Genomic DNA, 57,671 nt, shown 5'->3' with positions numbered 1-57,671 from the left:
GAGACCGGACATGTCTTTTTCGAGTCACGTTGCCTGTGGTGTGTTTATCGCGTTTTTGGGCTGCTTGCTTTTGCTGCAGGGTGCGTGGTCTGACGCGGCAGGCACAGAGCGGCTGAATTTCAGGCATTCAGATGATACGCTTGCCGGAAGGCTCCTTCTGCCTGAGACACCCGGGCCCCATCCGGCAGTCATATTAGTGCATGGCGACGGAGCCCTCCGCTGGGACGCCTACGGTTACTATAAACCTTTCATCCAAGCCCTCAACGATGCCGGCTTTGCAGTTTACTCCTGGGACAAGCCCGGTGTTGGAGACTCCAGGGGCAACTGGTTGAATCAGTCCATGCAGGACCGCGCCGATGAGGTCGCGACGGCTGCTGCCAAATTACGCAGTGATGCACGGGTTCAGCCGGAAGGGATCGGGCTCATGGGGTTCAGTCAGGCGGGTTGGGTCATGCCGAAAGCTATCGCCCAGCATTCTGGTTTCACTTTTATGGTTTCCGTTTCCGGTGCGATCAACTGGATTGATCAATCAAAATACACGACCCGTAACAGACTTCGACTGGAAGGCGCCACCAATGCGGAAATCCAGAAAGCCCTCGTTTTCGACCATATGATCGTGGCGATGATGTACGAAGACGCGGATTATCGGACCTATAAGCATTTCATGAAGGATGCCCCGGCTTGCTGCCGCGATACTATGTCAAAGGACAGATGGCACTTTGTCAAATCTAACTTCCAGAGCGACGCGCGGGCAGATCTGCGTAAGGTAGATGTGCCCGTTCTTGCGCTGTTCGGGGATAAGGACCTGAATGTGGACTACGCTGAAAGCGCCTCGGTCTATCGCGATATTCTTACGCGAACACCTGGAGCTGATCGCATTGTTGTATTGCCCGGAGCGGATCACTCACTGCTTCCAACGGAATCTGAACGGCTGGTAACCACGGGTCCGTCTTTGACAAAACGATTGATTGCGATCGACCTGTTCGGCGCGGATGCTTTTGCCGATGACGCGCCCGGTCTCGTTGCCCGGTGGGTCTCATCGGCTCAGCAACAGTTTTGAGTAACGGCCACTAATCTGAGCAGCCCCTTACGGCTGGAAATCAACTGAGTGTTGGGAGTACATTATGGATCAACTTGAATCAGAATTTGCCGTTTACGAAGCAGTTTTCCAGGCCACTGGGATACTCGGGCTCGCGTTTCTCTTCGCCGTCGTGTCCGAGACCGTTTGGGATGTCGCGCGAGGACGCCGTAAATCCTATGGCGAAACTCTGGCAAACGGGGCTATTGCCATCGTAAGCGCGCTTCTCGAAAGAACGGCCTATGGTCTGGTTTTTGTTGTCGGCTTGCTGATTGCGACTCCTCTGGCGGTGTTCGATGTACCTCAGGGCTGGTGGACAATTCCGGTCGCGGTGCTTGTGGCGGATTTTACTTACTACTGGATGCATCGCTGCGAACATGAAGTGCGCTTGTTCTGGGCAAACCACAGCGTTCATCATTCATCACCCGAGTTCAACTTCTCAACTGCTCTGCGTATCTCATGGATGGATGCACTCATAGAATGGGTTTTCTTCATCCCTATGATCCTGCTCGGCTTCAGCGTCGCCGAAACAGTTGTTGGCCTGGTCGTCGTTGTCGCCTACCAGAGCTGGATCCACACCGAAAAGGTCGGCAAGCTGGGATGGCTTGAGGGGATTTTGAATACACCTTCGGTTCACCGCGTTCATCATGGATCGAACGCAAGATACATCGACAAGAACTACGGCGGCATTCTCATCATCTGGGATCGTATGTTTGGCACCTATCAGCCCGAGGTCGAACCTGTCGCTTATGGCATCACAACTCCAGTCAATTCCCACAATCCTCTTGTGATCAACTTCAGGGAATACACAAACATCTGGCGGGATATGCGTTATGCCGAGAGTTGGACCGATGGCGTAAGATATCTTTTTCGTCCACCCGGATGGCGCGCAGAGGCCCGGCAAGACGGAAAGAAACCAGCACAAAGATGAAACGCGCCACTGTTCTTTCTGGCATCGGTCTTTAGGCTGGCCGCGCAGTTTTCTTCGCATGCCGCGCCCTCAAGACCCAAGAGAGCTGCACTACGGAATCGAACAGGTTGAATTTGCCTGGGATGGCAGCACGACCCTTGATGGAGAGTTTACCAAACTGCCAGTGGAAGGACCGTTTCCAGCAGTCATTTTACTATCTGGTTCAGGCCCGAGCGATCGCGATGAAACGATCGCTGGCCATCCAATTCGCCGATACGGGTCGCCGTGTTGCGGCGTCTCGACGGAATGGCGATGGCGGCTATGGGCTTAATGAGGCCGTTCTCTGCTGTGAGACATAATAGGTCCTATGAGTCCTAAGCAGACCTATTTTCCCCTGTAGTATCCAGCATACCGGTTGCGAAACAGTTACTCTCTGCCTCTGCAAAAAATTACCATTGAGTGGATAAGGCTATCCATATGCCCGCAAACATCAGGGCTCCGCCAATGTTTACCCATGTGTGCCAAACAGCATACCGGTAAGGCAAAGTTTTTTGGGCGTAAAACACCGTTCCAATGACGTAGGCGACGGACCCAGCCAAGATGCACCACAGCGTCGTGATAGGTACATTCGTGAGGTCAGGAAGGGCACTCAACCCAATTGCACCCAGTCCAAGGTAGGATGCGGTAGACCATCGAGACTTGACCGTTTCGTTTGTGATTTTGTTCCAGACGGCTACGGCTGTCAGCCCCCAACAAATCCACAGCAGCTTCATCGTCCACGTCGTGTCTGCTAAGACGAAAAAAGGAGTGAAGGTACCCGAAATGCTGGAGTAGATCGCGGCGTGATCAATGCGTCGCAATAGTCTGCGCCTGTGGTGCCATGTGGAAAAGTGATAGGCGACGGATGCCAGATTGGACGACAGCGCACAAAGCACGTAAACCACGACCGCAAGAACCAGTTTAGGTTCGAGGCCGAGGATGGACTTATAAATAAGTAATCCGCCTGCCGTCAGGATTGCCACCAACCCGATCGCATGGACGACAATGTCGGCATGGCGGTGTGCTTTGACAGGGCTTGGATATGTCGTTTCCGTCATTTTGGTTCCGGGCAAAGGTTTGTCTGGCGCTACATCGAGACACGCGGGGTGTCCATGCTTCCGGAACGTCAGATCTCGGTGCTACGACAGATGACTGCTCCGTCCGCGAATTCGTCTTTGTTCTTCAATATGCCCAACGACTGGTTTTGTGTTGTTCGCGATATGCCGCACGAGCCAGGCTCAAGACATCGGTCAATGTTGGTTCTGGGCTAGTTCCGGACATTCGAATTCAAGATAGCTAGCAAATGTCGGCTGCGCGGATGAACCAGACATTCAACTTGCGAAATTGAACATCTGGTTATTGCTTGAGTTGAGGATGAAATATGGTTTCACCCGTGCTGCGACGTGTCCCACCAATGTGAGTGCATGAACGGTGTGATAGCTATCGTTTTACCGCTCAGCTTTTCGACCGAACCTGCAGTTAACTCCAGTGTCATCCATGCCTCCGGTGTTGTCAGGAGATCTGGATACGGCGTCTGCTTGTCGGTCGGGGTAAACCCAAAACGGGGGTAGAATGATGGCACTCCCAACACGAATACAGCGTCTGTTCCTATGGATTTGAGGTGATTTATGCTGGCTTCCATGATCTCCTTGCCAACACCAAGGCCTTGGTACTTCGGCGACACCCCGCAAGGTGCCAGCAAGTAGCAACTTGTGTCAGGGTGGTCTTTGAAAACAAACGGTGTGAACAACACGTTGCCCGCGATCTTCCCATCACGCTCTGCACTGATCGAGATTGTCTTTGGTTGGTCGAGAAAATCTCTCGCGAGCTGAGCTATTTCTGCTCCTTCAGCCTCGCCAAACGCCTGTCGGTGGACTTCCACGATGGCTTCAATTTTTGCGTGGTGCATTTTCATTCCTATCTTTGGTTCATTTGTGCGCGAACGGATTGGTTGCCCAAATGGGTAATCCGGTAGGGACCGCCATTTTTTGATTTGATGAAGCGCTTGTCCTTGAGACGTTTGAATACGTCCATTGTGCAGGCCGAGAAGACAAAGCCGTCGCGGGTATAACACTGAACGGATTTTACTTTTCCGTTGTCGGCGCGCGTGTATTTAATCTCGCCACCTAAGGCGAGTTCATGCAAAACACGTTGCTCGTGCTTTGAGATGTTCATTGGGATGTCTCGATTTTATGAAGGTACAGAAACAGGTCACTCAGCGTAGCGCGTGAGTGAGCCTATCAATGTTGGTGTTCCTGCATTTGCTTCGCCAGGAACGGGCGTTAGGCCCGGGACTCTTTCATAAAATCTCCATAACGAGAGGCGATCTGCCTCAAGTGTGTGACGCACCTAGTCTTCGTTCCAAGTATCGTCAATACGAGTGTGTCCAAAAAATTTCCAAGCATGTGAATAAACCGCCATTCGACTGAACTGCAGTATTCGGTAATATCAGGCTCGTTCCGCCAACTCGCCGCATTGGATACGAGTGACCAGCCCAGGACGCACCCGTATTTCGCTACGTCGTGCACGAACTGAGGCTGGGCGGACAATGTTGTCGTCGACATAAAACTCCCCAATGTCGGCTGACAACATCGAGCCTCAGATACAGAGCATTGGCGGTAGCCATGTTTCTCTTAGCGGGGATTGGTCCGGTTTTACAAAAGTCACGCGGAAGCTCGTTACATTTTGCTGATATGCTAATAGAGCAGCGCCATGTTCCGAATTACACAATGGTTTTCGCAGCCAGCTTGCCGCTTTGCGAGCCGCCATGTTGCCTGTCCAAGTCCGAAACTCGTTCGGTCTTCGAACTTCAATCGTCAGCGTGATCATCTGATCTGAGATGGTGCCACCGAGAAAGCTGAAATCTCGCGACGGTCGTGTTTCTGAAGCCGCAGACAAGATGCCTGGCCCAGATTCCCTCAGTGCTTGTTCTCGGCCACTATCGTTTTTGATCCAATCCTGAATCTGGAGATACGTTTGCAGGTTGGCCGAAGCCCGCCGCTTGGTCGGATTGCGCCGCCACCGCGATGTCATCTCGGACTCATTTTGTGACAAGGCAAAAACGTAATCGGATGACAGTTCGTAGGCATAGCTTTCAACGACACCTTCTGCGGCATCCACAACCATGACACATAGAATGAACTTGTCATCGGGATGCACAATCGTGGTTGCCCAAATGCGTGCTTCGGCAGTACAGCGTTCTCGCGGCAAAGAAACTGGTTGATGATTAGGTGCGCCCCAGAGCAGCCCAATGACCGCTTTGGGAGATGCATCTTGGTCATAGATGCCATCAAACCCATCAGGTTTCTCGGCGACAACACGGCAGACCACATAATTTGAATAGGCAAGCGCGAGGTCTTTGTCGTTCGTCAGTGCCTCGCCACGATGCGGTTCTAGACACGAATTTCCAATGATGGGCGAAACATCGGGGTTTTGGGGCCAGTTAGGGCGCATAGTTTCGAGCCAGAGACTCTGAGGGTTTTCAGTTGCAAATTTGAAATCTTCAAGCATTCGTAACTGGTATGAAAACTCCTGCTTTCCTTTGTGACCCGTCTGAAAACGTACATATGCGTTCAGGTGTGGGTCAATTTTTCCAGCGACTGGTTGGGGTCCGACCTCGATAACGGTTTTTGCGGTAGTTGCGGTGCTCGAATTTTTAGTGCCCATCCATTTCGCGCGAATTGGATCGTAGAGCAGAACCAACGCGAGAATAAGCCCAACAACACAAATCAGGGCTGAGATCGAAGCCAAATATCTTGCGAACATTATGTATCACCGAAATGTACTTATTTTCATGCCTAAGTAATGTTGGCTTGCAACGCAATCACCCTTTGGATGTGTTGGTAATCCTACCCAGTTTTGTCGTAACCGCAGTCTGATCATTAAGGTGATCCGGCAACCATTGTCGGAGTAAGTAAATAATGAGCCCGAATTGTTGAGACTCACCTGTAGTTGAGTTTAACACCTAGAAATTTCTGTGTTTTTGGTGTTTCGGCGATTCAGGCACTACAAGTCGATGTCAGCACGCGTTGGAACGTTCACTGATCTAAAGAACTGGCAACAGCTCGATACCCGAGGCACTAGTGTGATGGAGGCTTCTTACCGCATCAACCTAACTTCAGGCGCAGCGGTGGGCGGTGCAATTTATCCTCCCACGTAAACACCGCTTTTAGGTCGGTAGAAAATCTTCTGATCATGAAGCCTGCCTAAGAGCGATTGAATACGGCGTAATGACTCTTCCCGTTCCAATCTTTCACCCTCAAGCTCACCGGTTGTTTCATGAGATAGTGAAGCCATTGCGCGTCGCAGAGAGGTTTCGATAAGATCAATGTCCTCGACCGACAGTTCGAACATGTCATTATAAAGGGGCATTCTAAGACCTCGTGCTTAGGCGTGGATCTTCAGATTGCCTCAGCCAGCCTCTTTTTTCCAGTTGTCTCCAATGGTGACCCCATCCGTGTCTCATTGTGAAACTGTCGTGCCAACTTTCCAGTAGACTGGCGTTATCCTAATTTGAAACCAACGTCAGCTCGAGGCTTATAGCTGGCCTTGTAGGCAGAGCAACTCCTGTTCGTGGGGTCATCAGGATCGCCATCAATTGCGGCTCAAAACTGCCATTTACCCCAAGCAACGATTGATGCGGTGCTTCATACCGGTCAATGCCGGAAAATGCAGCCTCTAGAGCTGGTTGGCCCATCAAAACGGCCACAAAGCTGCAGTTCGCCGCATTTGCGGGATTGAGTGAAACTAACGACAATCATGCGCAGAAAGCGGACTTTCCGATCGACCTTGTGAAATTTGGGGCGGAGCGGCGCCAGATTAACGAGCCGAATGCCCCTGAAGAACTAAATACGACAAAATCACCGGCCAAGTCACAGCGTGGCTGGTTGATGAAAAGCCCCAAAAAACTGAGCTCTTCTCACAATAACCAAAGCTGTCTCGTTCCTAAGTTGGAGTTGTAACCACAAGATAAGGAGATGAAAATGGAACGCTTCAGCACAATCAAAAAACTCAGTGTCGTACCCGCACTGGTGATTGCACTGACGGCAGGATCGGCCATGGCAGGACCGGGTCAACACTTGGGCGGCACTGCTAATCAAAGCACCCAAATTGGCCGAACTGAGACGCCCCGGGACATGGCATATGAAGCAGCGAATACTTCGACAACCGTCACCCGGAAAATTGCTAACCTCTCTCCATTGGAAGCGACGCAAGATATGGGAAACGCCCAGGAATTTCCGACTGTCACTGGCAAAGTGGTCAATCGTATCACAATCCTCTCCCCGCTAGACGCATCGCAGAATGTGGGCAACGGTCATCTTGACACAGGCGGGTCACAGAAAGCGGACAGTGATTTCTACCTTGATGGTGAAGCACATTTCCTGTCAGCCAGCACGGATACTGAAAACGGCTCAACTGAGACGAACGCGCGTGTCGGTGCTACTGATGGAGCCATCACACAGGACGCAGAGCAGAAAATTCAAGACATGTCCGCTAGTCAGTACATTGATGCGTTTGGGAAAGCCATAACCGGAGCCCTTAAGTTCAATGCATGGAAAGATAACCCCAACAAACCGCCAATCGGCCGCCCTATCGGAAATACAAAAGCAGCGCATACTGCTCAATTTGAGACAAATCAGAGCTTATAAGCCTTTCGTTCTTGGTCGCAGCATTAGTGCGCGTGAAGATTACAGGGAAACGGAACTAGTTTTGAATCAAAGGTGGTCGGGTCAAGTGATTGACCCAGCCACCTAAAAGCCATTCTGGATATGTAGTCGGCTCTTTACCGCGCTTCGAGCGGATCAATTTTCAACAGCTGGAATATCTGATTGGTTTGATTAAGCGCGACATCCGGACGGTCTCAGATCTTGAATTGAAGATGATCTGTGACCGCCTCAATGCGACACAAAGAAAGTGCCTGAGATGCAAGACGCTCTCAGAGGTGTTTCCGGAAAAAATGCTAGAGGAAAGCGATGAGGCCCCTACCCTGACTATCGACAGGTGTTGCAGCTTAAGTATCGCTCACAGCTTTCGCTTGGCTCAGGGTTCCGCACTTTCACGCAACCAACCTAGACTATATCCAGAACGAACCTCGTACATCTGCTCGCCGGAAACCCGTTGGAGTTTTTACTTCAAGCTCCGTACCGGAGTCCCAGTAACCGGCATCCACCATTCCAATTGCAACGTTTGTATCGAAATCTGGAGACCAAGCAGCTGAAGTAACCTGACCAACTCGCTTTCCACCGTCGAACAGAGGCCAAGCCGAGCGAGCTGGGGGCACGGGATCACCTAGTATGGAAATTGCGCGGATCTGTCGGGTCGAGCCAGTTTCAACTTCGCTGGCAAGTGCTTGCTTGCCAATGTGGTCACTGTTCTCGCCCGGTTTGCAGAATTTGCCTAATCCGCACTCCAGCGGCGAGTTTTCCATGGTCATATCGTTGCCATAGCTCAACAATCCGCCTTCGATCCGTTCGATCAAATTTGGACATCCCGGACGAACATTCAGATCATCTCCGGCTTCGAAAAGGGCGCTCCATAGCGGCATACCGTAGGCACCATTTTCGACATAGATCTCATAGCCGCCCTGCTTCGAGTAGCCAGACCGCGCCACCACAAATGACGTGTCCTGAAACGCTAATCGTTTATACCTGAAAAAGCGGATGTCGCGCACCTCTTCGCCAAATACCCGGGCCATCAGGTCATCAGATTTTGGTCCTTGCACTGCCAAAGGTGAAACGTCAGGCTCAAACACGCGTACATCCATGCCCGCACCAACAGCCAACCCCTTGACCCACAACAACAGATCGCTGTCGGCGATCGAGATCCACCAGCGATCCTCGCTGTGTTTGATCGCCACCGGGTCGTTCAGCATGCCACCGTTTTCATCAACAATTGGTACGTAGTAGCACTGGTCTTCCTGCATGTTCTCAAGATTTCGGGGTGTCAATTGCCGCATAAGGCGACCAGCATCCGGGCCGTTTAGTTCGATTTGCCGTTCGCAGGATACATCCCAGACCTGAACATGCGTTTTGAGATGCCGGTAGTCGGCCTCGACACTCTCGAAAACCGTCGGCAGCAGCATCCGGTTGTAAACGGTGTAGGCGGTAACGCCCTTGTCTTCGACGCCCTCGGAAAAAGGTGTCTGGCGCAGGCGACGGGATTGGGACAGCAGGCGCATTTCAAAGGTCCATTGCTTTGGCGCGATCCCGAAGCTGGAACTTCTGAATCTTACCGGTGGAGGTTTTGGGAAGAGTTTCGAAGACGACGACTTTGGGGGCCTTGAACCCGGCCAGATGCTCGCGGCAGAAGGCTATGATCTCGTCAGATGTTGTTTCGGCACCTTCGCGCAATTCGACAAAGGCGCAGGGGACTTCGCCCCATTTATCGTGTGGCATCGCAACCACGGCAGCGGCCTGTACGGCCTCATGGCGGTAGAGTACTGCTTCGACCTCGACCGAAGAAATGTTTTCTCCGCCGGAAATGATAACGTCTTTCAGGCGGTCACGTATCTGGATGTAGCCGTTTTCATGTAAGACAGCGCCGTCGCCGGACCAGAACCAACCGTCCTCAAAAGCTTTCGACGTGGCCTCGGCGTCCTTGTAATACCCCGCCATCACCGTGTTGCCCCGAATGGCGATTTCGCCCTGTGTAACACCATCGCGTGTTACGGGTGTGTCACTGTTACGGTCGATCACTGTGACCTCTTCGACCATCGGAAAGGCGATGCCTTGCTGCGCTTGCAATTCGGCTTGCTCCGCTGGACTGAGTTGGTCCCAGTCATCCTGCCAAAGACACTGTGAGATATGGCCGTAGGTCTCTGTCAGGCCGTAGACCTGCATGACGTCGAGCCCCATCGAGCGGGTTTTTTCCAGTACCGAAGGCGGTGGTGGTGCACCCGCCGTCAAAACGCGGATCGCAGGATCGAAGGGGGCCGCGTCGCTCTCGGCTTCGGCCAGCATTTGCAACACGATGGGCGCCGCGCCGAAATGAGTTACGCCATGGGCGCGGATCGCGCCTAGTATACGGTCTGCGGCTGGATTACGGGTAAAGACGACCGTTGCGCCAAGCATGGCCATCAACCACGGGTGCCCCCAGCCGTTGCAGTGGAACATCGGCACCACTGACAAATAAACCGGGTAAGGCGGCATCTGCCAAGCCGTCCCTGTGCCGAGCGCCATCAGATAGGCCCCGCGATGGTGATAAACAACGCCTTTCGGGCGACCGGACGTACCGGACGTGTAGTTCAACGCAATGGCATCCCATTCATCATCGGGCAGTTCTATTGGTAGCGGTGTGGCTTCGGTCAACGCATCGTAGGTTTGACCACCAAGGCTCTCACCCTTAACCGCAGGATCGACGATCTCGACCACTGGCAAAGGTCGACCGAGAAGATCGAAAGCTTTGGACAGAAGCGGTACAAGCTCCTGATCCACGATCACCAATTTCGTGTCCGCGTGATCCAGAATGTAGGCGATAGTTTCCGGTTCCAGCCGTGTGTTCAGCGTGTTTAGAACTCCGCCCGTCAGCGGTAGGGCAAAGTGCAACTCAAAGAGTTCCGGGACATTCGGGCTCAGCACCGAAACAGTGTCGCCTTTCTGCACGCCAAGTTCGGCCAGCCCACCGGCCACAGCGCGGATGCGGGTTGCAGTTTCGGCCCATGTTCTTTGAACGTCGCCATAGATCACCGCCGTACGCGCGCCGTGCAGATTTTCGGCGCGGCGCAGGAAGGAAATCGGCGACAAGGGCACATGGTTGGCTCGCGTCTTCTGAAGAGCTTCGAAATGGTGACGCATCCCGGTACCGCCTGTATCAGCTGTTGGGCCGCACGCGGGCGGCGGTTTTGTTTGCAAAGGCTTCCAGGCGCTCACGGGCCGCAGGTTGGGTGTTGACCACTCCGCCAACCACAGCCTCGGCATAGGCTGCATCCATGCCGGACATGTTGTTCAGGTGGCTGATCGCAGAGCAGATGGCAAAGTTGGTCAGCGGCAGGTTCTGTGCAATTTGTTCTGCTAGCTCCATCGCCTTGGCCATGCTGCCGCCATCTTCGGTGATGTATTGCGCCAATCCCAGATCAACGGCCTCTTGCCCCTGATAGACGCGGCCCGTCAGGATCATGTCGATCATGCGGTACTTGCCGATCATGTCTGAAACACGGATTGTCGCGCCACCACCGGTGAAAATCCCACGCTGGCCTTCGGGAAGGGCGAAATAGGTGCCCGGGTCGATAACCCGGATATGAGCCGCGCTGGCCAGTTCCAGACCCCCGCCAACAACCGCACCGTTGAGTGCAGCGATGATCGGCACACCGCCGTACTCCATCTTGTTGAACGCCTCATGCCAGCGCAGGCAGACATGCATGAAGTCATCAGGGCTGCGGTCGGCTTTCCAATGCTCAACCAGATCAAGACCCGCGCAGAAATGGTTGCCTTCACCGGCCAGAACCACAGCTTTGACACCGGCCATACGGGCACCGCTGAAAAAGCGGATCAGTTCCTCGATTGTGGCCACATCCAGCGCGTTGCGCTTTGAAGGGCGGTTCAAAGTTACGACGTACAGGCCGTTTTCACGCTCAGAAATCGCGAGGCTTTCGTAAGTGTCAGGGTTCACGACATCATTCATGGGTCAGGTCCTTTCGAGGAATTATTCGGCAAAAGCCGCATCAAGCAGGCTGCGCGAGCCGTACAGAATGCGAGTGTGTTCGGTCGTGCACTCAGGCAAAATGTGCTGCGCAAAGAAAAGGGCGGTGGCAATTTTCTGGGACATGAATTGCGTATTCTGTCCAGCATCCAGCGCAGCTTGTGCAGCTAACGCACCTTTCGCCAGCTTCCATCCTGCCGCCAGCGTACCCGCCAACATCAGGAAAGGGACCGAGCCCGCAAAGGCTGCATCGATGTCCTTTCGGCTGTTTTCCAACAACCAATCCAATGCGGTTTCGAATGCACCGCGCGCCCGCGCAAGACTTGTGCTGATAGCTTGCGCCGTTGCGTCACCCTCGGCCAGTTCCGCCTCGGTCGCCTTTATCCGAGCTGCGAAGCGGCGGGCAGTTTCGCCGCCGTCGCGCATTACCTTGCGCCCTAGAAGGTCGTTGGCCTGAATGGCGGTGGTGCCTTCGTAAATCGGCAGAATGCGCGCGTCGCGGTAGTGCTGCGCGGCACCGGTTTCCTCGATAAAGCCCATGCCGCCATGGATTTGTACTCCCAGCGAGGCGACCTCAACTGCACGTTCCGAGCAGAAACCTTTGACCAGCGGAACCATGAATTCGGCCAGGGCAGCCATCTCCGGATTGTCTTGATGATGTGCGATGTCCAACAACCCAGCGGTCGCCGCTGCCATGGCCCGACCGCCTTCCGTCAGGCTGCGCATCCGCATGAGCATACGGCGGACATCCGGGTGTTCAATGATGGCGACTGCGTCTTTGGCCTGACCATTCACCGGACGGCTTTGCACCCGCTCGCGTGCATAGGCCAGGGCACGTTGGTAGGCCCGCTCAGAAGTCGCAATACCTTGCACACCAACGGAGAACCGCGCTGCGTTCATCATGATGAACATGTACTCTAACCCGTGATTTTCCTCGCCGATCAAGAACCCTGTGGCATCTTTGTATTCCAGAACCGCCGTCGGACTGGCGCGAACACCAAGCTTGTGTTCGATGCTCACACAGTTGACCGTGTTTTCGGATCCTACCGTCCCATCCGCTTCCACAAGCTGCTGCGGCACGATGAACAGGCTCAACCCTTTGGGTCCGGCAGGTGCGTCAGGTGTACGCGCCAATACCAAATGGATGATGTTCTCGGTCAGATCATGAGCGCCATATGTGATGAATATCTTCGTTCCTGAGACGCCATAATCGCCATCTGCACGTGGCACCGCCTTGGTCGCCACGCGCCCCAGATCGCTGCCCGCCTGTGGTTCCGTCAGGTTCATCGTGCCGGACCAGCGTCCAGCAATCAGCGGTTCAAGGTACATGGCTTTCTGATCATCCGAACCCGTCAGCAGTAGCGCCTCAATGGCTCCATCGGTCAGAAGTGGGCAGAGGCCAAAGCTCATATCAGCGGCATTCAGCATTTCCACCGCTGCTGCGCCGACAGTTCGCGGCAATCCCATGCCACCGTATTCCACCGGGTGGGTCAGGGCCTGCCAACCCATCTCGACGAACTGTGCATAGGCCTGCGCGTCGCCCTCAGGCATAGTCACGCGCCCGTTGTCAAACCGGGCCCCCAACGTGTCTCCAATATGGGACAAAGGCGCGATCTGCTCACCGCAGAACCGGGCATAGCCTTCGAGAACAGCACCAATATCCTCCAAGTCGTAGTCCGAATATGCGGCGAGCGCCGACACCTTCTCCCAGTGGGACAAGTGCTCGACACAAAACATCAAATCCTGAACGGGCGGCTGATAGGACATTCCAGGCTCCCTGGTGGTTATTATGGTTTCGCGTCATCTATCTGCCTCATGGATTGTCGGTAAGCTCATTATTTGACAAAATAGTATCCGATTACGCCAAATAGAGATTCTTATGACCAGAAATGACCCCATCTCTCTGACGACGGTTTCAGCGGCATTTATTCAGGATTGGCTAGATGCACTTGGGTCTCGTTGCACTGTAGAGGAGATGGATTCGCTGCTTGAACGCTCGGGCCTTCAAACCAGTCCGATGGCACCAACTCAACGTGTCACACTCAATGAAATAGCCCGACTGTATCAACTTGCCGCGCCTGAGACTGGGGACGAAATGATGGGTCTCTGGAGCAGACCGATCCGGCCACGCGCGTTGCAGCATCTTGTGACGGTTCAACGCGGAGCGAGCAGCCTGACCTCGGCTCTCTATCGGTTCTCGACGTTCTGGAACTTGCTTCTGGATGACTTCTACTTTGACTTGCGGAACAAACCGGACGAAGTGGAGTTGGCATTGGTACCTTACTTAGGCGAAACTCAGCCGCAGCGTTTCGGTCACATGCTGATCCTGAAGCTGGCGCATGGGCTGCTATCCTGGCTCAGCGGGTCTGAAACACCGGTGCAAACGGTTTGCTTTGCCTTTGCCCGCCCGGAATTTGCAGCAGATTACTCGGTGGTCTTCCCATGCCCCGTCGAGTTCGATACCCCACAAACCAGCATTCGCTTTGATCCACGCCAGTTTACACGCCCTATTAGTCGAAGCCCCGCCGAGGCATCCGTGTTCCTTGATCGCGCGCCGTTGGATTGGATCTTTACCGGTTCGCGTGCCCATACAAATAGCCTTCGTGTCCGAGCCTTTCTTTATGGAGCGACCTGGCAGACTTGTCAGCTTCCGGATGCGGCTCAGGCTCTTAAGATGACGCCTCGGACTTTGAACAGACGCTTGAAGGATGAGGGGACATCCTTTCAGGACATCAAAGATGCCCTGCGCCGAGACATCGCGATCCGTTCTCTTCAGCAAAGCACGGACAGCATAGATCAAATCGCGTTTGACACGGGCTTCTCGGCCCCCGCGAACTTTCATAGGGCCTTCCGAAAGTGGACAAACCGAACGCCTGGGTCATACCGGACATAAGAACTGAGCTCCGGCGAATTAAGGTAAATCGCCTTCATTTAACCTAGGCTATTTCATGATCCAATTCCTAACGGAATGGGGTTTCCCTGCTTTATCTACAGCCCGATAGAGGTATTTCCGCTTGCCGAGAACACGTAGATAGTTTTCGTTGAAAGGCCAAGATTTCAGCGTTGGCTGCTTCTTCGATTGTACCCGCGCTGGAACCAACGGCGAGTACCTCTTTACCCACCAGTACCAGCTCAATCAGATTCATGTATGCGATCTCTAAAGGTCGGGCACGGGCAGGCACTGGCAAAAAGCTCCGGTAGCAACGAAGCTCGGGGCTGACAACATTCAATTGCCAACCCCGTTTTTAATCTCGATTACGCATCAGAACTCGATTTCCGCCATGAGGCGCAGTGAGCGACCTGGTTCGTTCAGAGCAACCACTTCACCTACAAATTCTTGCCCATAGGTTGCGCGGTTGGCATAAGTCTCATCGAACAGATTGCTAACCTCGGCCCGCAGGGTCAGGTTTTGCATCTTTTTAGGAGTGTATTGAGCAAATACGTTGACCACGGTGTAACCTGGCAGTTCTGGACCTCGCCCGCGTGTCGCAAAATCGTACGTGTCGTCGTAATCAAACGCCACTTGTGCATCGCCACCAATCAGAAGCCCGTTGTTAAACTGATGCGCCGCTTGCAATGATACAAATTCGCCCATCGGCATAGTCAGATAGTTGCCAGTAAAGGAGTCTGCGGTGCGGCCATTGATGTCCGTATCAATGTTGGCATAGCCCACTCTTACGAAGCCACCATTCCACGCATATCCAAAGCCCAGTTCGTATCCCTTAGATTCTAGATCCGCTGTCTCCGCCGGCCCGGCGCGATAGGATGCAGCGCGGGCATTGTCAATTTTAGTGTGGAAGTACTTGGCGTTAGCCACCCAGACTCCAACATCATACTTGGCCGCGACAAACACGTTTTCAGAGGTAACATCTTCGATCCCTGTTGCCGGATAGCTCCAGGCTGGGTTCATGATGAAGTTCTCAGCCAGTTCGATGCCGCCCCAGACGTTCGAATATCCGGCGCTTACAGTGAATTGATCCGTGATGTTGTATTGTGCTGCAAAGTTACCCGAAACTCCGCTGGTAGACTGTTTAGAACCGTCAACTCCGGTGAAGTCTTGAAAATCACCACGCAGACCGAAGGAAAGGTCAGTCCGATCATTGGGCCGCATGCGAACCTGGGCAAAAACACCAATGTTCCGCAGCTTCTCTGAAGCCGCTTCATCCCGATTTGAGAACCGCAGGGACTTGTAGTCCGTATCAGCAGTATCATTGTAGAAATCCAGGCCGGCATTGATTTCGGTCCACCCGAAATCGAAGCGGTTGGAAATCTCGCCGTTGAAACTGTCGGTCTTGCCGGAAACAGTCTGGTTCGTCGGCAGACCGGATTCGTCCAGGAACAGTTCGGAACTGCTATAGGCAAGCAGAACTTTGGGATCCCACAACCCCTTGGGTTCGGCTTCGGTATAAGTGAAAACCACGTTCTCGCGTTTCAGATCATATGGGCGTGTGAGTGGCACGGGACGCCCACCAATGATTTGACCGATATTAGCCCGATAGGGTCGGACTTCGTCATCTCTGACGCGTTCATACGACAGTTCGAACCGGCTGCCTTCTTCGGTTTGATATGCGGTTTTTACCAATCCGCTTAACAAGTCTGTGGCGGACCCGATGATTTCGTTTCCACTACCATCCTTTTGCGTATTCCCGGTCGCGTATTTTAGGTAGCCCAAATATTCGAAACCACTTTGTTGGCCATAGAGTGTGAGGCTGTTGGCTACGATGTCACCGTTCGACTGATACTCGAACCGGTACCTACCCCCGAAATTGGCGTCTTCGGACAGCAGGTCCGCTACATCCTTGGTCTCGTAGGCCAAGGCCCCAGCAAGTGCACCGGGACCTGCGTCCGCAGGGGCGACGCCGGGATCAATCCGCGCGGCCTTGAGCAACCCCGGATCGACCAAAGTCGTCGTGTTGTGGTGGAAGATCTTGTTGTTCTGGCGCGCCCCGTCGATAGAGATTGCCAGATTGTTTTCCTCAATTCCGTTGACGTAGAGTTTCTGAGACAATGGGATCGAGCTGCCAACCTGTACAGTCGGCTCCGCCACAAACAACTCAGAAAGATCTGAAGGATTGGTAAGTGCCAGTTCGTCGCTCGTGATATCGATTTCCTCACCTTCCGGATCTTCCAGAGTTGGTGCAGAAATCAAAATTGTCCCCAAGAATATGTCATCTTCTGCATGTGCTGCCAGCGGCAGCAAGCCAGTGGCAACATAGGCCAGATATCGGTGTGCTTTCATGTCCTAACCCGTTCTTTTGTATTTTTATCGTTTGGCTAGGTGGTTGAATGGCTACCGATTTGCGGTTATTTGGCACAGTCAAAATTGTACTTCAACAAATAAAATACAATTAAGGAAGAAACACCGATCCTGCCACGCTAGAATCACTCACTCTGAAAACCGACCTAGTTCTGGACTGTCCCATGTGCCAGAACACTATGGACCCCGCTCAGCCAGTCATCGTGACAGCCAAGCCTTGATCATGAGGACTGTTATGTACAAAAAGCTCACTGTTGCGTTGTGTCTGCTGGCATCACCACTTTCGGCGCAAACTGTTTCAATCGAAACCTATCGTGGCCATCAGGATGTGCCTGTCACACCTGGCAAAATCGCTGTGTTTGACATGGCTGCTCTGGACAGTCTGTTGGCTCTGGGGATCGTGCCAGATGCCACGATACACCCAGTCTATGTGGACTATTTGGCAGAAGCGACCAACAATGCCGCGCATGTCGGTACGTTGTTCGAGCCAGATTACGAAGCAATCGCAGCAATTGCTCCTGATCTGGTGATTGCAGGCGGGCGGTCTTACAAGGCTGTGCCCAACCTGAACAAAATCGCCCCGACAATCGACATGACGATCTGGGAAGATACAGTAAGCCAGGGCCTGGACCGTTTGGAAGCTTATGGCGAAATCTTTGACAAGCAGGCAGAGGCGGCCGCGCTTGCGCAAGCGTTCGAAGCTAAAGTTGAAGCGACGCGCAAGTCCACCTCGGGTCAAGGATCAGCCCTTGTCGTAATGACCAACGGTCCCAAAATCTCAGCCTATGGCCCCGAAGGGCGCTTTGGCTGGTTATACGACACGGTGGGGTTGAAGCCGGCTGTCGAAAATATCGAATCCTCCACCCATGGCGAAGCGATCAGTTTTGAGTTTATCCATGACGCCAATCCCGATGTCCTGATTGTAATCGACCGCATGGCTGCCATCGGGCAAGACGGTGACGCCGCGCAAACCGTTCTGGACAACGCATTGGTTCAGGAAACCAAAGCCTGGGAGACCGGTAAGGTCATCTATCTCGACAGCACGCCGCTTTATATTGCGGCGGGCGGCATCCAATCCATGACGCTGACTTTGGATCAGATCGCAGCTGCATTTGAGGCTGATTAATCTGTGCGCACACTGCGATTAGAAATATGGATAGGGCTAGGTGTAATTCTGGCCCTGTCAGTAGTCTCGCTCGGTGTTGGTGTAATCAAGCTGTCGTGGGAACAAGCATTTAGTGATCCCGAAGCACTACGCGTTCTGATTGTCAGCCGCCTACCCCGCACCCTGGCCGTTCTTATCACAGGCGCTGTTCTTGCCATGGCTGGCATCATTCTGCAGGCCATCGTTCGCAATCGGTTCGTAGAACCCATGACGACGGGCACCGGACAAGGGGCAGCTTTGGGGATACTGTTGGCTACAATTCTGATCCCGACCGCGCCCTTGATCCTGCGCATGGGATTGGCAGCAACAACCGCCTTGGCCGCTTCGCTGGGATTTCTGGCCATCGTTCGGCGTCTGCCGATAAACCAGCCTTTGCTGGTACCACTAGTAGGGCTGATCTATGGCGCGCTACTGGGGGCAGTATCCGTGTTCTTCGCCTATCAGTTTGACTTGCAGCAAAGCATTGCAATCTGGACCACGGGTGAGTTTTCCGGCGTTCTGAAAGGCCGCTACGAACTGCTGTGGCTGGCCGCGTTGGCTGGGGGACTAGTCTATCTGATTGCAGATCAATTGGCGATCATCGGTATGGGGCAAACCATGGCGACCGGGTTGGGTGTGAACTATCGGCAGATCATGGCGGCAGGGCTGCTGGTGATTTCCCTGGTAACGGCGCTGACCGTGGTAACCGTGGGCATGATCCCCTTTGTAGGATTGGTCGTACCCAACATCATCTCGCGGCGCTATGGCGACAACCTACGCCAGACCCTGCCGTTAGTAGCGCTGACCGGAGCTGGGCTGGTGCTGATCTCAGACATATTGGGGCGCATACTGCGCTTTCCCTTCGAAATCCCGGTGGGCTCGGTCTTTGGTGTGATCGGAGCAGTGTTTTTCTTGATGATCCTGTATTCGAGTTCACGCAGTGCCTACTAAATTGTTGGTCGGCCTGAGCCTGGCTTTCGCCCTGATTTGCATCGCTTACATGACTGTTGACGCCAAAGCGGGTTGGGACTTTATCCTTCCGTTTCGTGGCACCAAGTTGTTGGCCCTGGTGGTGGTTGGTGTGGCTGTCAGCACCGCCACCGTTTTGTTTCAAACAATCTCGGGGAACCAGATCCTCACTCCGTCGATCATGGGGTTCGATGCACTTTATGTATTGATCCTGACCGGGTCGGTTTACGCTTTGGGCGGGTTGGTCGTGGCTGATCTGGCACCCATCAAGACGTTTCTGATAACGGGCTCGATGATGGTGGCGGTTTCTCTACTGCTTTTTGGATCCCTGCTGCTGGACAAGAGGCAGGATCTGTTCCGCATGATCCTGACCGGAGTGATACTGGCTACTTTATTCAGGTCGCTTACCTCATTCCTGCAAAGGATAATCGATCCCAACGAATTTGCGTTCATACAGGTGGCCAGCTACGCGAGGTTTAACGACCTGTCGATTGACACGCTAGCCATTGCAGCCCCGTTGACAGCACTCGCCGTAGTCACCGCCTGGTCTATGCGATTTCGTCTGGATGTACTCATGCTAGGCCGTAACATCTCTATCGGCTTGGGTGAAAATCCTCATCGCGGATATCTGATGACTTTGCTGCTGGTGGCGGTATTGGTCTCGGTTTCCACTGCTCTGGTCGGTCCCGTGGCCTTTTTGGGCCTGCTGGTTGTGTCCTTGGCGCGGTTTGTCCTATCCAGCCCTTACCACTCCCACCTCTTACCGGTTGCTGCATTGATCTCGGCCATCACGCTGGTCGGAGGACAACTGCTGATGGAGCGTGTTTTTCGCCTTGTCACACCTTTGTCCGTGGTCATTGACCTTGTCGGTGGGCTGGTGTTCCTGACCCTTATTCTGAAGAGTTTACGCAGATGATTACAGCCTCCAACATCACTCACCAGCATAACGGAAAACCAGTTTTGAAAGACGTTTCCGTTCAGATCCCCAGCGGCGGGATCACGGCGCTGGTCGGTCCAAATGGGGCTGGAAAATCAACGCTGCTCAGTCTGATCGCACGATTGCAACCTTTGCAAAGTGGGCAAGTCTTGGTCAACGGACTGGACGTGCAGACCACGCCTGCACGGAACATGGCCCTGACATTGGCAATCCTGCCCCAAACGACCGAGGTCACCCCCCGCCTCACAGTCGCCGAACTGGTTGGCTTTGGACGCTACCCGCATCATCGTGGGCGTCCGGGATCGCAGGACGTTGCCAAAGTCGATGAGGCAATTGAAACATTTGATTTGACAGATTTCCGCGATCGACCCTTGGACAGTCTTTCTGGTGGCCAACGCCAGCGTGCATTTGTGGCAATGGTTGTCGCGCAGGACACCGAATATGTGCTGCTGGACGAGCCGCTAAACAATCTCGACATTGCCGCCAGCCGTTCTCTGATGCAGACTCTGCAGGGTCTCACACGTGATCACGGTCGAACCGTGGTGATCGTACTGCATGACATCAACTATGCATGTGCCTACGCAGACACCATGATTACATTGACTGACGGGCGGTTGGGCCCCTGCGGCACTCCCGGTGATATAGTTTCGGATGCTATGATGCGGCAGGTCTTTCGAACCGACGCTCGTATCCTCAGAGTTGGGGACAGGGTGTTGGTTGAAGCCTGATTGAAACACATCAGATGACTTAGACGATTGCCGCGGCGGCAAAGCACGACACCAGTTTTTGCCTTGCCTATTCAGGTCAGGTGGTCCTTCAGGAACGCCTGCACCGACGCCACCAAGCCCCGCTCGTCATGTGACACACCGGAGATGAGATCAAACTGCACAGAGCACCCCGCTGTTTCAAGCGAAGTAGCCAGACTGCGAAGCCTGTCAATTCGGGTACGTCCAGTATCGTTGATACCTGGGGTCCAGAACAGCTCGCCAGGTTCTACCGTGATCTCCCAAGTGTCGGTGTCCTTCGAGCCAACCACGCATTGGACCGGCACGTGCTCGATCAGATCGGGCTTGATCTCACCACCCAGATAATCGGCCATTCCGTCCAATCCCAATGGATACCGCTTTGTTTGATCACACAGCGTCACCACCCCGGGTGCGCCAATTGAGACAGCGCTCAGACGGTCGGGGTGTGCATAGAGAAACCGATGGGCGAAATGTCCGCCTCCGGAAAAGCCATGAAGCAAGAACTTGTCGGATTGAACGCGGTAACGCGCGGCAACCTCATCCACCATCGACAACAACGAAAGATCGAACCGGAAATCCCGCGCCCGCAACAGTTTGTAGTTCTCTTGATCGCCAACAAACAACAGATTGCACGGAAACAAAGGCGCAAGCACGATCACTTTTTGCTGTTCAGCAAACTCGGCAAACCCGTCGCGATACAGATGTGCCCCTCTTTCCGTACCGTGCACCAGCACCACCAGCGGATAGATCCGGTCATCATCTGTTTTGTAATCCATCGGCACATACAGGCAGTAGCTGAGCCGCGGCTCGCTTTGGAGCGCATAAAACGGTGTGTACCCCTTGTCGTAGTACCCAAGCGGAAACGCCGCATTTGCGGCTTGTACCTCCGATTTCATCTGCTTTCTCCACCTATGGTTACACGCTGCGCTCGCCAGTGCTTTGCATTTTTCGCGACAAAGTACACTTGCGATTAACCTTTGAAAACCGTAAAGAAAATAGCATGTCAGATATTTCGCCTCCTGCTCGGAAGGTATCGGATCTTCAACGCGAGCTGGCAGCACAAATTATGAATACTGCCGAAAAACGGGGCCTGGATTCTGGTGACCCTCTGAGAGAATCTGTATTTGCCAAGGAACTATCGGTGTCTCGAACTCCGGTCCGGGCCGCGTTGGATTTCTTGTGTGAAATCGGCGTAGCAGAGCATCGGCCTCGCCGGGGGTATTTTCTATGCATTGATGCCGACAAGTTGCCCAATCTGGACTATCAGACAACCGGTCAGCAGGCTTACAAGCTTTATCACAAAATTATCGACGCCTATTTCGCAGGCGATCTGTGTGATCGGATCAGTGAGGCCGAACTGATGCGACGCTTTCAGACCGAGCGCGCTCCCTTGCAAGAAGCCCTGTTCCGCCTATCCAACGAAGGTTTAGTGCGACAGAATCCAGGTTATGGATGGCAGGTCACACCATTGGCAAAATCGCGCGAGGCGGAAGCGGAGGATATGTTCCGGTTTCGACTGCTTCTGGAACCAGCCGTTTTCCTAGAGCCCGGATACACCGTGGACCCAGAGAGGATAGCCGAACTCCGACTTGAACAGACCCACCTGATCGACACGATCATGACAGATTTCGACCTGACGTTGGTATATGAGTCCAACATCCGCCTGCACGGCACCTTAATCTCTTTTTGCCGGAACAGGTTCTTCATACGCGCGCTGGATTCCGATGAACCAGCTGGTCGGATAAAGGAGTATCAAAACTACCAGAACAAGGTGCGCACATTGCAGGCCTGCCACGAGCATGTTGCCATTCTGGATGCCGTCGATGCGGGCGATCTGGACCGGGCTTCGGACTTGATGCGAGCGCATATCTTATCTGCCAAAGAGGCGAGTAAGTGAACAAACCAATATTTGATGAGCAGGGCCGAGGGAATTTGTTGCAACTGCTCAGGTTAGACCGCGAAGAGTGCTGCGTGAGTGCAATGTCGGTAATGTCCAATAACTCGCCTTTATTCTGTTCCACATCCAATATCTGATTTGCACCGCTCGTAACTTGCTGCACGCTTGACACTCAGGCTACTTATCAAGCTCCGCTTTGGGCTCGAAGCGAATGCAGAGGTGACGTACTGGGCAGGGCTTCCACCTTTGCACACATGATCACTCCTTGCTGCTGGACGCCTCGAGCATTCGGAAACAACCTCATACTTGCCCAACACAGACTCGGTCAGAATTGGTACTGGTGGCAAGTACAAACAGAATTTCAAGTAACCCAGAGCAGTTACATCCTGTAAGCGTACTTCTTCCTTGTTGAAACATGGATCGATTGGTGGAGGATTTGGTTCGTCCTAGAAGACATATTGAAAGGACAGTGTTCCACGAATCTCGTAGTTGTCGCTGCCTCCGAAAAACCCGTCCGCACCCACTGAGAATACCCCGCGACCATCGCGTGTCTGTTGGCGGAACCCACCCCCAATAAACCCGCGAATGAGCTGGTCATCATAGGTTGGATTCAAGGTAATCTCAGAGCCTAGCACACTCGCGTCTCGCGACGCGTCCCCCAGTGTGAACTGCCCGTCAATGCCTGCCGTTAACTCCAACAGCGCGTCCGGACCTGCGCCCAGAGAGAACTCGTGCGGTAGTGTGACCTGAGCCCGGGCATTCACGTAGTCACTCTGACTGCCATCTACCGTGATTGGGCTGGCAACCCCAGTTTCGGTGTATCCATCTTCGGACGTATATAGATAGCTGAGCTGCAGGCTGGCCAAAATCGGTCTGTTCGCCAGCACATTATCGAGCCGAACTCCAAACTCGATAGAAGGCGACAGGAAGTAACCATCATAGTCGTAAGTGCCGGTCTCAACCCCACCTGCAGCCAGGTTGTTAAATACTTGCCTGTTGCCATCAGAACTTAGCTGCCCCCCGACAATCGATGCACGAATGTAGTTGGATCCAAAGTCGCTGTGGTACCGACCACCGACGAAAATAGATTTAGTGGTAAGCGAATTGCCTGAATTGTCCGAGGTTATGTCACCGGTTGCAACACCGCCGAACAAACCAACCAGCGAGCCGTAGGCTGTAGGCAGGTCCACGCCACCGATCACGCCACCATAGCTATCTTGAAGAATACCGGCCCCTGATATCTGATTTTGCCCTCCGAAACCGGTAAACCAGACATTTTTTTCGGTCCCGTTTTCGCGCCTGATCAAAGGAATACGAGTCCCAGTGTTGCCGGCGACATCGGAAATTGAGCGAACCAGATCGTTGGCAAAGATGTCAGATCCGGCGAACCCGGCAGGGTCGATCACAACGATCGTGTCATTACTAACAACAAATGGCGAACCTGCAGTGTCTCCAACAGAAGGCACATCGTTCTTGAACGTCAGATCAAGGTTCATTCCGGGATCAGTGTTCAGAGTGCTCGAACCGACAATATCGATCAAGCCCTGGATGTTGGACCCGTGGCGCAGAAAGAGATCCGTGCCAGTGCTCGCATTGATTTCGAACGCCACGGTGTTGCCTTTGATCAAACCGCTATTGGTGAAAGCTGTGACGTCATTCAGAACAACACCAACGTCATCTCTGCTTGAAATCGTTCCGGTATTAACGAATGAGGATATGACACCGGTGTTTTCAAAGCCTGCGTTGAGCCGTCCCGTAATAGTACCATGGTTTTCGAAACTGCCTACGTCTCCGTCGATACCAAGCCCGAGCTCATGACCTTCAATCCGACCTGCATTGAAAAAGGTTTTGATTTGTCCAGTAATCGTGCCCGAAGCGTTATCGCTGGAAATAGTGCCGGTATTGACGAATTTTTTGACGTCCCTGAGCGCAAGGCCGACACTGCCGTTCCCGTGGATCACACCGCTGTTGTTCAGCGATGTCATGGTTCCATCGCTAAGAACACCTACTTGCGCGCCGCTTATTGTGCCCGAATTTGCAAATGTCGAAATCCCGTTACTGGCTGTCACACCATTGCCATCGTGAGATACAATCTGTCCAGTATTGTCCAATAGAGCGACTTGGCCGTCGATGGATACTCCGTCACGATTTAGCGACTCGATGAAACCATCATTTCTCAATACCCCCAAACTTCCACCAATTGCGATCGCGTCTTGCCCCCCGCGAATGACCCCTTGATTAGAGAGCTCGCCCACATTCCCGACGGAGCGAATGGCGTTAAATGTGCCCAGTATCTCGCCGGAATTCAGGATCTGACCAATGTCAGCCTCACCAAATATTCCGAAAATATCCGTGCCTTGGATTCTACCCGTGTTCTGGATCGTGCCGACCGATCCTGTTCCGTGGAACCCGACGTCATCGCCTAGTATCAACCCGTCGTTAACAACGGTCTGGCTCGTACCTCCGACCCGAACCGCGGTTCCGGAGACGCCGCTAATGACACCGGTCGCATCATTATGAAGGTAGTTCAGCGACGAACTTGGTGAAAGCAGATGTATCCCGTCGACATTGCCAACAATTTCACCAGAGTTCTCGAGTCGAAGCGTGCTTGTTGCCAACCAGAGCGCTGTAGAGTTGACCGAACGTATTTGACCGTTGTTGATGACCTCAAGCGCTGCGTCCGCTTCGCCTGCCAGTACAGTACTATCAAGGTTGGATACGGTCCCACCGCTTTCAACCTGCAAGGTTGAGCCATCGAACAGTAACACTTGGTCGTTTATCGTATTCCCCGGATTCACAACCAGAGTTTCTCCGGGATCGACGATCACCTGCGCTGAAACCGCCCCAACTGTAAGCAGCGCTGTAATTGATGTACTGCCGAACAATTTGATCAGATGTGTCTCTGGAAACATGCGTACTCACTTCCCCGTTGCAATTTTGAGGGAGCGATAGAATGCCGACATGTCAGGCTTGTTTCGGGTAATGTATCAATTTTGTCAGTACCTTGTTCAATTCTTGGAAGAAGGAACTCTTAGAAACGCAAAGGTCTTTCTGGTCATTGATTGGTGCGACACGGCAAACAGGATTGTCGGCGCCTTCGCGATTTCGAAAATCAAGCGATCCTGCTGACGACGGGACATTCCCGGTCGAAACCGCAGCAGGACCGCTATCACCACTTAGGTCTCGTATTCTTCTAATACGTACCCGCTCAGATAAGACTTGGATGCGATCTTTTTGAAAGGATGCGGACTTACCTTACCACCAAAAAGAGATACTCCGTCGCCATAAACGAAAGGCGCGCGCTTAAGAATGACCCTGTCGATCAGGCCTTTTTTCAAAAGCCATCCAGCAAACGAACCGCCTCCACAAAGGTAGATTGGTCCCTTCGCAATCGATTTAAGTTCCCTGATGATATGGGTTGTTGTCGACCTGCATATCTTCACATCGCTGTTTTTCAGATCACCAATGGACTGGGAAAACACGATCGTCTCCATGTGCTGATAAGGATTTTGACCCGGTTCCAGGCCATACTTGTATCCAAACTGATATGTTGATCGGCCCATGATTGCCGTCGTGTATGTAGCCATACGGGCATGGTAGTCTTCGACGACCGGCCCTTCATTGGCGAACATTGAGATGTCACCGGATGGACCAGAGATAAAACCGTCCACTGAGACGGCGACGTCATAGATAATGGGATGCATTGTGTGCTCCGAGAAAGTTAATCCAATTTTTGCCGTTTGGGCTGGCTGCGTGATTGGACTTACTTGATCACTTTCAGGGCACTCCTATTGCTCATGATTGGATACTGTTGCGTGGTAAGAAAAACCAGCACCATATCGGTCTGTGTTCGGTGCAGCAATTTAACCAAAAACATAGCCGATACCGTGAACAGTACGGATCACCTCGGGCTTTTCAGGGTTTTTTTCGACCTTGCGACGGATGCGCGATATTCTGAGGTCAATTGATCGATCGAATGGTTCCCAACCCCGATCATGCGCCTTGGCCAGCAGTTGATCACGGTTCAGAATCCGACCACGATTTTCGGCAAAAACCCTCAGCAGACTAAACTCCATGGCGGTTATCGCAATTTCAGAACCGTCTTCGGCAAATAAGCGGGCGCTATCGAGGTCAAGATGGCAGGTCCCAAAGGGCACCGTGCCGCTGAGACGATCATGTTTTTCCTGCTCGGTTTCCCGGATGGCGCTGCGCCGGATCGCCGCTTTGATCCGCGCTTGCAATTCGCGAAGATCAACTGGTTTGACAAGATAGTCATCGGCCCCGAACTCCAGACCCAGTACCTTGTCTACTACGTCTCCGGCAGCTGTCAGCATCATCACCGGCACCTGAGAATCCATCCGGATATCCCGTAAGGCCGTGAAACCGTCCTTACCGGGCATACGCACATCCAACAGCACCAGATCGGGTTCTTGTTTGGCCAAAAGCGCCATTAGCTCTGCGGCGTTTTCAACCTCTTGCACGGCATAGCCACATTCGCTCAGGTGATCTGCGAGCATCTTGCGCAAGGGTGCTTCGTCGTCGCAGATGATAACGGAATGATACATAGGCTATTCCAGTTCGTAGAGCACGAGCCGGATCAACGTCAAAAGCTCGCGTTTAATGATTGGTTTTTCGATATAGGGGCGTTTTGATCGTGCAAAGAATTCACGGACATTCTCACTCAGGGCATCACCGGTTATGAAACCCACGCGATTGGCGCTATTCGGTGAAATCAGGCGCAGGGCTTCATAGAACGCTTCGCCATCCATATCGGGCATTTTGAAATCGCTCAGGATCACATCAAATTCCCTGGCCTCGGCCATGTGCAGCGCCTTACGGGGCGTGGTCGTCATTTCGACCGAATGGCCTTCGTCGGTGAGTATGTCCGAAAGCAATTGCGCCACGCCGGCCTCGTCATCAACCACCAGACAGGACAGCGACTTCGACGGCGTGGGGGCCAATCGATCCAGCTCGTTCCGCGTGTTGTCATCATGGACCGCATTCAGCTTGACGTAAAAACTTGTGCCCTCACCCGGAACAGATCGCAATGACAACTCACCTTCGTGGCCTTCGATAATCTTATGGCTAAAGGCAAGCCCAACGCCGGTCCCTTCGCCGACTTCCTTAGTGGTAAAGAATGGTTCGAAAACCCGGTTCTGAATGTCTGCAGGAATACCCGGACCGTTGTCGCGGATTTCGACCACGGTTCGGTTCTCGTCGACATCGTGATACGACCGCACAAGAATGCGGCCTTCCTCGCGCTGTTCGTGAAGAGCGTGGCCAGCATTGACAATGAGATTGCTGAAAACCTGCGCCAGCTGATCGAAATCACCCGCAATCGGAGGCGCGGTCTCGTCTAGATCAGTCTCGACAACAGTGCCGTTGGTTTTCAGCGAGTAGCCCGACACCTCCAATGCTGTCGCCACAACGTCGTTAAGCGAACAGATATCTATCCGGGTTGGACGCTGACGTGCCATCGCAAGAAAGGTTTTTACGATCTTTCCCGCGCGTTCGGCGGACTGGCACATCAAATCAATCCGTTCGGACAGCACGGGATCGCTCACCTTGCCCTGCAGCATCTGGCTATACCCGAAAATCACCGACAATGGATTGTTCAGCTCATGCGCGACGCCGGCCAGCAGTTCCCCAAGGGCCGAGAGCTTTTCGTTCTGATGAGCCACCTCACGCTGTTGTTCCAGCTCTGCCTCGGCGCGGATCTGTTCGGTGATTTCCCGATAGGACAGCAGAAATCCACCCAGCGCGGTGACATTCGAGCTTCCTAGAAAAACCCTGCCATCAGAGGTTTGCAGCGGAAACTCGCGTCCGTAGTTGTAGATTAAGGCCATTCCGGCGGCAAAGTAGTCTTCCTTACTCATACCCTCCGGGCGTAGGTAATAATCAGAGTCGACAATGGACCAGAAAAACTCATTTCCAGGGTCACCAGGCTGCGGATCCAACCCCGTAGGCTCGATCATCGCGTACCACGCCTTATTGGCCAGCACGAACTTCTCATCCGCATCAAACAAAACCAGAGGGTAATCCACTGCATCGATAGCGCCGTTCACGGCTTCGAGCCGCGTCGCCTCAGCCCTACGTTGATTGGTCAGATCGCGTACAAACAACAGGGATCCGCCGTACGCGGTCAAATGTGAGGCACCCACATAGTGTTTGCCCTCTGCGGTGCGTATCTCCACCTGTTTCCCGTGCTGCGACATCTCGGTCATCAGCCAATTGATGTAATCCTCTTGGCTCTGATCCGCAGGGATATCGTAGAAGCCGTCCTTGACCAGCTCGATAACCTTTTCGACAACTTCGTCGCCGGGTTCAGGAGTAAGATGCGGCCGCGCACCATACATCATGTTCTTCCACGCCGTGTTGGCAAAGACGAAACGCATGTTCTCATCGCAAAGAACGAGACCTTCATCCAATGCCTGAAACGCATCTAGCAACATGTCACGCGCTGATTGATCGGGCGTTTTCGCTTCCTCGAGAAACTGCAAGCGCACCAGTGCCCTGCCGCCTAAGGTAATTTTGGTAGTGGCGGCAATGGTGCACCCGTCCGCGTTTCTGAACTCGAATATCTGTCCCGGATCAGTCGGCACTCCAACAGTACGCGGAAGCGTCGCCTCATCCATGCCATCTACCGGCTGAAGATAACCCGTTCCAAAAAAGCCAAGCGCGACCTGTTGAGATGAGTTTCCTACGTCGGGTCGTGGATGACCTGATGGCGCCAGCATTTCCATGTATTTGTCATTGCACAGAAGAAAACTACCATCGACATCAAATAGTGCGACCCCTTCGTCCATGGCATTGAGCAGGTCTTCGAACTGGGTGACATCGATTTGTGAACTACCCTCGACACAGGTTGCCATCTCCTGAGCTGTCGTCATTTTCGCTGTCCTCTAAGACCGGTTGGATCAAGGCGGTGCACTTGCTGGCTCAGATCAGTTTGTCGGGAGATGCGGTAGCCGACAAGCCATAACCTGAACTCACAAGATAGCTTCACGGTTCGATAACGTACCAAGCGTTATCAACAAAAACCCATCGCGTTCCGCTGGTCCATTCATACTGCCCGCCATCCTGCTCAAGGTGAATAACAACAGGCGGCTGACTGGAGGGGGCCAATACTTCCCAGGCCAACCCATCCAAGACCGGTGTCAAAGTCAGGTTTTGCATTAGGGTAATTTCGCCTTCCGTCAGCATCTTGGTGACATGAGCATTGATCCGCTCCATCGGAGCACCGCTTTCAGCCATTTTGGTCAGAAGAGGTTCGTGGAAAGCAAATACGGTTTCGACATCTCGCCTTTGAACTGCGGCCTGTAGCTCTTTCACCGCATCAAGCAGGCCCTTGCCGTCGCTTATAACTGCCCCGGGAAAAAAAGCCTCAACCGGGCTCTGGCTATTGAAGACCAATTCTTGCTCTCCATCGCCGTGTATTTCCACTGAAGCCAGAGATTGTTCATTCGGAAATTCGTCCTCGCAGCCTTCATGCACTGCGAAATAAGCTACATCCTGCGCGCCCTTGGCGTCATAAGTAACCGTAATTGTATTCTCACCGTCCAATAAACCCTGATCTAGTTTCACAACGCCTGAATAGCTATCCCCTGCCATTACCAGAACACCGTTCAGTCGAATATCGAAGAAGCCTCCATCTGTCTTGTAATTCACTTGGTGCATGGGCTGACATCCAAGTGCCGATTTGGAAAGCAGTAACACCAGTGCTGCCGATGCAAATCCGGTACGATTTTGGCCACTCATTCTCTCGCTCTCTCCCGCTGCAGGTGAACCTGGGCAGGTCAACAGGTTCCATTTACTTAAACCGTCAGGCTAGTGCCGGTTTGTGTCAGAGAAACATTGCAAGATGTATCAATTGTATCATTTGCCAGAGGGTCGCCTTTGTACGAAAAGGTCAGCCACTTTTGATAACCTCAGCCAGCTTCTTTGCCAGCTTGGTGGCCAACGCCGATCGTCGATGGGAAATCCCGGCTTTACGTGTTCCTGCGTTTCTATCCGCAAGTGGAACCCAGACGACATCTTCACGGTATCTGGCATGTGAGCGTGGCGTGAAAGCGATGCCAAGATCCGCCGCAACCAGATCCATCAACTGTGGGTCGTTCATAGCCTGTGCTGCGGGCGCTGTGCTGAGTGCATTCATATCCATATGATCTGCATTCGGGCAGTAAGGCCTGTGAATTATTGGGTACCTGCGAACATCCTCCAGTCGCACCTCGCTCAGGGTGGCAAGCGGGTGCTTACTTGAGAACGCCACGCCAAAAGTCTCCTCCTCCAATAGAATGAAGCTATGTGAAGCAGGAAGGCAGACGTCAGTAGTATAGGTGATGTCGCTATCTTTCGCTTCGGCTGTAAAACCGAAGGCCAGATCGGAAAACTCGCGGCGAAGACTGCTGAGCCCTGACGCGAGGCTATTGATCAGCATATCTGGTGCACAATGGATCCGGACATTCTGTTTCGGCTGATTCAGAATTCGGCTCTCGAGTGTTGTGAGATGAGTGACGCTGTTCAGCGCGTCATGATAGAGCCGCGTCCCTAGCGGTGTGGGCGTTAAGCCAGTTTTTGAGCGTAGAAACAAAGATGCGCCCAGACGATCTTCAAGCTTTTGAATCGCAGCCGAGACTGTTGGCTGGCTAACGCCGTTCTCTCGTGCCGCTTTGCTAAAAGTCCTGACCTCATAGGCGCTGACAAAGTAGCGTAAGGAGTTTAACTCTATCATAGATAATATCTATATCATTCATAATTGATATAGCAATTAACTTTGTCATGCAGCGGTGACAGACTCCATACGCCAAACAAAGAGGAGTCTATGAACATGGAACTGAAATCTGCGATTGTTGAAGAAACAGTTATCGAACAAATCATCGCCAAATTTGTCGCTGGTGACCCGACGATGTTTGAACTGATCGCGCAGGATATTGATTTTCGGATCGATCACTTTCGCGATGATACCGACATCAGTTGGCAGCAGGCAAAAAACCGCGATGAGCTGATGGTACTCGTTGGCCGACTGGGCGCAGAGGTGTTTCCCGAGGGCACAAAATCATTAGGCACAAATTGCGTAGAGCTAGGTGATGGCTGGTATCTGACTTCCTTTCATCAGCAGTTTTTCTACGGCGTCCAACAAAGGGAAGTAAAAAGCCTTACGTATATCTTGTCTCATGAGGCAGATGGTCTGCTGGACTACTTCCGCGAGACGGTTACCAGTGTTGTCGAAGTGTAGGCTTTTCCCAAAGTGATAACTCAGTGCAGAGGGGATCTCACGCAAACTCTGTACTCAGCTGCCGTATCCGACCGCAGTTCTGATAACAAGCCGCCGGATAAGGCAGGAGCAAACTGTCGCGATCTCACGCAGGTCACGCATTTTCCGAAGGAAGTAATCTTGCACGCCGCCTTCTAATAGGAATGCGACAGAACACCCACACGATGTAGTTTCTGCGGTATGATCGATAGATCATCCTGCACGATGAATGTCTCTGCTACACCCTGTAGCGACACCGCCTCACTCACCCAATCCCGGATCGGTTTGATGTTCTCCAAAGTGATCCTTAGCCAGATTGAATGTGCGAAAACTTCATCAATCCGCACTAATAGATTATAGTGCGACACGCTCGATCCAGACTGATTATTGAAATGAGTCTGTTCCGCCGAATGATCGACAACAATGCCTTTGATCACCTTACCAGGTCGGATCGCCTCTGGCAGCGGTTCAAATACATCGCCCGGCTGAAGCTGTTCAACGAGCTTTGGGTCATGAGCCCAGGCCACCAAACCGATCATCGTTCCCGCGCCTGCCAACACAGCTGCCAGAAACATGACCCGGTGATGTTGCCACAACCAGCTGAATCCGGTCTCCACGGCCGAGGCCGAAGTGGTCTCAAGCTCTCCCTGATAGTCAACGGACCAACCGATTAGTCCAATGAAGAATAACCCAAGCAAACCCAATGTCGCAAAGTGGAGCACGCCAGCCTTGATCGCTGCCTTCGTCGTATAAGACTGCCAGCCCAAAACATCCTGCGCACGCTGACCGAACCGCAGAGTTTTCTCCCATTGCAGATCGGCAAATCGGTCGGCAAATACATCGTTATCTTCGTAGGTACCGCCGTGTGAAGTCACGATCTCACCTCCCCTTATAGTTGGATAAAGACGAAACACCTCGTTGTGCAGATCATGACCAACCACGACCGAGGAGTCTGGTTGGCCAAAATAGCGAGTATGGATCGTTCCGATCGTATCAGTCACCATCAACGTATGTACGGTCAGGACCCCCAGAAAGAGTATGCTCAAACCCCAGCGAGAAGCCCCACTCTCAAACCATGAAAACACGATCAATATGCCAGACACGCCAACTGTCATGCGACAGAACAGGTCGAACAGAACCAACATGGCTACGGTAACCGATAACAAAACCCAATGGTTATAGTTTGAATACCGCGGAGCGTCTGGAAACGACAACGTGGCAAAATCCCGTTCGATGGACGGGACCAAAAGCTGATATCCAGCCAATAGCACAGCCAAAACTATGAGTAGTCCGCCAAATACCCCAGCAGTGATCGGGATCATTCCGCTCATGCCTTCAAAGCTCTGCTGACCCGAGTGGGTATAATGCCCCCAAAATGCGAAGGTGACGCTACCGATGCCGACTGCGAAAAGAGCAATACTGGTGGCAGTCATGCCACCGACTCAAAAATCCGTCTCTGACAGGTTCTGAATTCACGAACCCACAATTGTCCTACTAAAGGAGCGATGGCAGCACCGAGGCTTGGCAGTCGCTTGTGTAACATATTCCGGTCTTCCTCGGGCGATTGTAGCGCGTTGCCGTTCAGCGGGATGAGAAGACTCTGGGTTCGAAATGTATCAGAAAAGCGCCAGTGATTGTATCAGTTGTATTTTCACTTGGACTTTAGCAACCGCTGCCCCCGCTCCTGAAGGCTAGACGGGAAAACCAAATGTGAACCGCAAACAAGTGGCTAGACGTTATCGCTTTCCCGCTGTCTTCATTTTGTTCACTGTCCGGATGTGTGTGCAGCAGGCCCTTGTACAAAATTGGTCGATTTTCTCCCCGAGCGAGATGAGCATATTCACCGCTAGAAAGGGTGCGCAGGCAACCAGCGCCTTACCTCCACTTTGACCACATCGCCCACAATGTCTAAAGGTGGAAGATCACCTGACAGTTGGCAACAGTGCCATCAGCTTGAGCCATGACAGTCGCCCGATGTGAATCCTTTTTGTGCACACCGCTCAAAAGACATTGCACCACGGGATTTGAAGTCAGGACGATTTAGCTGATATCATATTCGCAATAGGGCTCACTTCTTACCGGCCACAATACGATCCAGAATGAGAGCACAAAACAGAATGGCGAGGCCTGCCAATATGCCCTGCCCTGCCGCCGCATATTGCAACGCCTCCAGAACATCTTCGCCCAGTCCCTTTGCCCCGATCAGCGATGCGACAACAACCATGGCCAATGACATCAGGATGGTCTGATTGACACCTGCCATGATGGTTTTGTGCGCAAGTGGAAGATCTACGCGCCAAAGCAGATAGCGCGGGGTGGCACCAAATGCCAAAGCAGCCTCGCGCACGGTTTCGGGAACCTGCTGCAAACCAAGGACGGTAAAGCGAATGACGGGTGGACTGCCAAAAATCATGGTCGCGACCACACCCGCAGGTTTACCGGATCCGATGAACGCGACCACCGGGATCAGATAAACAAAGGATGGCATCGATTGCATGAAATCCAGTATCGGTCGCACGATGGCAAAGGCCCTGGGCCGACGCGCACAATAGATACCAAGTGGGATGCCGAGCGTAATTGAGATCATCGCTGCTGCACCCAGCAGCGCGATAGTGGTCATCGCCTTTTCCCAGAAATCCAGTAACCCGAGATAGGCCAATGCAGCGCCGGTGAAAATCGCAACACGCGCACCCGCAGAAAGGTAAGCCAACATAATGATAACCAGCGAAACCACTGGCCAGGGCGTGTCGACCAGAACCACCTCGATCCAGTCCAACAGGGTGCGCATCCCGTATGTCAGCCCATCAAAGAAACCTCGACCCGCAGTTTTGGTCCATTCAAAGACTGCCTGCACACCATCCCCGACATTCAATCGCCAGTCACGGTTGGTTGGAAAAGTCTTGAGGATCGCAAACGCATCGGGTTGCGCAAATTTTATTGCGGACAGAATGACAACGACCACGGTCAGTGCCGATGCAACAATCATGCGTGCCATGGACCACCCATGAGCCACGCTGGAATCTGATCGCCAGCGGGCGAACTGACCCTCTAAGGTCCAGTTGGCCAATGACGCAGCGATAAACTTTACGACCAGCAAAAGGACGATTCCTGCTGCCAGATATGTGATCCCCGTTGAATCGGCACTTCGGGCAGCGTCCTGAGCCCCGGCCAAAGCCCCCTCAAGCGACTCTGCTGCACGTTTCAGGGAATCGAGCGAGGCGGCACCCGATTGTTCGGCCGCTTCGATCTGTTGTCGGCGAAGATCAAGGGTTTGTTCGATCTGCTCGGCTCGTTCGCGAAATTCGCGCCCAAGATCACCAAAAAGACCCAGCCCTATCTGTATGTAAGCCAGTGTTTCAAGTACCAGAAAAGTCAGAAACCACGACCAGAGACCCCGCGCTCCAAACCAGATTGGCCCAAGAATTGCAGCAGCCTTGTTCAGGGTGAACCGGTAACCCGGAGCCTGCATCATGTAGGAGAATGTTTTCTGATAATACGCCTCGCCCTGCCCAACGAAATCCCCAATCAGGCCGTTCAGGCGGTCAGCGGTCTCGGGTTGGACCTGTTGTACGTCAACGTGTTTCATCGCCGTTCCCTTATGCCTGACTGTCTTGAATGGCGCGGATCAGACCCGCCCGGTTGATCACGCCCACGGTCTTGCCGTCCTGTGTGACAGCCACAACCCCGTGACCATCTACGCAGAGGTTCATGAGATCAGACAAATCCATGTCGGGATGTGCCTCTTTGGCGTCTGTCGGAACCTCACCGTGATGTGCCTCGAACTCTTCAACCGGCTTCATCACCGCATGGGCAAAGATCATATTGAGTTTTGAAATCCCGGCAACGAAGTCAGCAACATAGTCATCTGCCGGATTCAGAATGATCTCTTCCGGCGTGCCAATCTGAACGATGCGCCCATCTTTCATGATCGCGATGCGGTGGCCGATACGAATGGCTTCATCAAGATCGTGCGTGATAAACATCGTAGTCTTGTTGAGCTTGTGGCTGAGCTCCATGAACTGATCCTGCAGTTGCTTGCGGATCAGCGGGTCAAGGGCCGAGAACGGCTCGTCCATCAACAAGATCTCCGGGTCCGCAGCGATAGCGCGGGCAAGGCCGACCCGCTGCTGCATGCCACCAGACAGTTCGTGCGCGTATTTGTCTTCCCAGCCGCTCAGTTCCACCAGTTCAAGAACGCGATCTGCTTCTTCCCAGCGCCTTGCCTTACCGGTGCCGCGAATTTCTAGGGGCATAGCTACGTTGTCTCGTACGGTACGGTGGGGCATCAGGCCAAAGTTCTGGAATACCATCGCAACGCGGCGATTGCGCAGATCGCGAAGCCCTTCGTCGTTTAGGCCCATAACGTCATCGCCATCCAGATAGATATGACCGTCCGTAGGCTCCAACAGGCGATTTACATGACGAACCAAAGTCGACTTACCCGACCCGGATAGACCCATGACGCAAAACAGCTCACCGCGTTCGATCTCGAAACTGGCATCGGCAACACCTACAACGCAGTTAAAGCGTTCAAGTACCTCCGCCTTGCTCAACCCTTCATTGTGAATGGCCTTCAGCGCGTCTTGCGCCTTTGCTCCGAAAACTTTCCACACGCCACGCGCATCGATTGCGATATCCGCTGTCATACTGGTCTCACCATAGTTGGTCTTGTGGATTGCGCCCCCGATCCAGAAACGCCGGGGGCACAGTTGCTTCAGTTGGTTTTCAGGCCCAGCCAGCCATCAACTGTATCGGCATTGGCATCGATCCATTCGGCCACAACCTCATCGATCTCGCGCCCTTTGACCACGACTTCATAAGTCAGACCGCTCAGCTGGGCGGCATCCATGTTGATGCTGCTCAGGAATGACGCGGCCGCCGGATTGCGCTGGTCCAAAGACTTGGAATGCGCAACCGTTACCGTCTTTACCGGCTCGCCGGTGCTGACATGAGACTGGTTGTACCAATCTGCATCCTGATCGGGTTGGACCATTTTGTAGGTGGCCGGATCATGTTCGGGCTCTTCCAGAATGGTGACGTCATAAAGCGCGTGCACGTAATGCGGAGCATAACAGTAGAACGCTGCACCTTTCTCCTGATCGATCTGATCCTTCAAACGCGAATAGAATACCGTTTCATCCTCGGTGGTCGGCGTCAGGAAAGTTTCGATGCCATAATCGCGTACTCGTACTTTAAAGGTATTGGTAGATGCCCAACCAGAAGCTCCAACCCAGACCTCGCCCATGCCATCGCCGTCTGAGTCAAAAAGCTCCTGCGCCATCGGCGTGGCAAGATCATAGATCGATTTGATGTTGTGATCCTCGACCATGTAGGTCGGAACACAAATACCGGCACGACCTTCATAGCTACCATCGGACAGGCCAACTGTCCCCTTTTGGTCCACGTATTCGTCAGTGAACGAAGACTGGTTTGGCAACCAGACATCGGGGTGCACGTCAATGTCACCACGCCCACCATCCATCGCAGCAAAGATCACTGCGTTTGCGCCGGGCGCATAGCCGACTTCACCGCCAAGACGGGTTTCAATGACCTGACCGATCACACGGCTCATAATCTTGGCTCCAGGCCAGCTGGGCTCACCAACCATAACCTTTTCCTGCGCCATTGCAGTGGTGGCACCCAAGGCCAATGCCAGCGACGCAGTCAGTGTATTAAAGTGCTTCATCTTGTTCTCCTGTTGCGTAGTGTTGCTTGCGCCTTCAGGCGCGCGCCCGCTTTCGTTGCGGGTCTATGAATGGAATGTCCGAGACAGTGGCACCGAGCCTTTTCATCCGCCCGTCAAGTTGACCGATTTCCAGCTGTGTCCCGTTCTCGGAGTGTTCGGCCGACACCCTCGCCATCGCGATGGCGTGTTCCAGCATCGGTGACCTAGTGGCCGAAGTGACGACGCCTACCTGCCGTTCACCGGCAAAAACAGGGGCGCCGTGGGCAGGTACATCATCACAGCCGATCAGTAAGCCTTTGAGCGCGCGACGCGGCTCTCGCGCGTTTCTTTCAAGCGCGGCTTTGCCCGTAAAATTGTTTTTGTTCAGATCGATGGCGAAGCCCAACCCGGCTTCGAATGCATCTACTCCGGGTGCAAATTCAGCATTTGCCGCGGCCAACCCGGCTTCGATCCGGATAATGTCCAATGCTGCCGAGCCCATGGGTGTAACTCCAAGTTCCTGACCCGCTTCCATAACAGCGTCCCAGATCTCAATCGCGTCAGACTTGGAACAGAAGATTTCGTAGCCCAGCTCCCCAGTGTATCCGGAGCGCGAGAGCATAAATGGCGCACCTTCGCGATTATTGAGGCGGGCGATCGTCACACCGAACCACTTCATGTCTTCCAACGACGGCACATGCGGCTGAGTAAAGGTGATCTTGCGCAATAGGTCGCGCGATTTTGGCCCCTGAATCGCGAGGTTAGGCATCGCGTTCTGCATAGCGTGCACACGGACCTGCAGGCCCAGATTCGTGGCCAATGACTGTAGTGCACGGCCGCTTTCTTCAGAGCCGCAGCACCAGCGAAAAATCTCGGGCGCAAGCCGAAAAAGCGTGCCGTCATCGATGACCGACCCGCTTTCGTCGCACATCAAAGTGTAGGACCCGCGCCAGACCGGCAGCTTGGCCACGTTTCGGGTTGTTGCTTGTTGCAGCAGTTTCTCCGCATCTGGGCCAACGATATCGAATTTGCGCAACCCGCTCATGTCCTGCACCGTCACTGCCTCGCGACAGGCCCAGTACTCGCCCAATGTGCCATGGGCCGGGTAGCTGACCGGTGTCCACAGATCGCGCGCCGGGGCGAAATGCTGGGTCAGCGGGGCCAGACGGTCATGAAACGCGGACTCCTGACTGATCGACATCGGGGCATCTTCCTTTTCACGATAGGCAACCGCGCGGCGGATCGGCGTTTCCGGGCGGTAGATACGGACATGCACATCCGTCGGGTTCCAACCATTGATCGGGTCTATATCGTCCGGGCAAGCAGTCGAAACGCAAACCAGATCTTCCAGTGCCCGCATGGTTACGTAGTCTCCGGGGCGCGAGTGGGATTCTTCGGTCAGGATGTGATGACTTGCCGGATCAATCCAGGTACTCCAGAAGAAATTGATGGCCGGCCACGCAGATCGGCGAGCTACGCCGTAGGCTGCTAGCGCATTCGACATATTGTCTGAACAGTTCACATGGCCGGGAAAGCCGCGTTCTTCATAGCCGCGCGCTGTACAGGCCAAACCAAAGGTGTCGTGCCGCCCACAGGTGTCTTGCACCACGTTGAGAAGAGGCCGCATCTCACGGTCGTAAAACTTGTCAAGCAAACCGGGGCCAGGATAGGCGCGTCGCACCATCGACCGGGTCGCGGTCGAGTCGATCATACATTCGTCTCCGCGATCCAACCCGTCGGAACGAAGTGCCATGAAGTCAGAGCACTGCTGCCCCTCGACGTCGATGATTTGAACAAATTCACCGACTTTCAGCTCATATGCGAGTCCCGTACCGCGCGGTACAGTGAATTCGTCTCGCGTATCACCCAAAAGCGGTGGCAAAAAAGGCACGCTTGAAGCTGCAACCGTATGAGAAACCGCGACGCAGCCAGAACCAATCCCTTCGATCAATCCAGTGTTCGGAGTTGGTCGGATCAGCCAAACTGTGATGCGATTGTCTGTACGCAAGATCAGAGGATCTGCAGACGCGACTGCCTTGTAGCATGGAACTGTTTGCGTTGGATTTCCGCCATTCGCACTGATCCAACCCTCGAGTGGCTCGCTGTTGAATTCGTAGTGATCAAGCGCTCCGTTTGCCTCTAAGCCCAGATGAGCAAGCGCAGTCTGCCCGTCGAGATATGCAACAATGTCCAGAGGTTGCGTCTGCGACGCCGCTTCCAAGGATAGCAAATCACCCGGATCCAACTCCACTCGGATCGCTTCCCGCGATGCCAGAACATATTTTCGAACCCCAGAAGCCTTCGGAAACCCAGGGAATCTGCGTCCCGGGCTTTCGAACCCGGAATTCGTGAACTCGTGTAAGACAGCAGAACCTTGCATATCGCTGTTGGATTCTCAGTTATGAAACTAGTTACAGAGGTTGATGAAACCAGTTACATATGTCAACACTTTCAATGAAACTCAAAATAAGTGGACGCAAATACAGGTGACACAAAAAGCCCCCGCGCTGAAAAAACGCGCAAATCTCAGAGATGTCGCAAAAGCAGCGGGCGTTTCAGTCGCGACGGTGTCCCGAGTACTGAATGAACCAGATGTGGTAAAAAAGGACACTCTGGAGAAAGTTCAAAAAGCGATCACTGAACTTCGCTTCGTCCCTAGTGCGGCGGCCCGAGCAATTAACTCTGGCCGTACGCGTTTTGTAGGTGCGCTGGTTCCAACTCTGGACAATGCTATTTTCGCTCGGTTCTTGGCCGCTTTGGAGCGAAAGCTTTCCGAAGATGGGCTATCGTTGATTGTGGCCACTACTGACTCTGACCTGCAGGTCGAAGCTAAAAAGGCGAAGGGGCTTGTCGATATTGGGGCAGAAGGACTGATCGTTACCGGCGCAACCCATTCCGATGAGTTCCACGAACTTCTCGAACGTACGATGATCCCCACAATCATCACATCCTATTATGACGGCTCCAATCCTTTGCCAACGATCGGGTATGACAACAAGGCCGTGGCACAATTGGCACTGCAGCACCTCATTGATCTGGGGCATCAGAAAATCACTGTTGTGCACGGCCCGGTTCACAACAATGACCGGACACTCGCGCGGCTTTCCGGGCTGCGCGCTGCGAACTGGAACGGCGAACTTGCAACTGTTGAGACTGAAATCAGCCTTCGCGGCGGTGCGGAAGCAGCTGCGCGTATCGTAAGTAATGCGGTCAAGACTGACGCTGTCTTGTGTCTTTCGGACGTCGTCGCGCTAGGGGTTTTGTTTGGTCTTCAATCCAAGGGAGTAAGTGTTCCGAAAGACGTATCGTTGATGGGCCTGGATGATCTGCCCAGTTCTGCCGTCGCCGTACCCTCGTTGTCGACGGTTCATCTTCCAGTTTCCAGAATGGGCGAACGTGCAGCCATCGCGTTGGCCCGCTGGATTTCTTTCCAGGAGAGACCAGAGTCTGAAAAGTTAGAGGCACAGTTGATCGAAAGAAATTCTGCGATACGAAAGTCAGCGCTGGAAAATTAGGTCTTCTCTCAGAGTAGTTGGCGCCGACAAAAGCGGAGCCAATGCTGCATGCATCAAGGCTATTACCAGAATACTCTAAGGATTTGGCTGCCCAGTACCAATCGAGATGGTGAGGCGTAAATACCTGAACAACATCGTGGAGCAGGATCCCCGTTTCATCAAACGATGATCACGGTTCTGTTCACGATCATTTTGGCTCGCGCTGCCAGACATGCACTGGCTTCAGGATGGATGGGTCAACCGTTACATCGTGCCCTAGTTTTTTGCACAAGAAAGTTGCGCGGCAAGACGGGTCGTCCTGTCGCTACCAGCTCATCAGAACCCAACCATGCGATCGCTTTTCGAGCAGGCGCATTTGACGTATCAACGGGGTATGAAAGTTCTTTTGGCAGAAGACGATGTGAAATCGGCTGACTATATCCGCAAAGGCCTGACCGAACACGGATATGTTGTTGACTGGGTAGAAGACGGGCGAGAGGCTCTGACCTATTGCCTCTACAATAGCGTAGACATTGCGATTGTTGATCGGATGCTGCCTGGCATGGATGGGTTGTCAGTTGTAAAGGCACTACGCGCATCGAAAAGCGATCTGCCAATCATCTTTCTGACTGCTCTCTCGGATGTGGATGACCGGGTCGAAGGGCTGCTGGCTGGCGGTGACGACTATATGGTCAAGCCGTTTCACTTTTCAGAGTTGCTTGCCCGGATTACTGCTCTTTCCCGGCGCCCGGGCCAGACCGCTCAGGAGACTATTCTAGAGGTTTATGACCTGAGTCTGGATCTCTTGACCCGAACAGCAACCAGGCAGGGCCAGGTGATTGAGCTTTTGAATAAGGAGTTTGCTCTGTTACAGCACCTGATGGAGCATCCGGGTAGAGTTGTCAGTCGCACAATGATCTTGGAGAAAGTGTGGGATTTCACTTTTGACCCCGGCACCACAATTGTTGAAACGCACATCAGCAAACTGCGACACAAAGTGGATAAGCCGTTCAAAACCGCGCTGATACACACGGTACGTAACATGGGATATACGATCCGTGCGCCTCGGTGAGTTGATCGGCGGCCAGCCGTTCAAAGCGACACTAAGGGCACTGTTTTTCTTTCTGGCAATATTTTCGGTTGGCGGATGGGCATTGGTACGGATCGTGGAGAATACGCTGGTCAGCGAACTAAATGCCCAAAGCGAAGGCGAAAGCCTTTTGCTAGGTGATATTTATGAGGCCGAAGGGCAATCCGGCCTGGTAGACACTCTGCATCAGATGGATCGCCTTTCTGAGCCATCCAATCGTGTTGTGTCTTTGCTGGACGCGAACAGTGTAACCCTAACCGGTCCATTTGCGTTGGCCCCAGATTTTGTCGGGGTAGCACCGCAGGATTTGAGTCCACTGACTAATGGTCGCGTGGTCGGCGAGTACCATTTGAGCGTTCACAAGCTTGATGACATGACATTGGTTATTGGGCGTAGCAGAGAGCCAATTCAACTTGCTGTCATGAGGCTTGTGGGGGGGTTAGTGGTGTTTGGGCTGATAAACACCATCGCAATACTGGCCTTGGGACTTTGGGCAAGCCGTTTCTCAATGACCCGATTGCAAGAGATGAACTCAGCGCTTTCACGGGTTTCGGATGGTGACCTAGATGTCAGATTGCCCGTTTATAATCGGGACGATCAGTTTGACCGTATTGCAACGCGAGTGAACCAGAATCTCGATCGATTGACGCTTTTGGTTACCGGAATGAAATCAACCGCTTCTGCAATCGCGCATGATCTGAAAACTCCACTTTCACATCTGCAAATTGCGTTGCACGAGATCGCAGATGCGGTGGACCAGCAGACTGACCCTGTACCCAAGATCGATGCAGCTCTCGCAGAAGCCGAGGCCCTGGGTACGATTTTCGACACCATGCTTCGAATCGCGCGGGTCGAAGCTGACCGTGATCAATCGCGATTGCAATTGATCCCACTTCGGCCCCTGGTTGAAGAGGTAGCAGAATTCGTTCGTCCGATGACTGAAGAAAGCAATCAGACCCTAGTGGTAAAATCGCAAGATGTTCAGATCAAAGCTGACGCTCCGATGATAAAGCAGGCTCTGGTTAACCTAGTGATGAACGCATCAAACCATGCTGGAAGCGGCGCGGAGATTAATGTTGAGATCATCGCCACTGAACACGGTGCGACACTGGTCGTTCGTGACACAGGCCCCGGAATTCCGGAGGACGACATGGACCGTGCGCTGCAACCGTTCGTCCGGATGGATGCGGCCCGCACCACGCCCGGAAGCGGGCTTGGGCTGGCTTTGGTGCGAGCAGTTGTCGACCGTCATGGCGCAACGCTGACGCTGTCAGATGCCAAACCGGGCCTATGTGTTTCGATCATGTTTCGAGAGTTCAAAAAAAATTAAACTTCGTCGCAAGCTCAGGTGAAGTTCGCGAACTAGTTTCCGGTCAATCGCAGCAGATAATGCTGCAGAAGATCAGGAGATGAGCATGAAAGCGAATACGAAATCTGTGGCCACCATTGTTGCCCTCGCCCTCGCCACGACAAGTTTATCGCAAATTGCGTTTGCTGAGACGGAAGTGAGCAGCGAAACGGAAACTGGTGGAGAGGTTGAAACACAACACATCCGCATTCCTGCTACCGGCAAACTCATTCTGGACGGTGTGCGGGCTGCGCGCCTGGCCTTGTTCGATGGCAATCTTGATCAGGCCAAAGAAATCGTGTCCGCCTCACGAGGCGCTATCGACGAGCATGCGGCAAAATTCTCGGTGCATCTGAGTGATAGCAAGGGTTACGCGCTGCCCGTCGACAGCGGGTTAAAGTTCTCCGATGGGTTTGAGCCCACGGATCAGCATGGCGCTAGCATAACCCAAGCTGGGGTCATGATTCAGGAGGGGCGCGTGGATGAAGCGATCAAGGTCATGTCGAAGGCTGGCGTCGAATTAGATGTCGCAGTCGTTATGTTGCCTGTCGGCGCCACCGCAACACATCTGGAACAGGCACTGACCGATATCGAGGCAGGACAGATTCATAAGGCCAATATGGCGCTTAAGGCGGTGGAAACCTCGACGGTGATCCAAGACTTCAAGCCCGGCAATCTGCCTGCCCAAGGTTATCCTTTAGCCGACATTCTTCCGGGTTGAACTGACCACTCACGGAAGACCTGCCCTGCGTGGGTCTCACCATTTCACGCAGGGCAACTCGATGGCGGTCAGCCCCGGGCGAGAGGGTTCTGACAGCACCAAAGATCGTCTTTGGCGAATTATTTTATCGTGTTGATCCTCGCATTGAAATACTCACCAAGGGAGGCAAAATTGGAAAGTAAGACTAAAAAACAATCTGATATCCACTGGGCGATCGAAATGCACGCCAGTGAATATCATCAGGGAAAGCTTAGCCGCCGCGAATTCTTGACTCGTGCCACTGGCCTCGGGGTTAGCGCTGCGGCTGCTTACAGTTTGATTGGTGTGCCGGTCCCGGCAACTGCGGATGTCATCAAGAAGGATGGCGGCGTTGTGCGCGTTCAGATGAGCGTGCGCGCTTTGAAGGACCCGCGTACCTATGACTGGTCCGAAATGGGCAACGAAACCCGCGGCACCCTTGAATATCTGGTGCAGTATAACCCCGATGGTTCGTTGACGCCCATGCTGCTAGAAGGCTGGGAGGTCAATGATGACGCCACCGAATACACTCTACATGTCCGCAGGGGCGTGAAGTGGAACAATGGTGACGATTTTACGGCTCAGGATGTCGCCCGTAATATTCGCGGCTGGACTGACAGAAGTGTCGAAGCCAACTCGATGGCCGGTCGCTTTGCAAGTCTAGTTGACCCGACACTGAACAAAGCCAGCCCCGACATGGTCAAAGTCGTAGACGATCACACGGTCAAGCTTACACTACCGAATTCGGATATTTCTCTGATTGCAGGAATGTCTGACTATCCTGCTGCAATCGTGCATGAATCCTTCGATGAAAACGACGTCAAAGGTGCCATTGGCACCGGTCCGTATCTGATCGAAGAATTTGAGGTGAGCGTTAAATGCACACTGATACGCAATGATGCGCATCCATGGTGGGGCGACGAGGTGTTCGGCAAACCAGCTTTGGAAAAGATCGAATACATCGACTATGGCACCGATCCGGCTGCTTGGCTGGCAGCGCTGGAATCCGGCGAAGTCGATATGCTTCACGAGGCCGTCGGAGAATTCATCGATGTTCTGGATGGCCTCGGCTATGAAAAGTCCGAAGTGCTGACCATGAGCACCATTGTCATCCGTCCCAACCAGCAAGCAGAGGTAAATGGTAGCAAACCTTATGCTGACAAGCGGGTGCGCAAGGCAATTCAAATGGCGGTTAAAAACGCTGTTCTGCTCGAACTTGGTTACGGGAATCGCGGCGAAACTGCCGAAAACCACCATGTAGGCCCGTTGCATCCCGAATTCGCCCCGTTGCCACCTATGCCCTATGATCCGAAGGCCGCGAAAGCACTGATGGATGAGGCCGGAATGGGCGATTACGAGCACGAATTGTTCTCGATCGACGATGACTGGCGCAGAAACACAGCTGACGCCGTGGCCGCTCAGTTGCGGGATGCGGGTATCAAGGTAAAGCGGACAGTTCTGCCTGGGGCAACCTTCTGGAACGACTGGACCAAGTACCCGTTCAGTTCAACCAATTGGAACCATCGACCCTTGGGTGTGCAGATTCACGCGCTTGCCTACAAATCAGGCGAGGCATGGAATGAGTTTGGTTGGGAAAACCCCGAGTTTGACGCCCTGCTGGCTGAAGCGTTGACAATTGCGGATGCAGACAAGCGCCGCGTGGTGGCGAAAAAGATGGAAGAACTGATCCAGGAAGAAGGCGTCACCATTCAGCCGTACTGGCGTTCACTCTATCGTTTCATGGTCGAAGGCTTGGCTGAAACCGGAATGCACCCAGCCTTTGAACATCATCACTACAAATGGGGCTGGAAGGCCTGAGCCTCTAACCCCTGCCAATTTCAGGCGTTCAGCTCAGACCAGATCTGATGGGCGCCTTCTTCAACACACTTCCTGAGGTTGTCCCCTCACTCATGGAAGGCGCGCTCTGCGAATATCCGGGGATGTGACGCAGAGCGCAGTAATTAACTAGAGATCGAGATGTATCATGTCATCAATATCCCAGATACCGAGAAGAACGATCTGGTTGGCTATCTCAAGTCGCATATGAAAGCGCGCATTATCGATCAGTTGAGGCTAATGGCATGAAGGGAATATCGATCTCTCTTGCCGAGCTGGTTGGCGCGTGTCCCCCGCGCGCCTCACGGTGTTCACTACCCCTGAGGCCTGCATAAGATCTTGTATAACCGTGGTACGCGACCAAACGACAAAGGCACCTTCGGTTTGAAGATGGTTAGACGAAATCATGTTCGACGGGCCCCTGAACTTGGGGCGTGTGAAAGCCCGCTATAGACGATGCCCGAAAGCCTTCCTTTCAGAAATCGCAATCTACTGACTTAGAAAATCAATGAGTCCGACGCTTGATATTGACACTTTATCGTTCAGCGTCCGCTCCACAAGCCCAGATCACATCCTCAACAAAAAGCTCAACTGCTCGTCTGTGAAGGTTTGTCGGCCGGGTTGCGAGGTAGAATGTGGAGGTCCAGTGCAACCTGTCCGGCGCAAGTTCTCGGAGCTTTCCGTTCTGTGCTCTGGCTTCTACGAAGTGGACCGGCAGTGGCCCAAGGTAGTGTCCGGTCTCAATTAGTGTCGCCATGGCCTCCATATTCGCCACGACAGCCTTTGGGTCTGTAGATTGAAGTTCGGGCGATACCAGGTGGCTGTAGGATCGCTGGCAAATATGATAGCCCGAGATGATGTTGATATCGATTTTGTCGTTGGGCAAATCGAACAACGGATGGTCGCGACCGCAATAGAGCCGGTGCTCTTCTTGGCACAATTCGGTGTATTTCAGATCAGCAACTTGGTTGCGAAACGGTGCAATTGCAACATGCAGTTCTCCGGTTATCAGCTGTTGTGTGAGCTCTGTCGGTGAAGCGACAACAACCTCCAGGCGCACATCGTTTGGCCGGTCGAGAAACCGCTTCAGCGCCTTTTCCAGGCTCAGGTCGGCAAGGGTGTTGACGGCGTCCACGACACCGATCCGTAAATCGCCCGTTGTGGCGTCCCGAAGCTCAAGGAGTTCGGCATCAAAATCACGCGCGCTGCGCAGAATGTCCCTGGCTTTGCCATAGGCGATCTCACCTCGCTCCGTGAGGCGGAACCCCCCTCGCCCGCGTTCGCACACACGATATCCAAGTGCCGCTTCGAGATCGCGGATTCGAATGCTGATGGCGGATTGTGTAATGCCCAATGCGTACTGTGCATCGGTAAATCCACCGCAATCGACCACGGCCACAAATGTCTCAAGAAGTGTATTTCTCAGCAGTTTCAAAGGTCAGCTCCTCCTCACCACATAACATAGTTTTTCTTTATGTGAACATTTACAAGATGATATTTTTTCATGAAAGAATCCGTGGTGTGGTTCTCTCTAGAATTGGCAATGAAAGCGAAATGGGAGGACATTCGCGTGACAATCTCTTTCTCCAATATCAAGATAACTGCCGCGGCTGCGCTGCTGAGCATCGCGCCGATCAGCGTGATGGCCGAGGACTGGAAATTCGCCATCGAGGAGATCCCGGGCTCGATCATGGACGCCTATGCTCAGGAGTTCAAATCGCGCATCGAAGCAGCCACCAACGGCGAAGTGACCGTAACGGTTTACCCGATGGGTACCCTGGGCACGCCAACCGAAACGGTCGAGCAGGCCGCGGACGGCATCATCCAGTTCACCAACGTCTCGATCGGCAACCTTGGCACCATTGTTCCCGAAAGCCAGGTCTTCCTGCTGCCCTACCTGCTGCCGTCTGATCCGGCAGCGATTTCGAACATCCTCAGCAGCTCGGAAACCATTTACGGTCCGCTGAACGATGACTTCCGTCAGCGTGGTCTGGAAGTCATGACCATGTATTCCGAAGGCCCGCAGGTCTGGACCACCAACCGCGAAATCCGCACACCTGAAGATTTTGACAACTTCAAAATGCGCGTGATGGTGTCGCCAATCCTTCTGGAGACCTACAAGAACATGGGCGCCAGCCCGACACCGCTGCCGTTCGGCGAGGTGTTCGGCGCGCTGCAACTGGGTGCTGTCGACGGTCAGGTAAACCCGATCCCGACCATCGAAGAAATGAAGTTCTACGAAGTCACCAGCCACCTGATCTGGGCTGGCGAGCAGGAACTGGTAACTACGGTTGTGGCCGGGTCGGACTGGTTCGAAACCCTCAGCCCTGATCGCCAGCAACTGGTGCGTGACACCATGGCCGACATGACCGGTTTCATCGACGGCGTCGTTACCGACTTCAATCAGCAGCGTCTGGACATCATCAAGGAAGCAAAGCCTGACATCGGTCTGGTCGTGCTGACTGAAGAAGAGCGTGACGCCTTCCGTGAGCGCAGCACCGGCACATCGGCGGCTTATGTCGACACCGTGGGCGCCCGTGGTCAGGAACTGCTGGACGCACTGCAGGCGGAACTGTCGGGCAACTGATCCCCAAACCACTCACACAAGAACTTCCTCACGCGCCCTGCGCGTGAGGGCTTTCAAAGGGAGGACACCATGCAAAGCGGTACTGCCACTCCCTTCGGCTTTTTGGGTAAGATCGACGCCGTCATCGGACGGATCGAAGTCTGGATCCTGGGCTGGGGGATCATCCTGATGGCCGCGAACACGATCGCCAACGTCTTTGGCCGGTATGTGTTCAATCAATCCATCTATTTTTCTGAGGAGCTGAACGAGTTTCTGATCGTCATCGTCACCTTCATGGGGTTGGGCTATGCCACCCGAAAGGGCATCCATATCCGCATGTCGGCAATCTATGACGCCCTTCCTATCAAGATCCGCAAGGGCTTGATGCTCGTGATTGCTGCGACCACCGCGATCGTCATGGCAGTTTTGGCTTGGTATGCGCTGGAATATGTTCAGAAAGTCGCCTCGCGCGGGCGGATTACGCCGGCGCTGCAACTTCCTCTTTATCTGACATACGTCTGGGTGGTGGTTGGCCTGAGCCTTGCGTCTTTCCAATACCTGCTGACGGCAATCCGCAATCTGAACTTTGCCGAGGAAGAGGTTTACGTCTCTTACCTCGAAGTCGACAGCTACGAAGACCCTGAGACAGCAGCCGCAATTCAGCGCTACGAAGAATCCACGGAGGCAGACAAATGACCGAGTTGATGCTGATCGTGATGATCGTCCTGCTGTTGGCAGGTTTTCCAATGAAAATGCCGCTGATCTCGGCGGCGGTGCTGGGGTTCCTTGTCTATTTCCCCAACATGAACATGCAGATCCTGATCCAGCAGATGATCGGGGGTGTGAAACCGGCCGCGCTGATTGCGGTGCCAATGTTCATTCTCGCTGCCGATATCATCACGCGGGGTCATTCCGCCAACCGGCTGATCGATCTGGTGATGAGTTTCATGGGCCACATCAAAGGCGGGTTGGCAATTTCTGTCACATCAGCCTGCGCGTTGTTCGGCGCAGTTTGTGGCTCGACACAGGCGACCGTGGTGGCCATCGGTGGGGCCATGCGGCCCCGGATGCTGAAATCGGGCTATAGCGACAGCTTTTCGATTGGTCTGATCGTCAACGCCGCCGACCTCGCCTACCTGATCCCACCCTCGATCGGCATGATCATCTATGGCGTGGTCTCAGGCACCTCAATCTCGCAACTGTTCATTGCGGGTATCCTACCGGGCCTGCTGATCGTGGTGCTGTTCTCGGCCTATTGCATGTATTACGCCTATCGCCACGATATTCCCGTGCTGCCGCGGGAAGGCTGGGGCCAGCGCTTTACCGCTCTGCGCAAGGCACTTTGGCCGATGGGCTTCCCGGCCATCATCGTTGGCGGCATCTATGGCGGTGTCTTCTCTCCAACCGAAGCCGCTGCAATCTGCGTTCTCTATGCTGTCGTGCTTGAGGTCGTGATCTTCCGCTCGATCAAAATCGGAGATCTGTTCGATATCGCACTGTCCACCGGCGCCATCACTTCGGTTGTCTTCATCCTGATCGCAGCAGGCGCGGCCTTCAGCTGGACGCTCAGCTTTGCACAGGTGCCGCAGACCATCATTGCCGCGCTGGGTCTTGAACAGGCCAGCCCGCTCATGGTGCTGCTTGCAATCAACGTCGCCTTCTTTGTTGGCTGCATGTTTGTAGACTCGATCGTGGTGATCCTGATCCTGGTGCCAATCTTTGCCCCCATGATCAAAGCCAGCGGGTTGGACCCGGTATTGGTTGGTGTCCTGATCACATTGCAGGTGGCCATCGGCGCGGCCACACCACCCTTTGGCTGCAACCTGTTCACTGCCATCGCTGTCTTCCGCCGGCCCTTTGTCGAAGTGGTACGCGGTGTACCCCCGTTCCTGATCATTCTTTTGATTGTGACCGGGTTGCTGGTAGCCTTCCCTCAAATCGCCCTGTTCCTACCGGAACTGGCTTATCGCTAAACTATAAGAAACGGAGAATTCATGTCGGGACATGGTTATGAAGCTGGTCGTCTGAATCTGCCTTTTGTCGGCATCTCGACCTTTGGCAAAAAACCTTACGTCGAGAACTGGGACGAGATCGACGCGGATGTGGCAATCCTCGGTGCGCCATTTGATTTCGGCTGCCAGTTCCGTTCGGGTGCGCGTTTTGGTCCGCGTTCGGTCCGCGAGGCATCGACCCTGTTCAGCTTCGGTCATGCCGGGGCGTATGATCACGAGGACGATGCCACCTATCTTGGCAGCGACGTGCGTATCGTCGATCTGGGGGATGCAGATATCATCCACACCAAAACCGAAGAGAGCCACGCCAACATCGAATACGGCGTCAAGAAAATACTCGACGCGGGTGCAATCCCCGTCACAATCGGCGGTGATCACTCGGTCAATATTCCCTGCATTAACGCCTATGCTGAAGACTGCGCCGAGAAAGGTCCGATCCACGTCATTCAGATCGACGCGCATCTGGATTTCGTCGATGAGCGCCACGGCGTAACTGTCGGCCACGGCAACCCAATGCGCCGCGCGATTGAGAAGGATTACGTATCGGGCATGACCCAGCTGGGTATCCGCAACGTATCTTCGACCGCGAAAGAGGGTTATGACGATGCCCGCGCCCGCGGCTCGGATATTCTGTCGGTCCGACAGGTACGCAAACTGGGAACTCAGGGAGTTTTGGATCGTATTCCCGAAGGTGTACGCTATTATGTCACCATCGATATTGACGCATTCTGCCCATCAATTGCGCCCGGGACTGGCACACCCAGCCATGGTGGTTTTCAGTATTATGACGTGTTGGAGATTCTGCAGGGTCTGAGTAAACGTGGCGATGTTGTTGGCATCGATCTGGTAGAGGTCGCCCCAGCTTATGACCCATCTGAAAGCACCCAGATTCTTGCGGCGCAACTGTTGCTGAACTTCATCGGCTTCATCTTCCACAATCGGAAGTAAGTTCCCTCCCCAGAGCATTCTGCATTTGAATGCTTCAGTATTCCGGCAGTCAGTCTGATCTGAGTGCCGGAATACGTCGTTTGAAGCGCTCAGGATCTGATATGTCGATATCCTTTGGCAAGCGTGGAGCAAGTGGCCCCACGTATCCGGTCAGGCGCCGATAATGTTGTGACCCGGGCCATATGGGAAGCCTGTGATGTTTTCTGCACCATCTTCACCAACAACAAGAATATCGTGTTCACGATAACCGCCTGCGCCGGGCTGCCCTTCGGGTATCCACAACATGGGTTCAATTGAAACCACCATGCCCGGTTCGAGAACGGTGTCGATGTCCTCACGCAATTCCAGCCCTGCCTCGCGCCCGTAATAGTGGCTGAGAATACCGAAGGAATGGCCGTAGCCGAAGGAACGGTATTGCAGCAGGCCCTCATCCGCAAAGAAGCGGTTGATCTCGGCAGTGATGCCGGAACAGGTCGCGCCCGGTTTGATCAGACTTAGGCCCAGTTCATGAGCTGCGACGTTAGCTTTCCACAAGCGCAGGCTTTCGGCGTCCGGTTCACCCAGAAACAAGGTCCGCTCAAGCGCTGTGTAGTATCCCGAAATCATCGGGAAAGTGTTCAGCGAAAGAATATCGCCCTTCTGCAGCGCGCGTTTTGTCACCGGGTTATGGGCGCCGTCTGTGTTGAGACCTGACTGGAACCAAACCCAGGTGTCACGGTATTCAGCATCCGGGTAAGCGCGTGCAATCTCCGCCTCCATTGCATCGCGACCTGCCATTGCGATCTCAATCTCGGTGGCACCTTCTCGGATTGCAGCATGAATCGCGGCGCCACCAACGTCAGCGGTCCGTGCACCACCCTTGATTAGCTCGATCTCTTCTGCGGACTTCACCATGCGTGCTGCCATGGTATCGGGTGCAATGTCGACAAGCTCGGGCGCGCCCAGCATGTTCAGCGCGGTATCGCGTGCGGCCAAGGTCATGTGGTCGCTCTCGATACCGACGCGTTTCGTGTTACCAATCAGACTTGCAACAGCGCGCCAGTAATTGTCGCGCTTCCAGTCAGTGTAGATAACGTTTTCTTCGACAGAACGTCGCCAGGGCTGTCCCGCGTCAATATTGGCGGACACGGTCGTGCAGCTATCCTGTGTCACAACGCAGCCGTAGGGACGGCCGAAGGCACAGTACAGAAAGCCGGAATAGTAAGCGATGTTGTGCATCGAAGTCAGCAGCACTGCGGAAACATCGCGGGCTGCCATGATCGAGCGCAGCTTGGCCAAGCGGCGTTCATATTCGCCCTTGCTGAACGGCAGGGGCGCTTTGTCACCATTGTGACAGGTAAAGAACTCTGGGCGATTTGTTAAGTCGGTCATAGTCAGGTCTCTCATCTTTGCCGGACGTGCAAAGCCCGGCCACATGTCCCGGCGTTCAGGACAGGCGGTCTCGGGGTCCGAGAGCCGATCAACCCCTTAAGTGCCACGACGCCATCGCAGCAGGGGTTGAACGGGTGAATCGTTAAATGACCTGCTTTTTTACGTCAAGCCGGAGAAAGCCCGCGAAGACGTTCAGAACGACGACGCAGCAGTTCAACCGTGGTAAGCAACGCGATCGAGATCACCACGAGGATCGTCGCAACCGCCAGAATGGTCGGGCTGATCTGCTCCCGCAGGCCGGTAAACATCTGCCAGGGCAGGGTTTTCTGGCTGGCAGACCCGACAAACAGCACAACGACCACCTCATCGAACGAAGTGATGAAGGCGAACAGGCCACCCGAGATCACGCCGGGCAGGATCAACGGCATCTGGATTGAAAAGAACGTCCGGACAGGACCAGCGCCCATATTGGCAGCGGCGCGAGTCAGGGAACGGTCGAAACCCACCAGGGTTGCGGTTACAGTGATGATAACAAACGGAATACCCAAAACCGCATGCGCGAGGATAACTTTGATGTAACCCACAAGATTCTTGTTCATGCCTAGCGTACCTTCCATGAAGCGGCCGATATCACTGTAGAAAAAGAACATGCCGGTGGCTGAGATAATCAGCGGAACAATCATGGGCGAAATCAGGATACCCATAATGGCGCGGCGTCCGGGAACGTGGCTCTGGCTGAGGCCGATGGCCGCCAGCGTACCCAGAGAGACTGAAATGATTGTCGCAATCGGTGCGATGATCAGCGAGTTCTTGAAACTGCGCTGCCATTCATTGTTGGTAAAGAAATCGCGGTAGTGCTTCAGCGAATACCCTTCAGGGTCCAGCCGCAACATTTCCGGCGTGAACGTAAAGAAGTCCTGAGCGTTAAAGGACAGCGGCAGAACCACCAGAATTGGTGTGATCAGGAAGACAAAGATCGCACCACAGATCACTCTGAACAGGTAGTGGTAGAACACCTGTTTTGGCGTCAGGTAGGGCAACAGTTTGCGGCGATACCGGCCTTCGTACAGCCAATAGATGAACCAGATGAAGAACCACCCGCCCAGCAGGCCGAGTACACCCCCCATCGGACCGGAAACCAGAAAGCCAACGATGCCGAAGCCAAGGATATTGATCCATCGCGCCAGCTTTTCGTTTTTTAGCAGCGTAATGTAGATCCAGGCCAACCCTGCGATCAGGATCGCTCCACCCAACATTCCAAGAAGAATCGAGCCATTACCAGCGCCGACAAAAATTCCGGCGAAAGCGCCTGCAAGCGCAACGCTGGGCAGGACCATTGACAGAGGTTTGCGGGATATCGGTGTAAGTGCGGCCATTATTCTTATCCCAGCTTCACGTTATCAATGCCGACGATCTTGTCGTAGACCCAATAGAGCAGCAGCACGACACCCAGCAGGATTGTTCCCAAGGCCGCGGCAAGCCCCCAGTTCAGCGAGGACGAGATGTGGTAGGCGATCCGGTTCGAGATGAAGACACCCTTGGTTCCGCCGACAATCTCGGGCGTGATGTAGTAACCAATCGCCAGAATGAACACGAGGATCGAACCCGCTCCGATACCCGGAATGGATTGCGGGAAGTAGATGCGCCAGAAGGTGGTCCAGTTCGTGGCCCCCATCGACTTGGCGGCACGGGTGTAGGATGGCGGGATCGTCTGCATCACCGAATACATCGGCAGGATCATGAATGGCAGCAGGATATGCGTCATCGCAACAATCGTACCGATCTGGTTGTTGATGATGATCAGACGTGAATCGTCTGCAACCAGCCCGAGCCAAACCAGCGTGTCGTTGATTACACCTTGTTGCTGCAGCATGACCTTCCAGGCTGAGGTTCGCACCAGAAGGGATGTCCAGAATGGCAACAATACGAGGATCATCAGCAGGTTCGAAACCCGCATAGGCAATGTCGCCAGCAGGTAGCTGATCGGATAGGCCAACAGGATACATGCACCGGTAATCACCAGTGACATGAACAGCGTACGGCCAAAAAGTTTGATCAGAATCTGCTTGTCTTCCGGTTGCGCCTGCGCCCCTTCGGGAGTGCGTCGCATATCGACAGCATTCAGGAAGTAACCATTGGTAATTGGCACCGCGTGGGTCTTGATCACACGCCATGTCTGTGGATCACCCCAGCCTTCGTGAATTTCGATCAGCTGTTCTTTGAACGGTCCGTCGGTTTCGGGATCCAGACGCTTGAGCTTCCGACCGGATTTGCGGAACATCGAAGACATGCCCGTTTCTTCGTAGTTCAGACGCGTTCCCAAACGGGTGTGTTGTTTGTTGTCGATCGCAACGACCATATCACGGACGAACGCGTCATAAACGTCTTCGCCCGGTAACTCGCCACTTGTCTCATCCCAATTATTCAGTGCCTCGACCGTCAACGGAATCGTGTCCGAAACGATGCTGTTCTCGACCGAGCGGAACAGCATTGAGGCTATGGGGACAAGGAACGAAAACAGCACGAACAGGAGCAGTGGCGCGACAAGTAATAGCGCCCGGAGTTTCTGACGCCGCAACGAACGCGCGAGCGATTGCTTGAGCGGCGTTCCGTCCGCTGCCAGCATGGGTCCGGCGGGTTGGCTTGCGTCAGTCATTCGTGCCTCTTGGTTCTGCTTGGGTCAGGCGGCGGCGCACCGCCACCTAACTGGTCTTTCAACGCATTCAGCGATTATTGTGCCAGCCACGCCTGGAATTTGGCGTCGATGTCGTCACGATAGTCAGCCCAGAACTCGTAGTTGTAGAGGAACGTGTTCTTAGCGTTTTCCGGATCGGTCGGCATATGTGGTGCCATGTCGATACCCAGTTCGGCGTGCTGACCAACCAGCGGTGCAGACGATGCACGTGCAGGACCGTACGAGATGTACTTGGCCTGATCTGCCAGACGCTGAGTGTCGGTGGCGAACATGATGTAGTCCAGCGCGCGCTGCTTGCGCTCATCGCTCAGACCGGCCGGGATGATCCAGCCATCAAGGTCAAACACCTGAGCGTCCCAAAGCATTGCAACCGGCTGCTTCTGCTCTTCGATCACGCTGAACAGACGACCGTTATAGGTCGAACCCATGACGACTTCGCCATCAGCCAAAAGCTGCGGTGTGTCAGCACCGGCGGACCACCAGACAACGCTGTCCTTGATGGTGTCGAGCTTGGCAAGAGCCTGATCCTGACCTTCGGCAGTTGCCAGAACGTCATAAACGTCTTCTTTGGCCACGCCGTCACAGAGCAGAGCCCATTCCATGTTGTTGATCGGGCGCTTTTCCAGCGAGCGTTTGCCGGGATACGCTTCGAGATCGAATACCGCACAAATGTCGGTCGGAGGATTGTCGCCCACCAAATCTGTACGATAGCCAAAGGTCGTCGAATACACGATCTGCGGGATAAAACACTCGCTGACCAACAGGTCACCAAAATCTTCCGATGCAGGTGTTCCGTCAGGTGCTGCCGCCAGTTGCGTATCCGGGTCGATTTCCATCGCCAGGCCTTCGTCACACAGACGGATCGCATCTGCAGCCACAACATCAACCACATCCCATGTGATGTTGCCCGCTTCGTTCATCGCGCGCAGTTTTGCCACCGCTTCGGCCGAGCTGTCATCGTTAAGAATTGTGACGCCGGTCTTTTCCGAATAGGGCTCGTGATAAGCCTTTAGCTGAGATTTCGAATAGGCGCCGCCCCACGAGACGATCGTCATCTCTTCTGCGGAAACGGTGCCTGCGGCCGTCGCAATTGCGGCTGCAGAAAGCAAGATCTTTGTTGGTTTCATAAAGTATCTCCCAGTTATTCCCGTTTGTATTATTGTAGGCTGACGCACGGGTTTTCGTCAGCCTGTCCCTCTGCCTGACCCGGCTGGTCTATGCGTCCAGCGCACGACAATCCTGAGGCAGCCACCCGATCTCTATCTCTTCGCCGGGTTTCAGTTTTACAGCATCCGGGGCATTCCGTGTCTTGACGATGAACTCGTCATTTCCAGCGACCGACATGCGGAAGCGGAACACATCGCCCATATAGATGAACTCTTTCACTATCGCCTTGAGCGTGTGCGCATCGGCGTGCAGTCGGTCTTTGTTGAATTCAACCCGCTCAGGCCGGATCGACACTTTGGTGCGCTCGCCCGGCTGGTGAACATTGATCGGAACCGCATCAATTTCCGAGCCATCATCCAGTTGAACAAGGCAGGTATCACCGTCGATCGATTTCACCACGCCTTCCAGCGTGTTGTTCTCACCGATGAACTGCGCAACAAAGCTGTTCTCGGGTTCTTCATAGAGCTGATCGGGCGGGGCAAGTTGCTGGATGCGGCCGTCATCAAATACCGCCACACGATCCGACATCGTAAGGGCTTCGGTCTGGTCGTGAGTGACGTAAACGGTCGTGATTCCAAGCTCATGCGCAAGACGGGTGATTTCGAACTGCATGTGTTCGCGCAGCTGCTTGTCTAGTGCGCCCAGTGGTTCGTCCATCAATACCAGCTCAGGTTCAAAAACGAGAGCACGCGCCAGTGCGATCCGCTGTTGCTGTCCACCGGACAGCTGCGCAGGACGGCGGCTGCCAAAGGCACCCATCTGCACCATATCCAGAGCGCGCTTTACCTTTTCCTCTCGTTCGGACTTGCCCATCTTACGGACTTCCAGTGGGAACGAAAGGTTTTCGGCCACAGTCATGTGCGGGAACAGGGCG

The 57,671-nt window shown here is 53.7% G+C and carries 48 protein-coding genes and 1 pseudogene; 21 read left to right on the top strand and 28 right to left on the bottom strand.

All coding sequences use genetic code 11. The features are described 5' to 3' along the window. Positions 1–10 precede the first annotated feature (10 nt). Positions 11–1,060, top strand: coding sequence for a S9 family peptidase (locus E1297_RS39040; protein ID WP_155147832.1), 1,050 nt, complete (start codon positions 11–13; stop codon positions 1,058–1,060). Between the two features lie 64 nt (positions 1,061–1,124). Further along, positions 1,125–2,009 carry a sterol desaturase family protein gene (locus E1297_RS39035; protein WP_155147830.1) on the top strand — a complete coding sequence of 295 codons (885 nt, stop codon included), beginning with the start codon at positions 1,125–1,127 and terminating at the stop codon, positions 2,007–2,009. Between the two features lie 428 nt (positions 2,010–2,437). Here E1297_RS39035 and E1297_RS39030 read toward each other — a convergent pair whose 3' ends face one another. The 4 genes from E1297_RS39030 to E1297_RS39015 all read right to left on the bottom strand — a co-directional run bounded on the left by E1297_RS39030 (position 2,438) and on the right by E1297_RS39015 (position 5,792). After that, the gene (locus E1297_RS39030) at positions 2,438–3,085 is read right to left on the bottom strand and encodes a hemolysin III family protein (RefSeq protein WP_155147827.1); all 648 of its coding nucleotides are present in this window, start codon (positions 3,083–3,085) and stop codon (positions 2,438–2,440) included. A gap of 329 nt (positions 3,086–3,414) precedes the next feature. Then, a complete protein-coding gene (locus E1297_RS39025; RefSeq protein WP_196223505.1) occupies positions 3,415–3,936 on the bottom strand; it encodes a GNAT family N-acetyltransferase in 522 nt (173 codons plus the stop codon). Positions 3,937–3,944: 8 nt separating this feature from the next. After that, complete coding sequence (locus E1297_RS39020) at positions 3,945–4,202, bottom strand: YjhX family toxin (RefSeq protein ID WP_155147823.1); 258 nt, start codon at positions 4,200–4,202, stop codon at positions 3,945–3,947. Between the two features lie 423 nt (positions 4,203–4,625). After that, positions 4,626–5,792 carry a hypothetical protein gene (locus tag E1297_RS39015; RefSeq protein WP_155147821.1) on the bottom strand — a complete coding sequence of 389 codons (1,167 nt, stop codon included), beginning with the start codon at positions 5,790–5,792 and terminating at the stop codon, positions 4,626–4,628. 893 nt (positions 5,793–6,685) lie between these two features. On the opposite strand from E1297_RS39015, the gene E1297_RS39010 reads away from it, so the two are divergent. Together E1297_RS39010 and E1297_RS39005 are read left to right on the top strand one after the other, a co-directional pair. Next, positions 6,686–6,988 (top strand): hypothetical protein, encoded by a 303-nt coding sequence (locus tag E1297_RS39010; RefSeq protein WP_155147819.1) that lies wholly within the window; start codon positions 6,686–6,688, stop codon positions 6,986–6,988. A 21-nt stretch (positions 6,989–7,009) separates the two neighbouring features. Further along, entirely contained in the window at positions 7,010–7,675 is a 666-nt protein-coding gene (locus E1297_RS39005) for a hypothetical protein (protein ID WP_155147818.1), read from the top strand. A gap of 425 nt (positions 7,676–8,100) precedes the next feature. Here the strand turns inward: E1297_RS39005 and E1297_RS39000 are convergent, their stop codons facing one another. The 4 genes from E1297_RS39000 to E1297_RS38985 are packed head-to-tail and all read right to left on the bottom strand — an operon-like array spanning position 8,101 to position 13,430. Beyond that, entirely contained in the window at positions 8,101–9,204 is a 1,104-nt protein-coding gene (locus E1297_RS39000) for a dimethylsulfoniopropionate demethylase (protein ID WP_155147816.1), read from the bottom strand. A gap of 1 nt (position 9,205) precedes the next feature. Further along, entirely contained in the window at positions 9,206–10,819 is a 1,614-nt protein-coding gene (locus E1297_RS38995; protein WP_155147814.1) for an AMP-binding protein, read from the bottom strand. Positions 10,820–10,835: 16 nt separating this feature from the next. Then, positions 10,836–11,645 (bottom strand): methylthioacryloyl-CoA hydratase, encoded by an 810-nt coding sequence (dmdD, locus tag E1297_RS38990; RefSeq protein ID WP_155147812.1) that lies wholly within the window; start codon positions 11,643–11,645, stop codon positions 10,836–10,838. A 21-nt stretch (positions 11,646–11,666) separates the two neighbouring features. Continuing rightward, the gene (locus E1297_RS38985; protein WP_155147809.1) at positions 11,667–13,430 is read right to left on the bottom strand and encodes an acyl-CoA dehydrogenase; all 1,764 of its coding nucleotides are present in this window, start codon (positions 13,428–13,430) and stop codon (positions 11,667–11,669) included. 112 nt (positions 13,431–13,542) lie between these two features. Between E1297_RS38985 and E1297_RS38980 the strand changes: the two genes are divergently transcribed. Next, on the top strand, positions 13,543–14,556 hold the full coding sequence (locus E1297_RS38980; protein ID WP_155147807.1) for an AraC family transcriptional regulator: 1,014 nt from the start codon (positions 13,543–13,545) through the stop codon (positions 14,554–14,556). A 48-nt stretch (positions 14,557–14,604) separates the two neighbouring features. Here the strand turns inward: E1297_RS38980 and E1297_RS51425 are convergent, their stop codons facing one another. Further along, positions 14,605–14,763 (bottom strand): DDE-type integrase/transposase/recombinase, encoded by a 159-nt coding sequence (locus E1297_RS51425; RefSeq protein ID WP_368669818.1) that lies wholly within the window; start codon positions 14,761–14,763, stop codon positions 14,605–14,607. A 162-nt stretch (positions 14,764–14,925) separates the two neighbouring features. Beyond that, a complete protein-coding gene (locus E1297_RS38970; protein ID WP_155147803.1) occupies positions 14,926–16,902 on the bottom strand; it encodes a TonB-dependent receptor in 1,977 nt (658 codons plus the stop codon). 253 nt (positions 16,903–17,155) lie between these two features. Here E1297_RS38970 and E1297_RS38965 point away from each other — a divergent pair, with 253 nt between their 5' ends. The 4 genes from E1297_RS38965 to E1297_RS38950 are packed head-to-tail and all read left to right on the top strand — an operon-like array spanning position 17,156 to position 20,698. Further along, positions 17,156–18,046: a siderophore ABC transporter substrate-binding protein gene (locus tag E1297_RS38965; RefSeq protein ID WP_155147801.1), complete on the top strand. Its 891-nt coding sequence runs from the start codon at positions 17,156–17,158 to the stop codon at positions 18,044–18,046. A gap of 3 nt (positions 18,047–18,049) precedes the next feature. Next, positions 18,050–19,015 (top strand): ABC transporter permease, encoded by a 966-nt coding sequence (locus tag E1297_RS38960; RefSeq protein ID WP_368669816.1) that lies wholly within the window; start codon positions 18,050–18,052, stop codon positions 19,013–19,015. Beyond that, positions 19,005–19,949: an iron chelate uptake ABC transporter family permease subunit gene (locus tag E1297_RS38955; protein WP_209016268.1), complete on the top strand. Its 945-nt coding sequence runs from the start codon at positions 19,005–19,007 to the stop codon at positions 19,947–19,949. Before E1297_RS38960 ends, E1297_RS38955 begins: the two co-directional genes overlap by 11 nt. Further along, a complete protein-coding gene (locus tag E1297_RS38950; protein WP_155147799.1) occupies positions 19,946–20,698 on the top strand; it encodes an ABC transporter ATP-binding protein in 753 nt (250 codons plus the stop codon). The genes E1297_RS38955 and E1297_RS38950 overlap by 4 nt, the downstream gene beginning before the upstream one ends. A 71-nt stretch (positions 20,699–20,769) precedes the next feature. On the opposite strand, the gene E1297_RS38945 is transcribed toward E1297_RS38950, so the two are convergent. Next, on the bottom strand, positions 20,770–21,612 hold the full coding sequence (locus E1297_RS38945; RefSeq protein WP_155147797.1) for a PHB depolymerase family esterase: 843 nt from the start codon (positions 21,610–21,612) through the stop codon (positions 20,770–20,772). On the opposite strand from E1297_RS38945, the gene E1297_RS38940 reads away from it, so the two are divergent. Then, positions 21,588–22,613: a GntR family transcriptional regulator gene (locus E1297_RS38940; RefSeq protein WP_155147795.1), complete on the top strand. Its 1,026-nt coding sequence runs from the start codon at positions 21,588–21,590 to the stop codon at positions 22,611–22,613. The two genes, E1297_RS38945 and E1297_RS38940, sit on opposite strands and share 25 nt — an antisense overlap. Positions 22,614–23,059: 446 nt before the next feature. On the opposite strand, the gene E1297_RS38935 is transcribed toward E1297_RS38940, so the two are convergent. The 6 genes from E1297_RS38935 to E1297_RS38910 form a co-directional block, all read right to left on the bottom strand. After that, entirely contained in the window at positions 23,060–25,525 is a 2,466-nt protein-coding gene (locus E1297_RS38935; RefSeq protein ID WP_155147793.1) for an autotransporter domain-containing protein, read from the bottom strand. A 264-nt stretch (positions 25,526–25,789) separates the two neighbouring features. After that, a complete protein-coding gene (locus tag E1297_RS38930; protein WP_155147791.1) occupies positions 25,790–26,317 on the bottom strand; it encodes a dihydrofolate reductase family protein in 528 nt (175 codons plus the stop codon). A gap of 159 nt (positions 26,318–26,476) precedes the next feature. Beyond that, on the bottom strand, positions 26,477–27,178 hold the full coding sequence (locus tag E1297_RS38925) for a response regulator (protein WP_155147789.1): 702 nt from the start codon (positions 27,176–27,178) through the stop codon (positions 26,477–26,479). Positions 27,179–27,181: 3 nt separating this feature from the next. Beyond that, positions 27,182–29,503: an ATP-binding protein gene (locus E1297_RS38920; protein ID WP_155147787.1), complete on the bottom strand. Its 2,322-nt coding sequence runs from the start codon at positions 29,501–29,503 to the stop codon at positions 27,182–27,184. Between the two features lie 112 nt (positions 29,504–29,615). After that, positions 29,616–30,290, bottom strand: a complete 675-nt coding sequence (locus E1297_RS38915; protein WP_196223504.1) for a hypothetical protein — start codon at positions 30,288–30,290, stop codon at positions 29,616–29,618. Positions 30,291–30,522: 232 nt separating this feature from the next. Then, a complete protein-coding gene (locus tag E1297_RS38910) occupies positions 30,523–31,344 on the bottom strand; it encodes a LysR family transcriptional regulator (protein WP_155147784.1) in 822 nt (273 codons plus the stop codon). A gap of 96 nt (positions 31,345–31,440) precedes the next feature. Between E1297_RS38910 and E1297_RS38905 the strand changes: the two genes are divergently transcribed. Continuing rightward, positions 31,441–31,848 (top strand): hypothetical protein, encoded by a 408-nt coding sequence (locus E1297_RS38905; protein ID WP_155147782.1) that lies wholly within the window; start codon positions 31,441–31,443, stop codon positions 31,846–31,848. Positions 31,849–32,021: 173 nt separating this feature from the next. Here the strand turns inward: E1297_RS38905 and E1297_RS38900 are convergent, their stop codons facing one another. From E1297_RS38900 to E1297_RS38880, 5 genes are all read right to left on the bottom strand, one after another. Then, positions 32,022–33,299 (bottom strand): hypothetical protein, encoded by a 1,278-nt coding sequence (locus tag E1297_RS38900; RefSeq protein WP_155147780.1) that lies wholly within the window; start codon positions 33,297–33,299, stop codon positions 32,022–32,024. 635 nt (positions 33,300–33,934) lie between these two features. After that, positions 33,935–35,452, bottom strand: a complete 1,518-nt coding sequence (locus E1297_RS38895) for a proline/glycine betaine ABC transporter permease (RefSeq protein ID WP_155147778.1) — start codon at positions 35,450–35,452, stop codon at positions 33,935–33,937. Positions 35,453–35,462: 10 nt separating this feature from the next. Continuing rightward, positions 35,463–36,512 carry a glycine betaine/L-proline ABC transporter ATP-binding protein gene (locus E1297_RS38890; RefSeq protein ID WP_155147776.1) on the bottom strand — a complete coding sequence of 350 codons (1,050 nt, stop codon included), beginning with the start codon at positions 36,510–36,512 and terminating at the stop codon, positions 35,463–35,465. Positions 36,513–36,580: 68 nt separating this feature from the next. After that, positions 36,581–37,552 carry a glycine betaine ABC transporter substrate-binding protein gene (locus E1297_RS38885; protein ID WP_155147774.1) on the bottom strand — a complete coding sequence of 324 codons (972 nt, stop codon included), beginning with the start codon at positions 37,550–37,552 and terminating at the stop codon, positions 36,581–36,583. Positions 37,553–37,586: 34 nt separating this feature from the next. Beyond that, positions 37,587–39,782 (bottom strand): aminomethyltransferase family protein, encoded by a 2,196-nt coding sequence (locus E1297_RS38880; RefSeq protein ID WP_209016267.1) that lies wholly within the window; start codon positions 39,780–39,782, stop codon positions 37,587–37,589. A gap of 172 nt (positions 39,783–39,954) precedes the next feature. Here E1297_RS38880 and E1297_RS38875 point away from each other — a divergent pair, with 172 nt between their 5' ends. From E1297_RS38875 to E1297_RS38850, 6 genes and pseudogenes are all read left to right on the top strand, one after another. Beyond that, on the top strand, positions 39,955–41,046 hold the full coding sequence (locus tag E1297_RS38875) for a LacI family DNA-binding transcriptional regulator (protein WP_155147897.1): 1,092 nt from the start codon (positions 39,955–39,957) through the stop codon (positions 41,044–41,046). A gap of 25 nt (positions 41,047–41,071) precedes the next feature. Beyond that, positions 41,072–41,212, top strand: a pseudogene (locus E1297_RS38870) (IS6 family transposase); the annotation flags it as partial. Between the two features lie 207 nt (positions 41,213–41,419). Then, positions 41,420–42,097 (top strand): response regulator transcription factor, encoded by a 678-nt coding sequence (locus E1297_RS38865; protein WP_155147895.1) that lies wholly within the window; start codon positions 41,420–41,422, stop codon positions 42,095–42,097. Position 42,098: 1 nt separating this feature from the next. Further along, positions 42,099–43,445 (top strand): HAMP domain-containing sensor histidine kinase, encoded by a 1,347-nt coding sequence (locus E1297_RS38860; RefSeq protein ID WP_155147770.1) that lies wholly within the window; start codon positions 42,099–42,101, stop codon positions 43,443–43,445. A gap of 85 nt (positions 43,446–43,530) precedes the next feature. Next, positions 43,531–44,184: a YfdX family protein gene (locus tag E1297_RS38855; protein ID WP_196223503.1), complete on the top strand. Its 654-nt coding sequence runs from the start codon at positions 43,531–43,533 to the stop codon at positions 44,182–44,184. Positions 44,185–44,355: 171 nt separating this feature from the next. Further along, on the top strand, positions 44,356–46,020 hold the full coding sequence (locus E1297_RS38850) for an ABC transporter substrate-binding protein (RefSeq protein WP_209016265.1): 1,665 nt from the start codon (positions 44,356–44,358) through the stop codon (positions 46,018–46,020). Positions 46,021–46,573: 553 nt separating this feature from the next. Here E1297_RS38850 and E1297_RS38845 read toward each other — a convergent pair. Further along, the gene (locus E1297_RS38845) at positions 46,574–47,473 is read right to left on the bottom strand and encodes a LysR family transcriptional regulator (protein ID WP_155147765.1); all 900 of its coding nucleotides are present in this window, start codon (positions 47,471–47,473) and stop codon (positions 46,574–46,576) included. Between the two features lie 69 nt (positions 47,474–47,542). Between E1297_RS38845 and dctP the strand changes: the two genes are divergently transcribed. The 4 genes from dctP to speB all read left to right on the top strand — a co-directional run bounded on the left by dctP (position 47,543) and on the right by speB (position 51,564). Beyond that, positions 47,543–48,625, top strand: a complete 1,083-nt coding sequence (dctP, locus tag E1297_RS38840) for a TRAP transporter substrate-binding protein DctP (protein ID WP_209016264.1) — start codon at positions 47,543–47,545, stop codon at positions 48,623–48,625. A gap of 69 nt (positions 48,626–48,694) precedes the next feature. Next, positions 48,695–49,300 carry a TRAP transporter small permease gene (locus tag E1297_RS38835; RefSeq protein WP_155147763.1) on the top strand — a complete coding sequence of 202 codons (606 nt, stop codon included), beginning with the start codon at positions 48,695–48,697 and terminating at the stop codon, positions 49,298–49,300. Continuing rightward, on the top strand, positions 49,297–50,577 hold the full coding sequence (locus E1297_RS38830) for a TRAP transporter large permease (protein ID WP_155147761.1): 1,281 nt from the start codon (positions 49,297–49,299) through the stop codon (positions 50,575–50,577). Before E1297_RS38835 ends, E1297_RS38830 begins: the two co-directional genes overlap by 4 nt. A gap of 21 nt (positions 50,578–50,598) precedes the next feature. Continuing rightward, the gene (speB, locus tag E1297_RS38825; RefSeq protein ID WP_155147759.1) at positions 50,599–51,564 is read left to right on the top strand and encodes an agmatinase; all 966 of its coding nucleotides are present in this window, start codon (positions 50,599–50,601) and stop codon (positions 51,562–51,564) included. Positions 51,565–51,714: 150 nt separating this feature from the next. Here speB and E1297_RS38820 read toward each other — a convergent pair whose 3' ends face one another. From E1297_RS38820 to E1297_RS38800, 5 genes are all read right to left on the bottom strand, one after another. Next, positions 51,715–52,935: an aminopeptidase P family protein gene (locus tag E1297_RS38820; RefSeq protein WP_155147757.1), complete on the bottom strand. Its 1,221-nt coding sequence runs from the start codon at positions 52,933–52,935 to the stop codon at positions 51,715–51,717. 164 nt (positions 52,936–53,099) lie between these two features. Next, the gene (locus E1297_RS38815) at positions 53,100–53,936 is read right to left on the bottom strand and encodes an ABC transporter permease (RefSeq protein ID WP_244328051.1); all 837 of its coding nucleotides are present in this window, start codon (positions 53,934–53,936) and stop codon (positions 53,100–53,102) included. Between the two features lie 380 nt (positions 53,937–54,316). Then, entirely contained in the window at positions 54,317–55,591 is a 1,275-nt protein-coding gene (locus E1297_RS38810; protein ID WP_155147752.1) for an ABC transporter permease, read from the bottom strand. A 74-nt stretch (positions 55,592–55,665) separates the two neighbouring features. Continuing rightward, a complete protein-coding gene (locus E1297_RS38805) occupies positions 55,666–56,757 on the bottom strand; it encodes an extracellular solute-binding protein (protein WP_155147750.1) in 1,092 nt (363 codons plus the stop codon). A gap of 88 nt (positions 56,758–56,845) precedes the next feature. Then, positions 56,846–57,671 (bottom strand): ABC transporter ATP-binding protein (locus tag E1297_RS38800; protein ID WP_155147889.1); only part of this gene is annotated, 826 nt, incomplete at its 5' end.

It is taken from the genome of Roseibium sp. RKSG952 (genome assembly GCF_009711355.1).
Note: the sequence above shows the minus strand (reverse complement) of the source record. Positions and strands in the feature narration are given on the sequence as shown.

What these genes read in the sequence shown, in the direction of transcription:
- E1297_RS39000 (WP_155147816.1), bottom strand. Translation starts at nt 9,204, where the DNA reads ATGCGCCTGCTGTCCCAATCCCGTCGCCTGCGCCAGACACCTTTTTCC.
- E1297_RS38885 (WP_155147774.1), bottom strand. Translation starts at nt 37,552, where the DNA reads ATGAAGCACTTTAATACACTGACTGCGTCGCTGGCATTGGCCTTGGGT.
- E1297_RS38895 (WP_155147778.1), bottom strand. Translation starts at nt 35,452, where the DNA reads ATGAAACACGTTGACGTACAACAGGTCCAACCCGAGACCGCTGACCGC.
- E1297_RS38890 (WP_155147776.1), bottom strand. Translation starts at nt 36,512, where the DNA reads ATGACAGCGGATATCGCAATCGATGCGCGTGGCGTGTGGAAAGTTTTC.
- E1297_RS39020 (WP_155147823.1), bottom strand. Translation starts at nt 4,202, where the DNA reads ATGAACATCTCAAAGCACGAGCAACGTGTTTTGCATGAACTCGCCTTA.
- E1297_RS38935 (WP_155147793.1), bottom strand. Translation starts at nt 25,525, where the DNA reads ATGTTTCCAGAGACACATCTGATCAAATTGTTCGGCAGTACATCAATT.
- E1297_RS39030 (WP_155147827.1), bottom strand. Translation starts at nt 3,085, where the DNA reads ATGACGGAAACGACATATCCAAGCCCTGTCAAAGCACACCGCCATGCC.
- E1297_RS38905 (WP_155147782.1), top strand. Translation starts at nt 31,441, where the DNA reads ATGGAACTGAAATCTGCGATTGTTGAAGAAACAGTTATCGAACAAATC.
- E1297_RS38930 (WP_155147791.1), bottom strand. Translation starts at nt 26,317, where the DNA reads ATGCATCCCATTATCTATGACGTCGCCGTCTCAGTGGACGGTTTTATC.
- E1297_RS39035 (WP_155147830.1), top strand. Translation starts at nt 1,125, where the DNA reads ATGGATCAACTTGAATCAGAATTTGCCGTTTACGAAGCAGTTTTCCAG.
- E1297_RS38995 (WP_155147814.1), bottom strand. Translation starts at nt 10,819, where the DNA reads ATGCGTCACCATTTCGAAGCTCTTCAGAAGACGCGAGCCAACCATGTG.
- E1297_RS38925 (WP_155147789.1), bottom strand. Translation starts at nt 27,178, where the DNA reads ATGTATCATTCCGTTATCATCTGCGACGACGAAGCACCCTTGCGCAAG.
- dmdD (WP_155147812.1), bottom strand. Translation starts at nt 11,645, where the DNA reads ATGAATGATGTCGTGAACCCTGACACTTACGAAAGCCTCGCGATTTCT.
- speB (WP_155147759.1), top strand. Translation starts at nt 50,599, where the DNA reads ATGTCGGGACATGGTTATGAAGCTGGTCGTCTGAATCTGCCTTTTGTC.
- E1297_RS38900 (WP_155147780.1), bottom strand. Translation starts at nt 33,299, where the DNA reads ATGACTGCCACCAGTATTGCTCTTTTCGCAGTCGGCATCGGTAGCGTC.
- dctP (WP_209016264.1), top strand. Translation starts at nt 47,543, where the DNA reads ATGAAAGAATCCGTGGTGTGGTTCTCTCTAGAATTGGCAATGAAAGCG.
- E1297_RS39040 (WP_155147832.1), top strand. Translation starts at nt 11, where the DNA reads ATGTCTTTTTCGAGTCACGTTGCCTGTGGTGTGTTTATCGCGTTTTTG.
- E1297_RS39005 (WP_155147818.1), top strand. Translation starts at nt 7,010, where the DNA reads ATGGAACGCTTCAGCACAATCAAAAAACTCAGTGTCGTACCCGCACTG.
- E1297_RS38915 (WP_196223504.1), bottom strand. Translation starts at nt 30,290, where the DNA reads ATGCACCAAGTGAATTACAAGACAGATGGAGGCTTCTTCGATATTCGA.
- E1297_RS38830 (WP_155147761.1), top strand. Translation starts at nt 49,297, where the DNA reads ATGACCGAGTTGATGCTGATCGTGATGATCGTCCTGCTGTTGGCAGGT.
- E1297_RS38980 (WP_155147807.1), top strand. Translation starts at nt 13,543, where the DNA reads ATGACCAGAAATGACCCCATCTCTCTGACGACGGTTTCAGCGGCATTT.
- E1297_RS38835 (WP_155147763.1), top strand. Translation starts at nt 48,695, where the DNA reads ATGCAAAGCGGTACTGCCACTCCCTTCGGCTTTTTGGGTAAGATCGAC.
- E1297_RS39010 (WP_155147819.1), top strand. Translation starts at nt 6,686, where the DNA reads ATGCCGGAAAATGCAGCCTCTAGAGCTGGTTGGCCCATCAAAACGGCC.
- E1297_RS38910 (WP_155147784.1), bottom strand. Translation starts at nt 31,344, where the DNA reads ATGATAGAGTTAAACTCCTTACGCTACTTTGTCAGCGCCTATGAGGTC.
- E1297_RS38805 (WP_155147750.1), bottom strand. Translation starts at nt 56,757, where the DNA reads ATGAAACCAACAAAGATCTTGCTTTCTGCAGCCGCAATTGCGACGGCC.
- E1297_RS38820 (WP_155147757.1), bottom strand. Translation starts at nt 52,935, where the DNA reads ATGACCGACTTAACAAATCGCCCAGAGTTCTTTACCTGTCACAATGGT.
- E1297_RS38970 (WP_155147803.1), bottom strand. Translation starts at nt 16,902, where the DNA reads ATGAAAGCACACCGATATCTGGCCTATGTTGCCACTGGCTTGCTGCCG.
- E1297_RS38945 (WP_155147797.1), bottom strand. Translation starts at nt 21,612, where the DNA reads ATGAAATCGGAGGTACAAGCCGCAAATGCGGCGTTTCCGCTTGGGTAC.
- E1297_RS38985 (WP_155147809.1), bottom strand. Translation starts at nt 13,430, where the DNA reads ATGTCCTATCAGCCGCCCGTTCAGGATTTGATGTTTTGTGTCGAGCAC.
- E1297_RS38810 (WP_155147752.1), bottom strand. Translation starts at nt 55,591, where the DNA reads ATGACTGACGCAAGCCAACCCGCCGGACCCATGCTGGCAGCGGACGGA.
- E1297_RS38865 (WP_155147895.1), top strand. Translation starts at nt 41,420, where the DNA reads ATGAAAGTTCTTTTGGCAGAAGACGATGTGAAATCGGCTGACTATATC.
- E1297_RS38875 (WP_155147897.1), top strand. Translation starts at nt 39,955, where the DNA reads ATGAAACCAGTTACATATGTCAACACTTTCAATGAAACTCAAAATAAG.
- E1297_RS38950 (WP_155147799.1), top strand. Translation starts at nt 19,946, where the DNA reads ATGATTACAGCCTCCAACATCACTCACCAGCATAACGGAAAACCAGTT.
- E1297_RS38920 (WP_155147787.1), bottom strand. Translation starts at nt 29,503, where the DNA reads ATGACGACAGCTCAGGAGATGGCAACCTGTGTCGAGGGTAGTTCACAA.
- E1297_RS38965 (WP_155147801.1), top strand. Translation starts at nt 17,156, where the DNA reads ATGTACAAAAAGCTCACTGTTGCGTTGTGTCTGCTGGCATCACCACTT.
- E1297_RS38855 (WP_196223503.1), top strand. Translation starts at nt 43,531, where the DNA reads ATGAAAGCGAATACGAAATCTGTGGCCACCATTGTTGCCCTCGCCCTC.
- E1297_RS39015 (WP_155147821.1), bottom strand. Translation starts at nt 5,792, where the DNA reads ATGTTCGCAAGATATTTGGCTTCGATCTCAGCCCTGATTTGTGTTGTT.
- E1297_RS39025 (WP_196223505.1), bottom strand. Translation starts at nt 3,936, where the DNA reads ATGCACCACGCAAAAATTGAAGCCATCGTGGAAGTCCACCGACAGGCG.